Origin of the sequence: Streptomyces sp. PR69 (assembly GCF_026420845.1) — a bacterium.
Taxonomy (GTDB): domain Bacteria; phylum Actinomycetota; class Actinomycetes; order Streptomycetales; family Streptomycetaceae; genus Streptomyces.
Map to the genome: position 1 here is coordinate 56446 of NZ_JAOWCB010000015.1, position 52310 is coordinate 108755.

The following is a 52310-nucleotide window of genomic DNA, read 5'->3' on the forward strand; positions in this document are numbered from 1 at the left end:
CTGGACCGACCCCGAGGTGCGCTGGCTGCTGTCCACGGTCCCCAGCTGCATGATCTTCGACGACCACGATCTGATCGACGACTGGAACATCAGCGCCTCCTGGCTCGCCGAGATGCGCGCGGAGCCATGGTGGCAGGAGCGCGTGGTCAGCGGGCTGATGTCGTACTGGGTCCATCAGCACCTCGGCAACCTCTCCCCCGCCGAGCTGGCCGCCGACGAGCTGTACGCGGCGGTGCGCTCCGCCCCGGACGGCACCGACGCGCTGCGCCGCTTCGCGGCCAAGGCGGACGCCGACGCGGCGTCCGCCCGCTGGAGCTACCGGCGCGACTTCGGCCGTACGCGGCTGCTGATGGCCGATACCCGCGCCGCGCGGGTGCTTGAGGAGCCGTCCCGGTCGATGCTCGCGCCGAGCGAGGCGCGGTGGCTGCGCGAACAGGCCCTGGACGGCCACCAGGAGGGCGCGTACGACCATCTCCTCATCGGGGCCTCACTGCCCTGGCTGCTGCCGCCGCTGATCCATGACGCGGAGGGCTGGAACGCGGCGCTGTGCGCGGGCGTCCGGGGGCGGCGCTGGGCGCGGTTCTCCGAAGCGCTGCGAAGACGGTCGGATCTGGAGCACTGGGCCGCGTTTCCCGCCTCCTTCGCGGAGCTGACCACGCTGATCGCCGAGGCGGGCGGCGAACCGGGCAGCGGTGCGCCGGCCCCGGCGACGGTGTGCGTCCTCTCCGGCGATGTGCACCATGCGTATGTGGCGGAGGCGGTGTACGGGGCGAAGGCCGTGGGCCCGGCGGAGGCGACGGGCCGGGCGGAAGCGGCGTACGCGGCGGGCGCCGTGGGCCGGGTGGAGGCAGCGGACCCGGCGGGCCGGGCGGAAGCGACGGGCCGGGCGGGCCAGGCGGAAGCGACGGGCCAGGCGGGCCGGGCGGGCGGGGCGGAAGCGGCGTACGCGGCGGAGGCCGTGACCCCGGCGGGCCGGGCGGAAGCGGCGGAGGCGACGGGCCGGGCGGAGGCGGTGTACGGGGCGGAGGCCGTGGGCCCGGCGGAGGCGACGGGCCGGGCGGAAGCGGCGGAGGCGGCGGACCCGGCAGAAGCGGCGTACGCGGCGGGCCGGGCGGAAGCGGCGGAGGCGGCGGACCCGGCGGGCCGCGACGCCGGGCAGCGGGCGCAGGTGTTCCAGCTGACATGTTCGCCGGTGCACAACGCCGTCCACGCCATACTGCGGCTCGGCTTCCGCTTCGGCTGGAGCCGGGCGGGCCGACGAGTGGGCCGGGCGCTGGCCCGTCACGCCGGAACCGGTCGGCCGCCGGTCGGCTGGCGGCGCACGGGCGGGCCGTGGTTCGGAAACCAGCTGATGACGCTGGCGCTGCGCGGGCGCGCCGCCTCGCTCCGGCTGGACCAGGCGCGTACCGCCGCCGGCGGCGCGGACCGCGGCGCGAGGCGGTACGGATCCGGCCACAGCGCGGCCGCGCGGCTGGCGACCGCGGACGAACGCGAGTTGACTGCGCACCGCGATCCGTCGCTCAGCGGAGGGTGAGACCCTGACACAAGGTTCACACGATCCACCAGAGCTCCACACGGGCTTCGCCAGGGGTTCGGCCCGGGGGTTCGACTTCGGGGGCCGCAACGGCATCATGAGGCGGACGATCCGGTTCCACTCGCCATAGCCCCGGGAGTCACGGTCTTGTCCGACGACGCGCACGACGTACGTCCCGCACAGCCCGCACAGCCCGCAGTACCGCACCAGCGCACCGCGGCCACCCGACGCCACGCGTCCGACCCGCCGGAGGTCGCCGGACGGGCCGGAGATCCAGCCCCCGCGGCTCCGCCCGGACGGAGTCCGGAGGAGTTTGAGGAGCGGGGGTCCGGGGGCGGAGCCCTGGCGCGGAGTCTGCGGCGGAGCCCCAGCGGGCCCACGGGCCGGGCAGCCGAGCCAGCCGGCCGCGCCGGGATCGCGATCGTCGGGGTCGGCCCCCGCGGCACCTCCGTGCTGGAACGGCTCTGCGCCTCCGTCCCGGAGCTCGCCCCCGGCGTCCCCCTGACGGTCCATCTGATCGACCCCGCGCCGCCGGGCCCCGGCCGCGTCTGGCGCACCGACCAGTCGGCCGAACTGCTGATGAACACGGTCGCGTCCCAGGTGACTCTGTTCACGGACGAGAGCGTGGCCTGCGAGGGCCCGGTGCGCCCCGGCCCGAGCCTGTACGAGTGGGCCGCGGAGCAGCACCCCGGCGAGCGGATCGGCCCGGACGACTATCCGACGCGCGCCTGCTACGGCCGCTATCTGGAGTGGGCGCTGCTGCGGACGGTCGGCCTGGCCCCCGGCACGGTGACGGTGCGCATCCACCGGGCCAGGGCCGTACGGCTGGAGGACGACCGCACCGCCGATCCGTACGGCCCCGAGGCCCCGCCCCAGACCCTCGCCCTGGACGACGGCACGGTCCTGACCGGACTGCGCGCGGTGGTCCTGGCGCAGGGCCATCTCCCGGTCGTCTCACGTCAGTCGGAGGCGCACCTCGCCGACTACGCCGCGCGCCACCGCCGGCTGCGCTACTTCGGCCCGGCGAACCCCGCCGACCTCGACCTGTCGGGCATCGCTCCGGGCGAACCGGTCCTGCTGCGCGGCCTCGGCCTCAGCTTCTTCGACCATATGGCGCTGCTGACGACGGGCCGCGGCGGCTCGTACGAGGAGCGGAACGGCACGCTCGTCTACCGTCCCTCGGGGCGTGAGCCGAAGCTGTACGCGGGCTCCCGGCGCGGCGTCCCGTACCAGGCGCGCGGGGACAACGCCAAGGGCGCGTCGGGACGGCATGAGCCGCTGGTGCTCACGCCCCAGGTGATCGCGGCCTTCCGCGCACAGGCGGACGCGGGCGATCCGCCGGACTTCCTCGCGGAGATATGGCCGCTGGTGGCGAAGGAGGTGGAGACGGTCCACTACGAGGCGCTGCTCGCCGCCCGTGCCGCCGACCCGGCGGGTCCCACCGACCCGGCCCGTGCCGCCGACCCGGCGGGTCCCGCCGACCCGGCCGGAGCCGGCCGCGGCTTCCGTGAGCGTTTTCTGGCCGTGCCGCACGAGAGCGCCGAAGAGAGGGCCGTATTGGAGGAGTTCGGGATCGCCGAGGCGGACCGCTGGAACTGGGAGCGGCTGGCGCGGCCGCACGCCGGGGTGACGTTCCACTCGCCCGCCGGGCATCGCGCCTGGCTGCTGGACCGGCTGCGCGCGGACGCCGCGCAGGCCGCGCAGGGCAATGTGGCGGGCCCGCTGAAGGCCGCGCTCGACGTGCTGCGCGACATCCGCAACGAACTGCGGCTGATCGTCGACCACGCGGGGCTCTCCGGCTCCTCGCACCGGGATCATCTGGACCGCTGGTACACGCCCTTGAACGCCTTTCTGTCCATCGGCCCGCCGCGCCGTCGCATCGAGGAGATGGCGGCGCTCATCGAGGCGGGCGTGCTGGAGGTGGTGGGCCCGCGGATGACGGTCGGGATGTCGCGGGCGGTCCCCGAGGGGGCGTTCACCGCCGAGTCGCCAGATGTGCCCGGCTCGTCGGTGACCGCGACGGCGCTGATCGAGGCCCGGCTGCCGGAGCCCGATCTGCGCAGAACGTGCGATGAGCTGCTGAGCCGGCTGCTGAAGACCGGTCAGTGCCGGCCGCATGCGATCGACGGCTATGAAACCGGAGGGCTGGACGTCTCGGCGCGCCCGTACCGGCTGATCGACCGTCAGGGCCGTGCCCATCCACGGCGCTTCGCGATCGGGGTGCCGACCGAGGGCGTGCACTGGGTGACGGCCGCCGGGGCGCGGCCGGGCGTGGACTCGGTGACGCTGTCCGACGCGGACGCGGTGGCGCGGGCCGCGCTGCGGACGCTCGGCCCTGCGCGCGCTTCGGCGCGTGCGGAAGCGGAACCCGGACGGACTCTCATCGAATTCTCAGATGTTGAACTTGCAAGTATCGATTAGGGCTGCCTAACCTGGGATTCTTCGCCGGTTCATGTCCCCAGACCCGAAGGATTCCCCCATGCCCAACCGCACCCTGCCCACGCTGCCCGCCCGCCTCGACCAAGCCCAGCCGTATGTGCTCGGCGGGTTCCGGATCGTCGTCGGGCTGCTGTTCGCCTCCCGCGGGGCCGCCTCCCTCTTCGGGGTCCTCGGCGGCATGGGCGGCAGCGGCGCGACCGTCCCCGCCGGCACCTGGCCCGGCTGGTACGCGGCGGTGATCCAGCTCGTCGGCGGCGGCCTTGTACTGCTCGGACTGGGCACGCGCAGCGCGGCGTTCATCGCCTCGGGCTCGATGGCGTACGCATACTTCAGCGTCCACCAGCCGGAGGGCCTGTTCCCGCTGCAGAACGGCGGCGAGTCGGCCGCGCTGTTCTGCTGGGCCTTCCTGCTGCTGGTCTTCACGGGTCCGGGCGCACTGGCGCTGGACCGCGTCCTGACGGCGCGCGGAGCCGCCGGACGGCAGGAGCCGGAGGAGCGGAAGACGGCATCGCCGATCGCCGCGTGACGCGTGCGCGCACTTCGGTCGCCCGGACCCCGCGACGGGGTCCGGGCGACTGGCGTCTCATCACGCCTTCTCCGCGGGCGCGGGGCCCCCTGGCGCCGACCTCGCAGGCGCGGGGTTCTCGGGCACAGGGCTCTCAGGCGCGGGCTTCTCCGGCACGGGTCTCACAAGCGCGGGCCTCTCCGGCACGGGTCTCACAAGCGCGGGCCTCTCGGGCGCGGAGCCCCGGGGAGCGAAGGGCACCGTGAAGCAGGCGATCCGCGCGCCCGCCCCGCCCGGTTCGTCATGGAGCACGACGGAGGCCGCCCCGCCGGGACGGAATCCCCATGCCTGCCGGGCCCCGGCGACGCCGGAGCCGTGCGCGTCGGCCGTGAAGTCCAGCCACACCTCGTTCCGGGGGTCGGCCTCCGGCTTCGGCACATGCTGGTAGTGGCCGCCGGCCGCCTTGGGGTCCGCGCCGCAGGGGCCGGTGTGCACATGCGCCCCGTACGCCTGGCCTGGGCGCAGCCCTTCAAGGCGGGCCGTCACCGTCGTACCGGCGGCGTCCGTCCGCTGCTCGACGCGGATCCAGGCCCCGGCCGGGACGAGCCGCCTGTCATACGTCAGGGCGCGCGTCGGCCCGTACGGGACGGGCGGCATAAAACGCCCCCGCTCCACAACCCGCTCACCTGGCGCTGCAACCCGCTCACCGGCCGCTGCGCCGCCGCCGGCCGCCAACGTCAGAGCCACACCTCCGGCCACTGCTGCCGCCATCACCGTCAAAGACCTCTCCTCACCTTCTGCTGTCACTCCGCTACAGGTTCACCCTGCCCCCGGCGCGAGTGACGCGCATCACAACCGCCACCCCCTGGCGATCTCGTGTCAGACCCCGGGCGTACGCTGTGTAGCCGTCATGCCGCCCCTGCCGCTCCCCTGCGACGTCGCGGCGTTCTTTCTGCCTTGGGGAGTCAACAGGTGCTGGAGAGTGTGGGGTCGCTGACCGGCAGCCCGTGGATCTACGCGGTCGTGGCCCTGTCCGTGCTCCTGGACGTCTTCCTGCCCGTTCTGCCCAGCGGCGTACTGGTGATCACGGCGGCGACGGCCGCGGCGGCGGGCTCAGCGTCAGCGCCGTATGAAATCCCCTCGCTGCTGGTGCTGATGGTGTGCGCGGCGGCGGCGTCGGTGCTCGGCGATCTGATGGCGTACCGGCTGGCCTGGCGCGGGGGTGACCGGCTGGACCGGGCGATCGCCCGTTCACGTCGGCTGACCCATGCGCAGGAACGTCTCGGCACCGCCCTCAGCCGCGGCGGCGGCGCGCTTGTGGTGATCGCGCGCTTCGCGCCCGCGGGGCGTTCGGTGGTCTCCCTGGGCGCTGGCGCGGCGCGCCGCCGGGTGCGGGACTTTCTGCCGTGGTCGGCGCTGGCCGGTGTGGTGTGGGCGGCGTACAGCGTGGGCCTCGGGTACTTCGGCGGCCAGTGGCTGGGCGCGAGCTGGGTCGGCGCGGCGGTCTCCGTGCTCGCCCTGTTCGCGGCGGGCGCGCTGGCCGCGTATGTCGTACGCCGCCGCCCGGCGCCGGCCTCCGCGTCCGCGTCCGCGTCGCCGGCCTCAGCGGCGGGGGGCGCTGCGGTGACCGTTCCCGCCCAGCAGCCTCCCCGTCAGCCGGCCTCCGCCAGACGGGCGGTCGAGCGGGCCGCCGAGCCCGTCGCCTGAACAGAGGTCCGCCGAGCGGAGGCCCGCTGGGCAGAAGTCCGCGCGGCCGCGCCGCCCCGGACCTCAAGGCCGCCGAGCAGCCGGGCCGTGGCCTCGGCGATCTCGTCGACGGCCCGGTCGAAGACCTCGCGGTTGTGCGCGGCGGGCGCGCGGAAGCCGGAGACCTTGCGGACGTACTGCAGGGCTGCGGCGCGGATGTCCTCCTCGGTGGCCTCTTCTGGGAGGGCGGGCGGGCGGAGGGTCTTGATGCTGCGGCACATGCCTCCAGTGTGCGCCGCCGCCCCTCACACGGCTGGGCGCTCCGTGCTGCGGTCCGTGCACAGCGCCCAGACCACGAAGATCCCGATGGCGATTCCCACGATGGCCCATACGGGCTGGTACGGCAGCCAGATGAAGTTGGCCACCACGCTGAGGCCGGCGAGCACCACACCGAGCGCCCGGGCCCAGGCCGCACCGGTGAGGATGCCCCAGCCGACGAGGGCGACGATCACGCCGAGGACCAGATGGATCCAGCCCCACGTGGTGAGGTTGAACTTGTAGACGTAGTCGCCCACGCGTGCGTACACATCGTCCTCGGCGATCCCGGCGATGCCCTGGAGCACCGCGATCACACCGTAGACGAGCATCAGCACACCGGCGAACAGCGTCCCGCCGGCGGCCCAGTCACCGGCCGCGCCGGGATCGCGGACCGGGCCGGGGGACGGATGCTGGGGTGCCCCCGAAGGGGAGGTGTCTGCCATGCGTCCACGCTCCGCCCGCCCGCGGACGGGCGACCACCGGTGCTCGCCCGTCCGGGTGAGCGCCAGGCCTGGGCCGGGCTGCTCCTGCTGACCGTCACGATCGACGTCATCACGCCCACACCCCGTCCCCCGAATACGCCGCCCACCACACCGGCTGACTCCCCCGACCGGCCTCCCCCGGATGCCACGCCCGGCCGGACCGGGCAGGGTGGCCTCGTCAGGACCTTCCCCGCAGAGACGAGGACCGCCCATGTCCGCGACCTCCCGCCGGTACCGGCATCCCGCCCTCGCCGCCGGGGCGGCCCTCCTCACTCTCGCCGCCGCCGCGGGCTGCTCCGGCCTCGGCCGCAGCGCGGTCGGCACCCTCTCGTACGAAACGGCCCGCCACCGCCATGTCACGGTCACCAACCCCTCGGTCAAGGGCTGCCACCGCTTCCCCCCGGCGGGCGCGGTCTCCGTCGAGAACACCACCTCCGTGGACGTGAAGCTCTACCCCACCCGCGACTGCACGGGCGACGACACGATCTACGTCCCCGCCTCCCTCTCCGACGTCCGCGCCCCCGGAGCGGACCCCTGGCGCAGCTTCAGCTTTATCCACTGACCGGCTCCACCGGTCCGGGGCCGCGCATCACACGCGCCGAACACCTCATAGGGCAGGCGACGCGAAACCCGGTTCGGCTACTGAACTTGAATTCGTGATGTCGGTCAGCCGTCCGCGATCAGGCTGGTGCTGGCCAGGCACCCGTCGACCAGGTCCGGGCGGTACTGGATCTGCTTGAGTCTGCGCTTGACGGCGCGGGTGATCTGGCCGAGGCCGGCGGCGGCGAGGTCGCCGATGTCGCGCTTGACCAGTGACCAGACGCCCTCTTGAGGGTTCAAGTCCGGCGTATAGCCCGGAAGCTGGAAGACGGTGAGCCAGTCGGCGTGGGCGGCGATGAAACTCGCGCAGTGGCTCGACCAGGTGCATGCGCAGGTTGTCCCATACGAGCACGATCGGGCCGCCGAGCTGGATGTGCACTCTGACCAGCAGATCGCGCAGGTCGCGCCAGCCGATGCCCTTCGGCTCGCCCTTGCGGCCCCGGTACTCGCGGACCGAGCAGAACATCCGGGACCGCTTCCCCGGCTTGCAGCAGGTCAGCCCGGCGATGAACACCCGGCCCGAGCCCCGGCCACGGACCCGGACCACCGGGGTGCGGCCCTTGCGTCCCCGGCTTCTCGCTCGCGGCGGCGTCATCGACTGTCCGGCTTCGTCCTCGAAGACGCTCCAGCCGTCACACGCTGCCGCGGTGCTCTTACCCGCGGCCAGGTCTCCTTCTTCCAGACCTCGACCGCCGCGTCGTCGCGTTCGATCGCCCGCCGGGCGGGCTGCTGCCAGGACCAGCCGTGCCGCTTCAGCAGCAGCCACGTGCCCTCCACCGTGTAGCTCACGCGGAACAGGCGGCCGATCAACATCTTGATCCGTGCCAGTGTCCACCGCTGGCCGGCCCAGCCGTGGACCAGCGGCCCGCGTTCCAGCTCCCGTTCCAGCCTCGCAACCTGCTTCTCACTGAGCCTCGGCCGCCCCGGCGATCCCTTCGACAGGACCCCCACTTCGCCGCGCTCGCGCCACTGACGGCGCCACCGCTCCACGGACCGCTCCGTCACCCGCAGCGCGGCAGCGACCTCCCTGTTCTTCTGCCCCTCTTCAAAGCGTTCCACGACCTGCAGCCGGACCCGCTCCCTCGCGGCCCTCCCAGCGTCGGTCAACCCGCCACCCTGCGCGTATCTCACGGTCCAGGGCTACCAGAGCGGACCGGCCGCCGTCAGACGAACCGCCCCAACATCACCCAATCAAGTTCAGTACTTCTCTCCTTGCGTCAGCCAACTGCTTCAGCAGTGCCGCCGCCGAAGCACCGGAACAGCTCCTTCGAAACTCCGTGAGAATCAGCCGAACTGCCGATATGGCGAGTCGTCAAGAAACAGGCCGAGGTCTGGCGTGACGCAAAGAATGCGCCAGCGTTCTGAAAACCGACGAAGCAGTCGGCACTAACCTCAAATCTTGCTCAATACTGTGGGTATGAGTGGCCGTCAGTCAGATCGCCGTGATTACGTGATCTTGCACGGGATGCCGGGGGCATCACCCAGAGCAACCTGCCGGTTGGACTGAAGCGTGCTCATCACCGGGCGCACCGCCCGAATCTCCCTTGACCAAGGAGCCTGCATTGAAGCTTTTCCGCCGCACGACGCTCGTATCGATTGCATGCGCCGCCGCCGTCGCCTTCAGCGGTGTCGGCACTGCCCACGCCGCAGTTGAGACTCCCGCCACTGTTGCGGTTTCCTCGGAGGATGTGTCTCAGCAGCAGATTGACGAGCTGGCGAAGTACCTCGAAGCGATCTATGAGGGGGAACTGCGCACTTTCAACGGGGAGTTCAACCGCAACGCTGCCGTCGCGAACTTCGGAACCGAGTTCGCTGACGCTGTGGAGACGGAGATCAAGGCGCAGCGTGCGACCTCTTCCGCCGCCAAGGGTTCCCCGGCCCTCATGGCGGCAAAGAGCAAGGACAGCTACGGCAAGTGCCTGCTGAAGGCCGTGGGGCTCGGGGGACTCGGGGGTGCCAGCGCAGCCATCATGAACAAGCTTTCCGAGAAGAAGTGGTCTGACGCTGCACGGCTCATCACCAAGGAAGCCGTCAAGCGCGGAATCAAGATCGGCGTGAAGGGCGGAGTCGTCGGCCTGGCTGCCTCACTTGCCGCCAGCGCCGTCTGGTGTGCCACCCCTTGGGCATAAGCGCCGTCGAGCACCCATAAGGCAGTGATAAGGGTGGGCCGCCATTGTCGGGCCCACCCTCCGCCGTAGCCAGGTCGGCTGCTGAACGGCTTTCAGCGCGGGCTAGCCGATCTCTGACTGCACGACCTTTCGCAACTCCTCGAGATATTCCTCAAATCGTTCCCGCCCTGCTGGAGAAAGCCTCACCCTTGTAACAGCGTGCCGACGTTCGCGGAATTTTGCGATCTCAACGAGATCGTCTTTCTCAAGAACCCCCAACTGCCGGGACAGTTCGGATGTCGACAACTCCAATGACTCTTGCAGATCGGCAAAGTTGATCTGCTGGACACGCCGGAGCGCCCCCAAGATGGCCAAACGAGTAGGGGAATGCATAACCGTCGTCAGTCGGGTGCGCGGTTGTGGCGACACGTCACCTCCTCCAACGCAGCACGAGGTAGCAGGCAAGAACGACCGTCGGCACAGCAGCAGCTGCCGCGGACGCCTCCAGATCCGCCGGGTTGTCCCAGAGCAGTTTGACGCCCGGCAGCGCCAAGGTGACCGGTGCGAAGAGGAAGATCCCCTCCTCAACCTTGCTGTGCGGCCTCCTGCTGGGAGCCCTGAGGTGGAACCACCTCCACCCGAGGACAAGGGCAAGCGCGACCGCCAGGACAACGCAGCCCAGCAGCAGGGGAATTTCACTGGCAGCCGCACCGGCAAGTCCGGCGAAGAGTGCCGCGACAGACACCCCTCCCAGCACTCGCTCGCCGGCGTTCGCAGCCTTCCCCAGCGCCGGAGCCTCCTCGACGACCCGCAGCTGCTCCGCGGCATCCGGTTCCTGTCCCATGCGCCACCCTCTCATCCTGTAGGTGACTCCATCCTAGGCAACTAGTTTCCAAATCTGCAACCAGTTGCCTTGATTTACACGCGCCCTCGTCGGGTGCGTCGAACGGGCCACGCTCTGGTTCCCCTGTTTCCGGGGTGGCTCCCCTGGCGGCAGGGTCCGTTCCCGCGCCTGCCGTCCGCTGCTCACCCCCGTCCCTCAGCATGGCGAGGCCACCAGTGATGACAAGGAGCGTCTCCATGCCCCGGCTGTTCAGCCGCACGCTCACCGCACTGGCCGTCTCCGCCAGCGGTCTGGTGCCCTTCGCCACGCCGGCCCACGCGTCCCCCGACGGCGTCCTGAAGGCCAAGCCCACCTCCTCGCCCGACGTACCTCTGCACTTCGTCACCCATGAGATTCCGCTGCGCAACGCCCGGGCGGGCGCGGAGTACCGGGCCTCCGTCGGCGGCCTGGCACTCGGCGGCGGAGGCCAGGCGCCCTGGTTCCGCAAGACCGGCGGGGCCCCCTGGGTCACCGTGAGCGCCGAGGGTGCGATATCCGGCAGTCCGCCGGCCGGGGCGACCGGCGACGCCACGGTCACCGTGGAAGCCCGCACCACCCCGGGCCAGCACGCCACCGCCACCCTCCGTATCCCGGTGCGCCCCGCTGACGCACCGCTGGTGCCCCGGCTCAAGGTCATGAGCTTCAACCTGTGGTACGGCGGCGCCAAGGTCACAGGCGGCCGTGAGAAGCAGCTGAAGGTCCTGCTCGACCAGAACGTGGACGCGGTCGGCCTCCAGGAGCACATGGGGACCTCCGCCCGGGAACTCGCCACAGCACTGGGCTGGTACCACCACCCCGGCGACCAGCGCGTCGCCGTCATCAGCCGCTACCCCATCACCGAACAGGACTCCGTGCGCTCCCCGCTCCACGGATGGCCCGGAGTCCCCGAGGACCTCCAGGCCGACATCGCGGTCAAGGCCCGCGTCCGTCTTGACGTCGAGGGCGCCACGGACACCCGGCACACCGCGTATGTCTCGCTGTGGAACACCCACCACCCTGCCTGGCCCTACGCGCCCTACACCATGTGTTACGGCAACTGGTGGCAGAAGCTCACACTGGGCGTGCAGGAAGCCCCGCGTATGAAGCACATGCAGCTGATGCTTGACGCCATGAAGCCGGACCTCGACGCCAAGGACGCCACCCCGGTGCTGCTCACCGGCGACTTCAACGCGCCTTCGCACCTGGACTACACCAAGGCCACCGCCGACAAGCACTGCGGCCACGACACGTTCGAATACAGCTCGGTCATGGCCGCGGAGGCCGGCCTGATCGACTCCTTCCGGACGGCCCACCCCGATCCCGTCACGACGCCGGGCAACACCTGGTCCCCGGTCTTCAAGACCTTCGAGGACCCGCTGGGCTGGTACGGGCACAAGGGCGAGCCCGAGCCGCAGGACCGCATCGACTTCGTCTATCACGCCGGCCGCGGACTGGAGGTCCTCGACTCCAAGGTCATCGTCGTCGGAAACCCCCGCCCCGACCCAGTCGAAGACAACGAATGGCCCTCCGACCACGCGGCCGTACTGAGCACCTTCCGGGTCACCTGACCCCGCAAACCGCCCGGCGGGGTCGCCGCGGCCTCGCTTCTGTGCGCCTTGACCGCTCCGACACGACGTTTAGAGAGCCCGAGTGCGGGGTCTCAGGTGGCTGATCAGCCTGAGATGACCTGGCCGTGAGGCGCTCGCCGGCGGATCGTTCTCACGCCGTTAACCGGCCGCCCTCTCGCTCGCCTATTCTCTTGTCGCGTGTCGACGCGAACATGCGCCGACGCCGTCCGCAGGGTGAGGAGCCGCAGCAACAGCATGGATGAGCTGAGACCCGAGGACCCGCGATGGATCGGGGGATACCGGCTGCTCCGCAGACTCGGCGCGGGTGGCATGGGCCGGGTCTACCTCGCCAGGTCCGAGCGGGGCCGGACCGTCGCGGTGAAGCTGGTCCATGGTGAGCTGTCCGCTGCGCCGGAGTTCCGCGTCCGCTTCCGCCAGGAGATCGAGGCCGCCCGGCGGGTGGGCGGCCGGTGGACCGCCCCGGTCCTGGACGCCGACACCGAGGCGGCGACCCCCTGGGTGGCCACCGGCTATGTCGCGGGGCCGTCGCTGCACGAGGTGGTGACAGGCCCGGACCATGGCGCCCTTCCCGAGCGCACTGTTCGCGCCCTCGCCAACGGACTGGCCCAGGCGCTGGGCGACATCCACGGCACCGGCCTGGTGCACCGCGACCTCAAACCCTCCAACGTTCTGATCACCATCGACGGCCCCCGGGTCATCGACTTCGGCATCGCCCGCGCCCTGGAGACCGTCGCGGGCGACGGGCTGACCCGCACCGGCGCCGTGATCGGCTCACCCGGATTCATGTCGCCCGAGCAAGTACGAGGTCAACGCGTCACCCCGGCAAGCGATGTCTTCTGTCTGGGCGCGGTCCTCGCCTTCGCCGCCACGGGGCGGATGCCGTTCGGGGACAGCGCGAGTGGTGTGCACGCCCTGTTGTTCCGGGTCGCTCAGGAAGAGCCGGATCTGGACGGCCTCCCGCCCGGGCCGCTCCGCGACCTGATCACGGACTGTCTGGCAAAGGACCCCGCCCTCCGGCCGTCCGTCCCCGAACTGCTGCACCGCACGCACGGCGACCTGGAGGCGGGCGACGCCTGGCTGCCCGGCGCGCTCACCGCGCACCTCGGTCAGCACGCGGTTCGCCTGCTGGAAATCGAGACGCCCGCCGATACACAGGTCGGGACCCCCTGGGCGGCTGCGGCCGCCACCCCTGCCACCCCGCCGCCCGCCGCGCCCGTACCCGCCCCGTACCCCGCGCGTGCGCCCATCCAGCCCGGACCGCCCGGCCAGCCTGGGCCGCCCATCCAGCCCGGGCAATTCGGACCGATGGTCCCGCCCGGACCGTACGGCCCCGCCGCGCCCATGGGGCCCCACACACCCGCACCGGGCCGCACGACCCCGCTCAGAGCGGTCTCGCCGCGCGCACTGTCCACCGCGCTGGTGCTGCTGCTGTCCGCGTGCATGCTCGCCAGCGTGGCCAATCTCCACCACGACTACGGCCTCTACCGGGAACTCGCCACCATGGCCGAGTCCGCGAGCGGCGGCTCGGCCAAGAGTTTCCAGGAGCGAATACAAGGCTGGGAGGACACATCCGCCTGGCTGCTGACCGGACTCGGGCTCACGTTCATCGCCGCCATGGTGCTGTGGCTGTGCTGGTTCCGGCGCGTCCGCATCAACGCCGAGGTGTTCGCCCCGGCCGGGCACCGGCTCGGCAGGGGCTGGGCGATCGGCTCGTGGTTCATCCCGATCGCTCACCTGTGGATACCGAAGCAGATCAGCAACGACATCTGGAAGGCCAGCGCCCCGCCCTCCTCCCCCGGCCGCCGCCGACGGGCGGCCGGCGCACCACGCGGCGTGCTGCACGCCTGGTGGGCGCTGTGGGCCGCACAGACGGCGATGATGTACTTCTCAACCTCCTGGCAGACCTGGACCGAGGCGGAGACCGTGGCACAAGCACGATTCATCACCGGCATCTCACTCACCGCGCAAGTCCTGGGCCTTGCGTCAGCGGTGCTCGCCGTGGTGATGGTGCAGACACTCACGTCCATGCAGGAGCGCCGCATCGCAGCCCTCTCCCCTACCGGCGCGAACCGCACTCCGGCGCCGTAGCCGACGCCGTGCTCCGCACCTCCCGCACCCGGTCCACGCCCGTGGCGCACCAGTTCGCGGTGGGCTGATCGAGTGCCTGGATCGCGTACCAGGGCCTCCTGCTGTCTCACGGTCAACGTCGATTCAGCGCCCGACGGACGGCGTTGATCACATTGTGGGCGTCGGTGCCGTAGGCCGCTGATTCCTGGATCGTCTTCCAGGTGCGAAGGTAGAGCGCGATGCTCTCAGCGTCGTCGAGCCACAGCTCTGCGTGCCAGTCCTCGGCGATCACAAGCCTGTCGTCCAGGAGCCAGAACCCGTTGGCCGTGGGGATCTTCAGCGACGCGCCGAGGGGCACAATCCCAAGCTCCACCGTGTCCATCCCGATCACGCCCGTGAGCCGGTCAAGCTGGGCCAGGAGGACCGACGGAGGACACACCAGCGCGTGAAGGGCTGCTTCCCACACCAAGGCGTGAAACTGCCGACCACCTTGGTATAGCCACTCCTGCCGCTTCATCCGCGCCCGGACTGCGGCTTCGGTGTCGCGCACTGAGCCCTGAAGCTCGGCGTACCGAAGGAAGATGTGTCGCGCGTAGTCTGCTGTCTGGAGCATGCCGGGAATGACGGCTTCCTCCCAGGCGTGGATGGCCTTGGACCGTCCGACTTCGACGTTCCAGCTGTCCTGCGCGGGCCGGTGTCCGGCAGCCAGTTGACGGCGCCAAGAGCGGATGTGGGTCTCGAAGCCCCGCAGCCGGGCGTGCAGTTCGTCGACGGTTCCGGGCTGGCCGACTCCATCGGCCCAGGCTTGCAGATCTTCGGTCGTCGCGGTCTGCTGGCCGTTCTCCAGCTTGTAGACCTTGGAGTGCGGCCAGCCGAGCCGCTGGGCGAGTTGCGTGCCGGTGAGACGGCCACCAGGTGCCGAGAGTCGCAGCTCCCGCAAGCGCAGGCCGAGGGCCGCCCGGGCCTGCTGATAGTCCGTGCTCACCGGTGCAGGTCAGCCCTTCCTGTCAAGCCGGGCGGCGAACTGCTCGTAAGGGACAGAGGCGTGCACCGCGGCATCTCGGACCTGGCAGTAGCGCAGGACCTCAGCGGGCTCCGTGACGATCTCCACGTCATGGAAGATGTCTTCGTCATTGAAGCGGAGGATGGCGACGAGGCGGCTGTCGAAGACCCAGAAGTCCTCGTCAGGCAAGTGCGCGCTGACGGCTTCTTCGCGCCACAGGTTCCGGACGTCCTCCCCCGTGACCGCATTGCACCTGGCGTAGGACAGCAGGAACCGCTGCCCCTCAGTCGGTGGGTTGTCGACCACGCGGACACGACCCACGTACTTGCCGCTGCCCGTCTGGCGGCGGATGTTCGTACACCACTCGCTGTCGAGGTCCAGCGGGGCCTCGCCGGTTGCGAGGAACTCGGCGTAGCCCGCGTCCTCCCGGTCGGAGGCGTAGCCTCGCCGGGTCTCAAGGTGCCAGGCCGAGTGCTTGAAGGTGTGGAAGAGCCGACCGAACTCGTCAGGGCCGATCAGGTCGGGCACGCGTTCCATCTCCTTGGGGCCGTGATTGACGAGCAGTTCGCGCGGCACTGCGACCGCAGCGTCGCCAGGACCGAAGTGCTGGAGTTGGGCGATGTCCTCGGGGTCCGTGACGGGCCGTCCCTGGACGATGAACTCGCCGGTATCGAGATCCTCGTGCACAGCAGGGCAGCCGCCGTTCTTGCTGTCAGTGCCGTTGAAACGCAGTCGCCGCATCATCGTCTCCCTCGGACGTTGAGCTGTGTCACCTTCAGCATCGCCAGGGGCAGCTGCCCTTCACTACAGCTTCCACGCTGCTACACGAGATCACAGGAGAACATTGAGCCAGACCAGGAGAACATTCGAGAACACTCCATGGCGGGTGTCAACGCCGCCTCCATACCGTCTGGTTCATGGTCACAGAACCGGAGTCGCAAAACGTTGATCCTTTCGCGGCCGCGGAGTCGCTAAGGGCAGCGCTCGACCACGCCGGGATCGTGCTGCCGTCGCTCGCAGTTGACGCAGCATCGCCGGGACTCGGCCTCGTGGAACTTGGGCGCGTACGCGCCGACGTCGCCATGAGACTGGCGCAGGCGCTACAGCAAAGGGCTCCCGAATCATCACCGATGCATTCAGCGTCGTGCGGGGTGATCTCGTGACGGTCCATGGCCCACTCCCGGTACACCTTCTGCCTCCCAGCGCCGCCCCCGAACCCGCTCCCGGGTGCGGGGTCTGTGCGGCCCTTGCCGAGCAGCGCGGCCTAGCCCTCGCCCGCGGGGACCACGCCAAGGCCACCCGCTGCAACGCCGAGATCCGCAACCACCCCCACACCCCGGAGACGGACGCATGAGCCCCGCAGCAGCACAACTCGACACCCAGGCGATGCGGGCGGACGCCCAGCTGCTGCTCACCCCCGATGCGGACGCGCCGCAGGAAGACGGGCTGAGCGAGCTGACGCTGCGCCTCCGCGGGCACATCATGCGGCTCACCCCCGCCGTGGAGGACGGGATGGCCGCCCACCCGCACAACGACGACGTATGGGCGAACGCACTGGGCAGCGTCGCACGGGCCGGGTTCCGGCTTCTCGAGGAGCCCCCGAACGGCAGCCTCACCCAGGCCATCGCCTACGCACAGCGCCTCGCCCGCGCCGTAATCGCCCTCACGGACGCCCTGACCGCACTGAAGGCAGCACGATGAACGAGGGGGTCCGCTTCTGCGACCGGTGCAGCAAACCCATCACCGGCGAGTACGAGCGCGTACCACAGTTCTCCGCGTCCGGCGCACGCCCGGACTCCTGCCAGCACAAGCCCGGCGACCCGGCATGCAAGCCATGGCCCAGTGCAGCCAGCACCGCACGCCGGCTATCCCCCTGAGTCCCACGGAACTCCGGCTGTTTCGTACTGTTCCCCCGTGTGTCCCCCCTGAGGGGACAGAAAGGGCCTCCAGCCTGACCGGCTGGAGGCCCTTTTCGCTGGTGGGCGCGGACGGTTTCGAACCGCCGACATCTGCTTTGTAAGAGCAGGGGTGTGTGCTATCCGTACAGGGGCTGACCAGCCCCAAGGGTGCCATATAGGCTGGTCAGAGCCTCGACGCCCCTGTCGCTCCCGGTCTCGCTACAACCTGCCTACACGTCCGATACGGCGTGACTACGGGGCCGCCGCTCCTAAATTTCTCCTAACCGATCATTCCGTTTGCGCAGGTCAGTGCACACAAGGAGAGCCGCCCCTCCCCAATCAGGGAGGGGCGGCTCAGCGCCGGGATCCCGAGGGGGCCACTCCTGGTGGGCCCGGCGCGCTCTGGTGCCGCAGCTGCGCCTAGACCGCAGATGCGAACATACTTTCGATGAAAGTGGAGCCTAGGCGACCCCTCAATCGCTCCGCCACATGTGAGAGGTGTGGTTCCGCTTACATGTGCGCCTACCATCTACCCCTTCGGCCAACAAGATCACAAGTCGTAGGGTGGACCCTACAGATTTTCGATCAAGGTCCCGTGAGCGTGGACGCGTGCCACGCTCAACCGAAACCCCGGAGTGGGTCCGCTCCCGCCGCCGGGCAGTCGGAGAGCAAATCCGCGCAACGCGACTGCGCGCAAACCTGACGCAGGAAGCCGTGGCACTCCGCATCGGCATGGACCGAGCCACGTACAACCGCATCGAGCAGGGCCACGCGAGCCCGCTGCTCGACACCCTGATCCTCATCGCGGACGCCCTCGACGTGCCGCTGGCCGAGCTGGTGCGCTAAAAGCCCCGGCCGGTCCGCGCGGGGGCTACGGGCCGGCCGGGGCCGTGCCTGCCCACCGCCGGTCGCCGTCAGGCGGCAGCGGGCAGGAGCTCACCGGCCGCGGAGGCGCGGCGCGGCGTGGGAGATCGACCGGGTCCGCGGCCCACAGCCAGGGTGGGCGTACAGGTCCTCGCGGGCGCCGCTCATCGAGGCGGACATGTCGATCCGCTGGGCGGTGCCCGTGATGGACCTGCCGCAGTAGCAGCAGTACCGGGCCCCCTTGCTCACTGTGCTTCCTCCAGTGCGGCCAGGGCGTCCGTGAGGGCTACGACGGCGCGGGCGAGGCGCTGTGCGTAGGCGATGGCCTGGGTGAGGCTGCCGTTCGGGGGCTCCTCGAAGAGCCGGAACCCGGCTCGCGTAGTGCTGTCCAGTGCGTTCGCCCACACATGGTCGTTGTGGGGGTGGGCGGCCATTGCGCGCTCTACGGCGGGGGTGAGCTGCATGATGTGCCCTCGCAGGCGCAGGGTGAGTTCGCTCAGTCCGTCTTCCGACGGTGCGTCCACGCCCGGCGCGAGCAGCAGCTGGGCGTCCGCCCGCATCGCCTCGGTGTTGAGCTGTGCTGCTGTGGGGCTCATGCGTCGGTCTCCGGGGTGTGGGGGTGGTTGCGGATCTCGGCGTTGCTGCGGGCAGCCTTGGCGTGGTCCCCGCGGGCGAGGGCCCGGCCGCGCTGCTCGACGAGCGCCGCGCACACACCGCAGCCGGGCGCAGGCTCGGGGTCCGGGCCCGGCGGGAGGATATGGACGGGAAGCGGTCCAAACACGGTCACTGGACCACCCCCGGCTCACCCAGTGGAGCCCGGCCCTTGCGTGTCATCTCGATCACGACATCCATGCGCTGAAATTACGACGCGTAGCCGACCGTAAACAGGCACGTTCCGTGGCCGTTCCCACGCTGCGATCACACAACGGGCACGAAGCATGACCCCTACTCGGTCCCGAAGAACGCCGCCAATGCCCGCTGCTTCGCCGTCAGCCGCCGCCGCTTGCTCCTCCGCAGCGCCAGATGGAACGTGTCCGCGGCCATCCGCTGGTGCTTCAGCCACTCCGGCGTTTCATCCAGCAAGACCCACAAAATCTCCGTAGCCTCGTCCGGCGTCCGCAGCATCACATGAGCCTGCGCCACATCCAGCAGATGCCGACGCATGAACAGCCGCCCGTCCTTGCCCGTCGGCGTCGGCATACGGCTCGACAGCCCCAGGACTCGGTCCGGCTTCTCGGCCACCAACTGGTTCTCAATCCCCTGGAAGGCCACCGTCCGCCAGTCGAACCGCCCCCAGCTCGACACAGCGACCGCCTGCCCCCCACCGAGGGCCGTACCGGCCGTACGCCCCAGGCGCAAAATGTCCCGAGCCTCCCGCGGCCGGTTGTTCCGGGCTGCCGCTGCACTGCCGTGCACCAGCAACTTCCCCCACGCGCCGAGCGCGGGACGCGTCGCACGGGAGATCCGCGGCTCCACCGCATCAGCAGTCGAGATACTCACCTGCTCGGCTTCATCCAGTCGCCCCTGGCGCATCAGCAGCCAGCCCTGCTGATACACCGCGGCGGCGACCGCCGCCATGTCGTTGGCCCGCACCGCGTCCTGGATGGCGTCTCTCAGCGCGACGTGCGCGAGATCGTAGGCGCGGACCTGGGTCAGGTAGCGGCCAGCCATCTGGAGCACGTCGGACCGCACACGTACAGCCTGTGTGTGCTCCTCGCCGTTGTCGAAGTGGTCGACCGCCGCGTTTGCGGCGTGCACAAGGTCAGGGAGGAACTGGCCCACGTGCTCGTAGTCGTCGCGGTGGTAGGCGAGTGCTACCTCGCGGGCGGTGGCCTGGAGCCGGTCAAGATCTGGTTCGGTGGCGATGAGATCAGAGGTCTCAACTCGCCCTGAGAAGGTGATGGCAGGGGCGATGGCCTGCCGTAGTGGCATGAGGTCGATGTTGTCGTCGTCTGCTCGTGTCGTCGAATGTGGCCCGGAGGGGTCGAACAGGGCGGAGGTCCGGACCCGCAGGGCGCGGGCGATGGCGTGGTAGTTGTCCAGTCGAGCGGTTCCGCCGCGTTCGAGCTTCTTCACAACCCCCAGGCTGAGACCTGCTCGTTCAGCAAGGCCTTCTTGGGTGAGGCCACGGCTGCGTCGGAGTTCTTTGAGTCGCTCGCCGGGGTGGATGGCTGCAGTGTCGGTGTTCTCGGGCATACTGGTGCTCTCCGTTCTGACCTCGACACTCAGAACGGTACGCCGATCGGCCCTCGCAAGCAGCGGGGGCCGTCGTGCTGTTGACCCCAGAGCATGACGAAAGGCCCCCTGCCCCCGGCCGTAGCCGGAAGCAGGGGGCAGCGTCAGCAGCCAGAAGACGCGGATAGTCGGGGCCAGCATAGGCGCGGGAACTGACAGCCGGGGTGTCAGGCCAGCTTGGTGACCCGCAGCCACGAGCCCGCCAACAGGCGCGTCGGGGTGGCCGAGGAGGTGTCCTGCGCCCACCTGAGTGTGAGCGCGCCCGCGGTGCCGCCCGTGGTGATCTGCCCGGAGGGGGTGACGATCGTGCCCGCGGGGAGGATGCCCACCGAGTCCTCCGCCGCGAGCGCATTGCGGGACCGCTTGACCTGGCCGATGTTGTTGGCATTCCCCAGCGAGATCCCATCCGGCGTCCACGACCCAGACGCCCCGGCCGGGCCGGTGAACGTCAACCGCAGATCGCCCCCGGTGTCGCCGTCGGCGTCCAGGTAGGTGTCGAACGCGTACACGCTGTTCGCCTCCACGGTGAGCGTGAGGTGGTCGTCGTCGACCACAGCGATGGACGAGGTCACCGACTGGTCCGCGGTCTTCACCGCCGTCCTCGTCTTCTCGACGACCAGGGTGTCGTGCGCACCGCTCACCGGATCGGTGATCAGCACATCCGCCAGCACCACCGTCGGGGTGCCCGCGGGCAGCGAGAGGTAGCGGGTCCAGCCGGGGGCGTTCGTGAGCCGCGCCTCGACCGTGTAGGTCCAGCCGGTCGGGCTGATGCCGGTGGCGTCCGTGGCCACCAGGACGACGGAGAACTCCCCGCCCACCAACTCCACCGACACTGTGCCGCCGAGGGCGTAGTCGTCCTCCGCCACGGTCACCAGATCCGGCGCGGAGAACCTGATGCTGCCGCGGATCGGGGTGCCGTCCGGCAGAGTGAGCGGCACCCCGCCCGTGCCCACCGTGACCGTCTCCACGCCTGCAGGGATCGCCATCAGCCCACCCCCCTTTCAGCGTGCGGAGATCTCGTACAGCGTCAGCCCCAGCGCCGCCAGGCCCGTCACCGCCGCCAGCGACGGCAGTGGCCAGCGGGCCCGCTTCAGCGCCTCAACTTCCTGCTTCAACTCCTCGATGTCAGTCTCGGTCTGTGAGGTGCGTTGCAGTGCCACGTCCAGGCGGCCGTTGAGCTTGGCGAAGCCGGTGTCCACTGCGCCTCGGAGCCGCTCCAGCTCCAGCGCCACCGACGGCTCCGAGGCGCTCATCGCTACACCCCCTTGGCCAGGGACGCCGAGTTGGTGACGTCACGGACGCGGGCGACCAGACCCTTCACCAAAGCGAGCGCCGCGCCCACACCCCCGGACAGGGCCGCGTACCACATGGAGGCGTCCAGCGGCTGCGTGACGACCACACCAGCCAGGAACGCCTGCAGGAACGTGGCCAGCACGCGCTCGGCGAGGTCGCGGGCGTAGGTGCCGGCGGTCTTGATGACGGTGTCCGAAGACGGGAAAGCAGCCATGATGATCCTTCCGAGGGTTAGTTAGCGAGCCGGGCGGCGATCTTCTCCGCCACCCGTTCGGCGATCTGGTCGGCCAGCGCTGGGTGCGCGGCCACCGCGTTGGCGAGTGCTGTCAGCTGCTCGCCGGACAGATCTACAGCGGGGCGGGCGTCGGCCTTGGCGATCAGGGCGCGGGCCAGACTGTGGGTCTGCACGAGATACCCGTACGCGTCCGGGATGCGCCCGTCGCCGCGGGCCACGGACGCCTCATCGGCGCGCTTGTTGCGGTAGGCCCACACCTCAACGGGCTCCATGACGTTGTCCTCCTTCGGGGGTGTCGGTACGGGCGCAGGCGCGCCAGCGAGGCGGCGGCGGATGCGGCCGCGCATCGTGTCCATCGAGAACCCGCGGGGGTCGACCTTGCCCGGCTGCCACTCCAGGTGACCGATCACCGAGCGCTCGTTCCAGCCATGCGCCCGGCAGATCGCCGCGGAGACCCGCTCGATCGCCTCCAGCTGCACGGCGGGCCAGGGGTCCTTGCCGTCGCCGAGGTTCTCGCACTCGAAGCCGTAGAAGTGGCGGTTGCCGTCGGTGTTGGCCTCGTTGTCCGCGGGCAGCTCGCGTTCGGCGATGACCGCGCGCAGCACGTCGCCGTCGCCGAGCCCGGCGTGGTTGGCGCGGCCGGCGGAGATGAGGTGCACGCTGCCGTCCTTGGCGATCACGCCGTGGCACAGCGGCCCCGGCAGCCCAGAGTAGCCGTCGCGGCAGATCCGCACCGTGCTGGTGGTGCCCTTGGTGACGGTGTGGTGGATCATCACCCCGTGGACGGGCCCCCAGGAGCCTTTGTGGTTGCGGTTGTGGGTACGCCAGTTCCCGACCTCCACCACCGTCAGACCCTCCGTCCGGAGAGCCGCCAGCAGCCGGTCAGCAGACAGAGGATCAGCCATGGCTCTCCTCCCGCGCCCGGGCGATCGCGGCATTCGCCCAGAACATGACCTCCTCCAACTTCGTGACCACGAGGGCCTTCTCCCGGCCCTCAGGGAGCCGGTCGTTCATCTCGTCAGCCAGCCGTCGGCAGGCCTGCCGGACGCTGGTGTGTGCGTCGCGCTTCTCCTCGGTGCTGGCCGGGTGGAACGCGAAGCGATGGGCGATGTCCTCGGGTGACATAGAGCTCCTTCGGGCAGAAGAAAGCCCCGGAGCCAGTCGGCGCCGGGGCACGGGAAGGGGCGGGTCAGGCGATGCGCCGCACCTTCATGTACGAGCCGGACCCAAGCCGGGTCGCGCCCGAATAGCTCACCTGCTGGGCCCACTGGAGCGCCAAGGTCCCAGCGGAGCTGGTGAACACGATCCCGTCCTCGATCGCGATGCACTGGTTCGTTGAGGAGTCCCGCGACCCATACGTGACGTCGGTCCCCGAGGCATGCACACCCCAGCGGCCCTGACCGCCGGCCGTGCCCGACAGGCTCTGTCCCTGGTCGGGGCCGAGCGCACCACGCAGGAAGGTCGCGCCGGAGGGGACACGCCAGTTCGTTTTGAAGCGGCCCGCGGGGCTGCCGCCGTCGAGGTTGATGGCGGCGAAGTGGAGCCAGAACTCGACGCGGTAGGTCGCGTTGCCCTCCAGTTCTACGGTCAGATCGGGGTCGTCCGCGAGGGTGGTGGTGGAGGCCCGGTCGGTGTTCGAGGGCTTGTACACCTCCATGGGGATCATGGAGCGCAGCAGGGCGGCTGTGATTCGCCGCCCTGCGAGGATGTCCGGGTACACCATCTGCTTCTCCTCTACAGGGCGATGATCGCGGGGTGAGCCAGCCGGATGTCGGCCCGGGCAGCGTGCGGTTTGGCGATGCCGTTGACGGACCGGGTCACGGTCAGGGCCTGCGCGGTCAGGTCCGTCACGCCGCTGAGGACGTACAAGCGGGCCTGGTTGTCGTCCGGGGTGCCGCCTGGGAAATCGACCTGCTGAGCGCCCGCGGCATCGACCCGCCGTGCGTAGGCGACGATGTTCGGCGCGTCGGCGTGCGCCAGCGCGCTGCTGGCCACCAGCTGCCAGCCCTCACCGTCCGGGCCCGGCGGCAGACCGTTGCCGCCGTTGTCCCAGGCGTGCAGAGCCAGCAGCCACCAGCCCTCCTGCGTCCCGGCCGCGGACGTCAGCGTCACCTGCGCGGAGGCCCCCGACACGCCTTCGAGGTGCTCCTCAATCGTCGGGGTGGTGCCCGGCGCGCCGGAGGCGACGACCGACACCGCGGCCCAGGCGTGCGACACCAGCCGGGTCGCCGTCCTGGTGCCCGTCGCCCCCGAGCCCGACAGCACCTCCGTCGCGTCCGCGAAACGGGACCACGTCCCCGCGGTCTGCGCCTGCTCCGTCATCGACCCTGGGACGGTGTAAACGTCCGACGGGCCGTCCCACGGAATCCACGCGCACACCAGCAAATCCGCAGCCCCCGGCGCGCTCACGCTGGGGGCCACGTGGTCAGTGGCCGCGGTCGTCGAGGCGTCGCCATCCCCCATCATCGGCTCGGCGCCTGGCGCACCCGCGGCCGTCGCCGTCACGACCTCCCCGCCGACCCGCAGATCGATCGGGAAATCGTCCGGGTAGGTGGCTGAGTCGACCCACCGCGGGCCGGCCGTGGTGGCCACGTACATCGTCGTGGCCGAGGACGACACCGCGGAGGCCAGCTCCGAGCCGTCGGTGTCCGCCCGCCCGAGCACCTCATCCTCGACCACGCCCACCCGGTACGGCCCGGCGGGCCGGCACGTGAGCGTCACCTCCCAAGCCCGCGGCCGCGGCCGATGCTCGATCCGCTGAACCAGCAGATCCAACGGCCCCGGGCCCGTCCACACCGGAGGAGTGACGATCCGCACCAGCGCCCCGACGCGCAGCCGCAGCACCGCCGGGATGAGCTGCGGCTGCTTGTGCAGCAGGATCCGCACGGACGGGTACCGGGCCTCATCCCATGTGCCCAGGTGGACGGCCCAAGAGGCATGCTGCTCTGGCTGGTTGTCGTTTGCGAGGTTGAGCGTGACAGAGGTGTGGTAAATGCCGACCCCGCCGTCCTCTGGCGGAAGTACGGACAGCGGGCCGTCCTTGGCAACGGCCCGGGCGGACGTGCCGTCGACGCGCGACACGGTGACGTCGTTCCGGAGGTACCGGTCGTCGTCCACCGGTTCCAGAGGCGGCACGATTTGCCGCGCCGCGTAGTCCAGTGTGAGCGCGGGCTGCTGGTTGTAGAGGCTAGAGCGGTCCCTGTAGACGAGCCCGAGGCGGTCCGGCCGCTCATACAAGACGCCGCCGTCGACATCGACGCACTCCTGGACCAGGTCCAGCAGCCGGATCGGACGCTGAGGCCCCATCGGCGGCGCGTTGACGGTCACGTCGCCGTCGACCACGGCCAGTGCGAGTCGGGGCTCCTCGAGGGCCAGCCGCCGCAGTCGGAAGATTGCCGATTCGCCCGCGTACCCGGTGATCGCCCCGATGTAGGCGTTCGTCAGCGTGGTGGAGAAGACGCCGATGTGGCCGATGGCCATCCCGTCGAGAGCTGTCGCGTACCCGTCGGGTGGGGACGCGACCCCAGTGACCCGTCCTGCTGTTCCGGAGAAGCTGGTGGAAAACTCGCCTGCGTCGCCGCCAACGTCCTGCCAGGTCAGCCACCAGGTAACCGTCCCGCCGGACTCCTCGACCCTCAGGTTCACCCCCACCCACTGGTTGAACAGGTCCGTAGACGTGCCGATGTCCTGCTGGAAAACGGTCCCGCCGTCTGAGTCGAGGGCGAGTACGCGGCTGAGGTTGTCGCGGCTCTGGATGTACCACTCAGCGACCGTGCCCGTGGTCAGGATCCGCATGAATGTCCACAGCGTGGTGGGCTCGCTGTCCAGACGGTAGATCCACTCCACGTGCCACCCGGTCGTAGCATCGGCAGGCGCGGGCACGGCACCCGACAGTTGGGCGAGCGCGCCGCCGTTGCTCGCGAGCACGGGAAGCGGCTTGCTGCTGGGCAGGCTGTCGGCTGACGCCCAGTTCACCCGTGTCAGGGACAGGGGGGCCACTCCAGGGATGGGGCTGGCTGCCTGCGATGCATCCGCCCCGTCTTCCAGCGGCCAGTAGGCCAGGGGCTCGTACGACGGGACACGGCGGCGGAGTGTGGACTCGAGAGCGTCGCGGCCCTGCCCGAGACGCCGTAGCGGACCGGCGGCCTGGATTGGCACCCACACATCCCGTCCCGACGGCGTCCAGCGGGGCGGCCACGATGACACCTCGCCCGCGAAGATGCCCTCCCGGTCGGTGATCTCCGTTGCGCCTTCGAGAGTCCAGTCGAGGCCTTCGCTGTCGGTGAAGGAGTCAACGCCGGGTGCCTGAGTGCTGAAGTCCGGAGCGGCTACGAGCGGTCCGTCGATGCCGTCGCGGACCTCGACAGCGTGAAGACGGCCCATTGCAGGCAGAAAGACCGCGCTGGTGCCGTCCATATCGCCCAAGAGCAGTGGTGCGGGCGACGAAGCGACTGCCGTGGCCCCCGCCTGCGCGATGGGCTCACCGAGTTGTTCCCAGGGTCCCGCCATGCTCGCGGCGGTGTAGAAGGTCACGACGTGGTTGCCGGCGCCGTCGTCGACGTCCAGCGTCGCGCGGATGCAGATCCGCCCGTCTGACGGGGCAGGGACGGGGGCCGGTCCGTCAACGAAGGTAAAGCCGCCTGCTCCGCCGTCGGAGGACCAGGAAAGCGACAGCCCTCCGGCGGTGTTCACGATCAGGCGGTACGACAGGGCCAGGTTGGGCACGTCCCACTTGGCGATCAGCACCTGGACGTGGTCGGGGATGAGCCAGTCGTCCAGGGTGACGTCGAGGCGCAGATCGAGGTCCCCGGTGATGTCGAGGGCTGAGCTGTTGGGGGTGGAGACGTGGCCGCCGTTAAGCGCGAGATAGGTCTCGTCGCTTGGGATGGTGATTCTGAGTGGGGTGTTGCGGCCGAGGAGTCCGTGGTACGGCCCTGTGGGGTTCCTGGGGGAGAAGCGGCCGTCCTTGTTGTTGAGGAGCAGTGAGCAGGCTGAGGGCTCCAGTCGGGAGCCCTCGCTGCTCGTGCCCGAGCGGGTCTGGATCGATTCCCGGGTGTAGATGCGGGAGGTGATGTCCACCCAGGATCCGCCCAGCTGCAGCTCGCCCTTCAGGTCGAGTCGCTCGTCGGGGAACGCCGCCATCATGCCTCCCCTGCGAGGACGATGTCGGGGTCTCCGCCCCGTACGCGGATGGAGTGGCGGACGACGTCGAGGAGCAGATCGCCCAGGCGGCTGCCGTCGGATCGCAGTTCCAGAACGGTGCGCCCGCCGCGGCCCATCGCACGCCGTGAGCCTCCGGCGGTGCCCATGCCCATCCCTCCCACGGTGGGCGGCTGGACCAGGCCGGCCATCGTCCGGTCCAGCGCAGGCGCGCCGCGCTCGATGCCGTCGACGATGCCCGCGGGGATGAAGCGGCCGATCTTGTCGCGCATCAGCTTCGACGGCGAGGCGATGCCGAGGGCCCGCGCGATGGGTCCGGGGATCTTGCTTCGGGCGAAGCTGAGCAGCTTGCTCTTCAGCCAGCCGCCCATCCCGCGGATGCCGTTCCAGAGGCCGACGATCAGGTCTCGGCCCTTGTTGTAGAGCAGGCTGCGCAGGGAGCCGATTGCCCGCAGGATGCGGCCGGGCAGACCGCGGACCCAGCTGATGAAGCTGAGGACTTTGGATGCTGTGCCGCTGCGGATTCGGTCCCAGTGCTGGAGGAAGTAGCGGACCAGGGGCATGCCGAGGATGAAGCCGAGGATGGCCTTTCCTACGCCTTGGATCTTGCCCCAGACCCAGTCCCATGCCTTGCCCGTAGCACGGGTGATCTTGTCCCAGTTGAGGACGATGATCGCCGCCAGGGCGACGATCGCGGCGATCACCCACGCCACCGGCCCCATGGCGAGCACCCACGCCGCGGCCATCCGAGCGGCGTGGACCAGCGACTGCACACCCATCAGCACCCACGTCGCAGCGACGCGCGCGCCCGCGGCGACCTGTGTGCCAGCGGACTGGAGTGCGGCCGCGCCGGACATCACCCACGCCGCCACCACACGCACCGCCGCGACCGTGGCGTTCACGGCGAGGAGGACCAGCACGGGGATGAGCGCCCCGCCGATCACCACGGCCAGCAGCTTCAACGTCTCCGAATTCCGCTGCGCCCACTGCCCGAACCGCGCCAGGGCCGGGATGACTTGGGTGCCGATGAAGTTCACCATGCCCTGCTCCAGGCTGCGCTTGAACTGCTCAACCCGAGCGCCTGCGTTGTCCCTGAGCGCGGTGCCGGCCTTGTCCGCGGCCCCGGCCGTCTTGCCCAGCGCATCGACCGCCGTCGACGGATCGATCGCGAAGAGCGCCTTCTGCATGTCTTCGCTTTTCGTCCCGAAGAGCGTCAAGGCCAGCGCTGATCGGTCAGCCGGGTCCTTGATCTTCCGGAGGCCGTCGAAGATCTGGTCCAGCGCCTTCTTCGATGCCGGGCCGCCCTCCGTCATGGCCTTCTGCATGTCCTTGCCCGACAGGTGGATCTTCTTGAACGCCTTGTCGACCTCTTCGCCGCCGTCCTGCGTGATGAGGACGAGTTCCTTCAGCGAGTCGGCGACGACGTCCGTGTCGCGTGCGCCGGCTGCCATGCCCTGGGCCATGATCCCGGTGGCGTCGGCGGCGGAGATTCCCAGCTGGCGGAAGATGGTCGAATATTCGTTGAAGGTGTCGGCGATGTCGTCTGCCCTGGGTCCCATGACCGTGAGCCCGCAGGTGATGACGTCGAGTGCGGTCTTCGCATCCGGCGCGAGGCCTGCCTTCATGGTTTGACCGATGGCGTTGGCGGCCTGGCCGAGGTCTAGTTCGAAGGTGGACGCAAGGTCGGAGACGTTGGTGGCGATCGATTTGATCTGCTCGTTCGTCGCATCCGCTGGCACCAGCCCGGACCGCATCGTCGCGGAGATCGCATCAGCCGCGCCTTGGAAGTCCTGAGTGATCGCGTCCGCGTACAGCTCGCCCGCGATCTTGCCGTAGCGCTTCGCCTCCGCCGGGGTCTTTCCCAGCTGGGCGCCGAGCCGACCCGTGATCTGCTCCTGCTCCAAGTGTTGAGCCATCCCGGCCATCAGCGCGGCACCCGCGGCCACCCCCACCCCCGCAGCCACCATCTGCAGACGACTCAGCCCGCCCTCAGCCGCGTTGACTGCGTCGCCAGCGCCCTGATCCGCGCCCTGGACCAGGCCGTCGCCGAGCGCGTCCCCTCCTGCACGGCCGGCCATCCGCCCGGCGTCGATGAAGCGGCCGCGGGCGTCGCGGATTCTGCCGTCAGCGCCGCGGACGATGCCGTCGCCGAGTTGCTGCCCGACGTCCTGGCCGGCGCGTTCGGCGTCGCTCGCCATGCGGCGGCCGGAGGCGTGCAGGGCTGCTTCCGTGCGGGTCAGAGCGGGGCGGACCTGGCCGTCGTCGAGCCGGATGTAGCCGACCAGCTCGCCCACCTTCAGCGCCATCGGCGGCCCCCTTTGTCGCGGTCAGGCGGCTGGAAGTGCCGACTCAGGCGGGTGTCGGAGGAGAGGAGGCCGAGGATGCGTACTTTCAGCCAGCGCCACGAGCGGGCCCGGAGAAGGCCCGGGGTGGAGAGGTCGAGGCCGTAGACCTCATGCAGGTCGGCCTCAATCAGGGGCCACTGTTCCAGCAGTGCCTCCCACGTCAGCGACGGCCCTTGCCCTTGCTGCGCCGGGGTGAGCCCGCCTTCGTACCACTCGTAGAGCCCCGTGACCGGGTCGTATTCGCCGCAGCCGACTCCGAGGAGTCGTGCCTGTGCTGCCGACGTGCCGCCCGGTTCGGGGCCAGGAGAGAAGGGTCGCCGCCTGCGGCCCAGTAGGTGTGGGCGGTTTCCCGGTCGGCGGTGATCCAGTACATCGCCGTCAGAGCGGCCAGCTTGAAGCGGCTCCAGGGGACTTCGGCGAGGAGCGGCTCGTAGGTTTCGCTGAGGCACATGCGGTACAGGTCGAGTTCCTCGGCGTCATCGAGGGCGTCGGTGTCCGGGGCCGTGCCGGTGGCCATCACGCGCGCAGCCAATGTTGTGATCTTCTCGACGCGCAAGCCGTCCTCAGCCGGAGGGGACGGGATGCGGTAGATGCGCTGGACGCCGTCCTTCCCCTTCACGGGGAGCTCCAGGTAGTCGTCGAAGAAGTCGTCCAGCGCCTCGAACGCCGCGCCCATCAGGCGGCCAGCGGGTTGGTGATCGGGGTGAGCGGCCCGGTGCCGGTGAAGGTGACCTCGACCTGGTCTAGAGCCGTGTATTCGCCCCCAGAGGGGGCCCAGTTGACAAGCGCCTTGCCCTCATAGGCCTCGGGCATGCCGTTGCGGTCCATGTAGCGGATCGGCACCTCCGAGGCAGAGCCGAAGGCGAGCCACGCCAGGCGGATCGCTTCGTGCACGGGGTGGTAGACCTTGACCTGGTCGTTGATCTTACGATTGATGGTGGCCGTGACCTGCCACGACTGAGCGGTCTTGGTGTTCTCTGTCCAGCCGTCTGACTCGTACGCGGTGCCGTCCTCGAAGTTCGGCTCGGCCGCAGGCTGGAAGTCGACCACCCCGGGGCACAGCTGCCAGTCAGGGGTCTCGTCGGTGCCCATGTTGACCTCGAGCCGCCACCGGCGGGCGAGGGCAGTGACCTCGGTGGGTGTGGACATCAAGATCTCCTAATCGATCACGTGGGGAAAGCTCCGGCTGGCCCGGAAGTAGTAGTTGGCGGTCAACTCCATACGCCCGTGCGCGTCCTGGCCGATCCACGCCTGGCTGTTCCGCCACGACAGAGCGACGTGGATGCCACGGAGCACGTAGTGCTGTCGGCCGTGGAGCAGGTCGAAAAGGCTGTCCGCCAGGCCGTCGACCTGGCGCAGGTCGAGGCCGGCGCGCATGCGGGCCTGGACGCCGGTGACCGTGTCGGTGTGCTCGGTGTCATCGACCGGGTAGGCGTTGAGAGCGATGACACGGTCGGGCTCGGGAGGCATGCGGCCCAGGACGATCGCAGTCGCACCATCGGGCAGCGCATCGTCGGGCCGGTACAGACCGAGGGCCCCGCCGTCCATCAGCTCCGCGAGGCCCTCCAGGAGGTCGGTGGTGTAGCTCATCGCATCGCCCGCCTCAGCTGCGCGGCGAGGATCGCGGCAATACGGGTGCGGGCGGCGTTCAGCGGCTCTTCGAGGTACTTGGCCTGCCGACCAGGTGCGTGCCGGAAGTCCAGCCGCTCGTGTTGGACCACGGCGTACGGGGTGTCATACGAGACCGCGGCCGCCATGGCCGCCTCATCCACGCTGACCGCGCCCGAGCGGGCGAGCGCGGCCTCGTCGATCGGCACGACTGCCTGCGACTCACCCAGCACGTGCTCGCCCGACAGGAAGAGTCCGTGCGCAGCGGCCGCGCGCAGCTCCCTCTCGACCTGCGGGCCGTTGAAGCGGAGCTGGTAGCGCGGCACAGTGAACTCCCCCTATTCGAGTTGGATCTCCACGTGGTCGGGCGTGCCGAGGCCTCCGCCGTACCGGTCATTGGTCTGGATGACCTTCGTCGTGCGGCCGCCTGGCAGCGTCACGCGAGACAACGGCGGCGCTGTCGTGCCTGGCAGGCAATAGGCGGTTGAGGTTGAGGTGACCTCGTCGCCGCCAGGGCTGCGCACGGTTCGGGTCTGCTCATCGAGGAAGCACCGAACGTCGGCGGGCGCGCCGTACAGGGGGCCGGTGCTGGAGCTCCCGAGGTACGGCTCGATGGCGATGCGGTGCTGCAGATACCGCGCAGGGATGCGGCCCATTAGTAGACCCCCGACACCTGCATGCGGAACACGTCTCCAGGCAGGCCGTCGAGGGCGCGGACCAGCTTCGGCGCGTAGTACGACGGTCCCGGCCGGTTCGCTCCGCCACCGTACTGGAGGCTCACAGAGCCGATCGTCACGCCCTGGAGAGGCCCGGAAATGTCGGTCTCCTCGCCGGCCTCCTGCCAGAACTCGACCTGGGCACACACGGCGTTGCGGAACGCTGCGGCGACCAGCGGGTCAGTGGGCAGGCCGTTCTCGTCGACGTCATAGACGGCGACCTTGAGAAAATCGGCGTCCAGGAGCTCGCTGGCACGCAGAAGGAGCCGGGCGGCGTTGGTCGGCGGCGCTGCTCCGAGGTACTCGGCGAGCTGCGTCGTCGTCGCATACACCCGCCCGTCTTCAACGACCGAGGGCGTGGGCGCCACAGACTCCAGCTGGTGCTCGACGCCGGCCCCAGTGCCGGTCACCGTCCAGGAGAGTCGCCAGACTCCAGCCAGTGTGAGGGGCACCTGGGCGGTCCAGGTCTGGCCGCCATCGATGGTGGAAGTGGCCGGATTGGTGGCGGTCTGGTCTGGCGCGGTGACCGTGAGCGTCGCCGCTGTGGTGCCGTCGAACGGCTCGACGACCAGCGTGGCCGTAAGGGTGTCTCCCACATCGGACATGACGTCTCCCCTCATGCCGCGGCGGGTTGCTGAACATGGACGAGGGAGACCCGGAGTGGGCCTCCCTCGCTGAAAAGGTGGGTGCTAGGCGGACGCGCCGATGACGAGGATGTCGTAGTCGACTGAGGTGCCCGCGCCGGAGTTGGCCACCTGAAGCAGGTCCCCCGTACCGGCGGTGACCGCATACGCCGTTGCGTCGGCATCCCCCGCGAGGAAGCCGCACGCCGCGCCCGGCCGCAGGGTGAGCGTGCCGGTGGCGTTCAAGAGCGAGGCCCACGGATTCGTCGCGTCCGCGCCGATCACGACGTCGTTGGCGTTGCTCTCAGCAGCGGCAATGAAGAGCCCCTTGATCCGGGCGAACGTGACCGTCGCTCCGAACGCGTCCAGCAGGACGCCCGCCAGGTCGAGGTCCTCCGAGCCGGACGCTGCGATCGTGCGGCGGTCAGACCACACCAGGTCGGCCTGCCCGGCTCCGGTGCCGGAGCCGAGCTGCACGGACCTCTGCAGCCGGACGGGTGCCTTGCCTGATCCGAGGTCCAGGGCGTTGCTCTGCTCGGCGAACGCGGCGAGCGCCAGTGTGCTGGTCAGCGACATCAGCTATCGCCTCCGTACGTGTCGATGAGCTGCTCCTTGGTGAGGCCGTCGATCTCGGACTCCTCTGCGGAGTCCTTCGCCAGGGCGCGCGCGTAGGCGACCCAGTCGGCCTTGGCAGCCGAACGCGCCGGGCGCAGCCGCCTCGCGTCCTCAAGGAACGCGTCCTGAGGCAGCTCGGGCAGGGCCTCACCTACCTGCGCTTCCTGCTCCGGAATCACTCGGGATTCCTCCGGGTTGTCGAGCAGCGCCCAGTTCGGCAGCATGTCCAGCCGCGGCGACCGGTGCTCGTACTCCACCTGATCACCAGTGTTGCTGTTGCGGTAGACAAACATCCACGCCTCCGATCAGGCCACGTCGTAGACGTCGGCATCGACCGCGATGTCCGCCTGGATGACGACGAGCGTGGCGTCGCCGCTCGCCACCTCCAGGGAGAGGATGTCGCCAGCCGCCATGTCTCCAGCCCCGCTGGCCGGGGTGCCGCTGGTGAAGGTGGCGTCGCCCGCGGTGAGGTCCGCGGCGAGGACGTCGGTGCTGCCGATCTGGGCATTGACTGCCGCTGCAGCGCCCCCGGTGCGATAGCCGCGCAGCGCGACAACCTTGCACGCCACAGGGGCACGCCAGACGACGTGCGCCGCGGAGGCGACCGGGGCACCAGTCAGCCGGATGGACTCGGTGATCATGCGGCGCTGATACGCCATGAGTTACTCCTGCCAGGAGGGGACGGGCTGTGGGCGACGCGACCGCCGTCGCCCAGATGGAGCGCGGCGGTGCGCGCGTTTACGGGACGTCGGCACCCTTGATCAGGCAGGCCCGGTTGGCGTCCAGCGTCTTCACGCCGTACAGGCAGTCCACGGACACGACGTCCTGCTTCTTGTCCATGTCGTAGCCGTAGATCACCCGCAGGCCGAAGCCCTTGTAGTTCGCGATCGCCGCGTTCGGGTTGCCCCGGGGAAGCTGGAGCGGTCGGAAGGCGAGCGCGAAGGCGGTGCGGTGGAAGGCGACACCAACCTCCGTGGTGGAGTTGCCGGAGGTCTGCGCGGGCTTGGCAATGTTCTGCGTCATGTACGGGTCGAATCCGAACGTGCGCCTGCCGAGGTTGGCCTCCTGCAGGCCCTCGGTGTTGCCTCGCTTGTCGGCCTCGTGGAACAGGGGGTCTGCCAGCCACTTGGAGGAGATCGTCGGGCCGACGGCGACGCGGCGCTCCGTCATCGGCACACTCTGCTTGTCGAGCTCCCTGCCCGCCTCGATGAGGGAGCGCGGGTTGTCCCAGGTGTACTCGTTCTCCCCCGCGACCTGACCGACCTCCTGGGTGATGTCGTTGCGCAGGGCGAGCAGGTCGCGGTCGATCTTCTGAGAGACCGCTTCCATGGCCGGGGTGAGGAGCTGCTCGTCGAAGTCCTCGATCTTCAGGGTGAGGTCCTCTGCGGTGACCGCGAAGGAGACGTCGGCGAAGTGGTTGAGCTTCACGTCCACGCCGGTCTCGACGGCGTCCTGAACGGTGATGCCCTGGCTGCGGTCGTACTCCTCGGCCGTGAACACGGCCGGCTTGCGGATGGTGACCGTGTCGCCGACGTGGCGGGCGAACTCCGGCTCGTAGTCACGGTGCACGAGCGCCGCCATGACGGTCGTCTCGTACAGGTTGGCCAGCGCCTGCTGTGCGATCGCCTGCGGGGTGAGGAGCGTGTTCGGCATGGGGGCCTTTCTTTCTATCCGGCGCGGCGCTTTCGGCGCTCGGCGCGGATGTCATCGATGCTCTTGGGGCCGGTTCGACCGCCGTCTCCGGACCCGCCGGAGAAGTCGCCGGAAGAGCGCGCGGGCGCGGTCGCGGCTTTGAGCTTGGGGTTGTCGGTCACCGCCTGCTTGATCGCAGCGTTGACGGCCTTCGCGAATCCCTCGTCGCCGGGGTCGAGATCCTTGATGGACCGCAGGAAGGCGCGGCTGTCGGTGAGGGCGTCAGGGTCCGCGCCGTGCTTCGACGCTCCCCGGTAGACGGCCAGCTCGATCGCGGTCTCGCGGTGAGCCGCGGTCGCGGATTCGATCTGTGCCTTCAGCGCGGCCGGGTCCGGCGGCGTGTCCTTGTCGTCCTTGATCAGCCCGAGAGCCTTGCCGAGCTCCTGCACCAGGCTGGCCTTGGCTTCGTCGGCAGCCTGCTTCTTCGCCTCGGTCCGGGCCTTCGCCGACTCGGCGTTGGCGGACTTCAGCTGCTTCTCCAGGCGGGCGATCGTCGCGGCCGGGTCGCCGTCTGCGGGCTTCCGGGCCGGAGGCTTCGGCTTGGGCCTGTCGTCCTTCGCCGCATCGTCCGCTTCGTCCTGGCCGCCGTCGTCGCCTTCGGCTCCAGCGTCGTCGCCCTGGCTGTCGGCGCCGTCATCGCTGTCGCCGGCGTTGGAGTCGGAGCCGTCTCCGTCCCCGCCGTCGGCGTACAGGAACGGGGCGAAAGGGCCGTGTCCGTACGGGTGCGTCCAGCCGGTCCGGCCGGTGTGGCGTGCGAGGGTTCGCTTGTGCATGCGTGCACTCCTGGTGCTCGTCGGGGATGGCCGACTCCTGGCCGGCCGCTGGGTGGCTCCGCGCCTGGCGGGGCACTTCCCGGCCCGTACCTTGGCGGGCCGAAGCATGTGGGGGTCAGCGCGCCGCGGCGAGCTGCTCACGGTGCGGTTTACGCGGCAGATCGGTATCGGCGACGAGTTGCCGGATCCGCCCCTGGTACGCGCGCACGCGAGCGCGGGCGGCCTTCGCCGTCTGCTCGTCGAAAGCGGCCGCTGCGCGGCGCTTCCAGCGGCGGACCTGCCGCTCCAGGTAGCGCTGCTGCTGTGACTGCTCGTAGCTCGCCCGTGCGGGAATGGGATCCGGACGACGGGTGATGCCGGGCAGGTAAGCGGAGACGCTGTGCCTGCAGTTGGGGTGTAGAAGCCCCGCCGACCGCGCCTCAGGCAGCGAGCCGGCGACCCGCACGGTCACGCTCCGGCCGTCGTCGGTCGCATGTTCCAGCCGTAGAGTGCGCCTCCCGGCCGGGCCTGTGCGGGTGAGGACATTGCCCTCCCAGGGACGGCACAGGGGGCACTCCTCCGGGCCGGAGGACACCAGCACGAGGTCGATCCCAGCCGCGCCGAGCCGGTCGGTGTGGGCTTCGACTGCCGCCCGTCCAACAGCGCTGCGGGTCGCCATCTCGACGTACGAGCGCATCTCCCACGATCGGCCGCTCCGGTCGATGAAGCCGCTGATGCCCTTGTTGGCGAAGGCGTCGAGCGCCGTCTGGGCGGCTCGGCGCCGGGTCTGCGCGCCGAGCAGTGGGGCGGAGGCGGAGTGCGCGATCACGTCGCGGTAGACGTCCATGGTCTGGCGCAGGATGCGCAGGTGGACGGGGCCGGTCTCGGAGATGAGTGCGGAGGCGAGCCGGTCCACTGCCGGCGCGATCGGCAGGGCAGCGGCGGCCGCTGCCGCCTGCCCAGCCGCTACGGCTCCCAGCTCGGCCACGGCAGCCTGCTGTCCGCGCTCGTACGCCTCCGTGAGCGCCTGCCGGACCGCTCCGGCTGCCTCGGAAGCAAGCGCGTCGATGACGGCCTGGATGCCGCTCTGGAGGTCGCCGAGCGCGGCCAACTTCCGCTCCACCCAGGCGGGGCTGTCGATTCCCTCAGCCAGCGCGCGGCGGATGCGCTCGATCAGCACGGCCTCCGCGGCCTCGTAGAGGTCCGCGACGGCGGCCGCCAGATCCTCGGCGAGCGCAGGCGACACAGGCATCCACACCACCCCCTACGGCAGTGCGCCAGCCTGCATCGGGTCCTCGACCGCCATGCCGTTCTCCTGCTGGATGCGGCCTACCTCGGCATGCACCATCGTCTCGTCCCATTCCGGGTGGGCCATGCGCACGAGGGTCTCGGTCGAGGCAGCCTGGGCGCGACGGAGCACGTCCGCAGTGTTCGCCAGCGACAGAGGGTCTTCCTGGACACTGTCCTCGAACTCGACATTCGGCCGCTGCGGCTGCACTTCACGGCCGAAGACGCTGCGGTCGACGGCGAGCAGCGCCTCGACAGCGTGAGCCAGGGCCGGCCGGACACGCAGGATCTTCCGCCCGCGCGTGGTCATGCTGCGGCGCTCTTTCGAGTTGACCTCGGTGGCCGTGACGGCGACGTCGCCGCCGATGCCGAAGGTCTGCCCGCTGTATCCGGCGCTTCGGAGGATCTGGTTCACCAGGTCCTCAGCCGTCTCACGGTGTTCCCGCACTCGGATCTCGAACTGCGCGACATCCAGCGACAGCTGGTCGCCGCGGGCGAGTGCGTTGATCCCCGCGAAGGCCTCCTGGTCAGGGTTCCAGCTGGCTCCCTTGCCTGGGCCGTTGCCTTGCAGATAGGCGTCCGGGACGAGGATGCGGCCTTTGCCCAGGCGGATGTCGCGCATCCAGCTGGCGTAGGTCTCGTCGAGGGAGTCCATGAGTGGCTCGACGCCGTCGAGGTCGGAGCGCCCCCAGTCTTTGAGGGCCCGGTTGCGGCGCCAGCGGCGCGAGACGTCGTTCTGGACGTACGACACGTCGATCTTGTCGTACTCGGTAAGGATGCGGCCCTCGTCGTCCACGGATGGTGCGAAGCCTTCGGTGTCGGGGTGATCCTGCAGCGGCACCGGGCGGCCGAGCTTGTGCTTCGTCCCCTGGTAGAGGCCGTGCTGAATCATCCCAGGTTCATGGCGCTCCAGGTGCCGCCACACCTGGCCGTCGTCCTCGTGCACCACCCGCCAGAAGACGACGGAGGCCAGGCGGCCCCACCGGAAGACTGGGACGGCCGCATCGGCGTGTACGGCGTCGAGCCACGGCGCGTCGGCTACCTCGACGTCATGGACAGGGCGCAGGTACGCGCCGCCCAGTGCCGCGCTCACCTCGGCCGCGGTCTGGAGCGTCGCCAGCATCCCATCGTCCACCAGCACATCGAGCCGCTTCCGTGTCGCATCTCCGTCCACGGTGAACTTCGGAGGCTCCGAGAACAGCAGATTCGCGGAGCCTCCGCAGATGTCACCCGCGATCGGGACGTGCAGCTTGGTACGCCGCTCCCCAGGGGCCGTCGGTGTGCCCCACCACCAGCGCGCCAGTTTGCCGATGACACCGTCCGAGAACTGGATGGGCTTCGGGTCCGGGCCGATGCCGGAGCCGCCGCCGTAGAGCGTCTCCAGGCGGTCGGGGTCGCCCGCCCACCAGGTGTCCCAGACGTCCATGCGGTCGAGGGCGGGGGCGAGCTGCGGCGGGGGCCAAGTGAGGTCACCTTCGGGCAGAGGCATCTGACACCTCCTGCTCGGGGTGCTCGACGGCATCGGCGACGGCGCGGAGTAGATCGGCGATGCGTGAGCGGTTGAACGTCACGGTGCCGTCGCCGGACATATCGAACTCCACCGTCCCAATCTCGATGGGGTCTCCGCCTCGGCCGAGCCGTATGAAGACCGGCAGATCCACCATCGCTGCCATCAGAGACGCTCCTTCTCCATGAGCAGGTGCGCTACGGTCAGCCAGGAGCAGGCCAGTTCGTCGTACCGCTCCATGAGCTTGATATTCGTCAGCTCCATCTCGGCTTTCTCCAGCAGCCGGGTCGCGTGCTCGACGGCCTGCTCTGCGGTGATCACGCGGCGACCTCCAGGCGGGTCGGAATGTACGGCCGCCACAGCGACTCCGTGGTCCGCACTGCGTAGCGGAGTGCGTCACAGCTGTGGTCGTCCTCTTTGATGGGCTTGTCCTCGCCGGCCTCCGCCGCGGTGTCGTCCCAGGAATAGCCGGGCAGCTCGTCGATCAGTCCGGTCGCGGACACGTGGATGAGGAGGTCCCCTGTGCCGAGGAGCGTGGAGACAGTTCGGATTCCGTCCAGCACAGCGTTGTCGGCATACGTGACGCCAGTGACGCCGTCGCGGTGCAACTGCTCGATGAAGCTGCTCGCGGAGGGGTCGACGACCGTCCACTCCGGAGTCACCCCGACCTGGGCGGAGTGCGGGTGCCGGAGCTTCTCCAGCCAGGTGCGGCGCGCGCGGCTGTACTCGGCGTCCGTCATCTGGCGGCGCTGAAGCCGGGAGTCGTGCCGGTACTCGGAGACGACGTACAGGCGGTGGTCGGCGCCCAGGCCGAGCAGCACGTCGGCGAAGGGGTTCACGGTGCCGTAGTCGATGCCGTCGGCGAGCCAGCGCTCGATCCGCGGCAGGGTTTTGACGATGTGCGTCGTCGGGTCGAAGGCCTCGTAAACCGCGCCCTCGGACTGCACCCATGCGCCGAGGATGAAGCGCCGGTACCAGAGTCCGACGTATTCGGCTTTGAGCGCGGCGACGTACGCGGGGTCAAGGGACGGGTTGTCGTCGAGGTTGAAGTGCCACGACCTCAGGTCGAGTTCGCTGCCCCGGTCGATGAACTCCTTCTTCAGCCAGTGCCCAGGATTGTCGGGGTTCGTGGTTCCGAGGAGCCGTGCGTCCTTGACGGAGAGCCGGCCGAGGAGCTGCCGGAAAAAGTCCTTCGGCAGGAGGCTGACTTCGTCGCAGTAGACCAGGGCGACGGTCGCCCCTCGGATCTTCGCCTCGGAGCGCCGGTCGTTCGCGCCGATCAGGTGCACGGTACGGCCCAGGATCGTCGCGGTTTTCGCTCCCGGGGTCCAGACGACGAGGCGGGCGAGTGGACCGAACAGTCCGGGGTCGACGAGCGGCTCCATGATGTTCCGGCCGATGGTGTCGAGGGTCCGGCCGGTGATGAGGATGAGGCCGGCGCGCGGCGCGGTGGCGATGGCGGCGAGCAGCGCGATCAGGCTGGCGATCGTTTTGCCGGAGCGGATCGCGCCGTGCCAGATGTTAATGCGTGCCGTTGCCTCGACAATGCTTGTGATCTGCTTGTGGGAAAGAGGGAGGTCGACGTTCTGGAGCATCACGCCCCCTCGTCAGCCCCCTGGTGTTTCTGGGCCTCGTAGACCGCGGTGAGGCCGGACATCAGTTTGGTGATCAGGGCGAGGCCTTCCTCGTTGCCGGTCTCGTCCTTCGGTGGGCTGAGCTTCAAGGATCGGTCGACGGCCACGCCGACAGCGCTGAGGAGGGTGCGTTTCACGTCGGCGGGGGCTTCGGGGAGCCGGTGCTCTTCGTACGTGTTGTCCCTGCCGCCGAAGTTATAGACGACCGTCGGCTCCCACAGCTGTGCGCGGATTCGCTCGGCGTCGACCTGGAGGTCCTCGGCGAGCTTCACCCGGCGCGCCTCAAGGTCGATTCTGCGGGCCTCGGTCGCGGCAGCGACCTCCACTGAGCGGTCGAAGGTCAGGCCCATGCGCTCGACCTCTTTGGAGATCGTGCGGCCGGAGCGGTGCAGGTGCTTGGCGATGCGGTTGCGGCTCCAGCCTTCCCCGTGGAGGCGGCGGATTTCCTTGCGCTCCTCGGCGGTGACCGGCTGACGTTTGGTGGCCATGGTCACCGCCTTCGGGCATGCGATGACCCGGCCGCCGGAGCACGGAACGGCCGGGCCAGCCTCGGGTCAGACGTTGCAGAAACCGATGTCCTTGAGCGCCTCGTTAATGGCCTTGCCCTGGGCTTCGGTGGTCGTGACGTCCTTGTACGTGAAGCGCTGCGAGGCGAGCCAGTCGACCTTGTCGCTCCCGTTGTTGATGGCGCTGCATTGGTTGCGCGCAGCGTCGACAGCCTTGTCCTCGTACCTCACTGCGTCAGGCGCGGCCTTCGCGATGGCAGCCAGAAGCGCCGTTCGCTTCTCACCGACCGGCTTCTCCGGGAGGCCGGCTGCCGCGCGGATGCTGGCTTCCTGCTCGGGCGTCAATTCTGTGCTGTCGACGCTGCTGGCTTCGGTCGGCGCGTCGGCGCTGGGCTTGTCGGCGGGTTTCGAGGGCTCGGCCTCGGTTGTGCAGCCGACGATTGTGAGCAGCGCGGCCGCGGTGATGACGGCTGCCGCGGTGTGGTAGCGCATGGTCCCCCCGGTGGACGGTATGGGTTGGTGAGGGCCCATCATCGACCACGGGCGCGCCGGGTGTGGCGGAAATGGCGAAGGCTCACCGCTGGGGTGAGCCTCGTCTTGTGTCCGGGCACGCCGGACTTGGCAGACAGCATGCGGCATTGATCAGCCGATTGCAAGCAACGTCATGCGGCGAGGGTGGAGGCGGCGACCGCAAGGCGAGCACGCGCTGCAGCAGCGTAGGCGGCGGACTGCTCGATGCCGACAAACCCCCGGCCTTCGAGGAGCGCAGCCGCGCCGGTCGTGCCCGATCCCGCGAATGGATCAAGGACCGTGCCGCCGGGCGGGACGATGCGCACCAATTCCCGCATGACCCGCTCGGGCTTTTGCGTGATGTGCTGGCGCGCGTGCCCCCGCGGCTGACTGCCGGTGAAGTGGCCGGGCAGGTACACAGGGTTGTTCCCGGGGATCATGGCTCCGTTGCTGCCCCAGACGATGAACTCGCACTCCTGTCGCAGGCGTCCAGGCTGTGGTCTCGCAGTGGGCTTGTGCCAGACCGCGACACCCCGCCAGGTATAGCCAGCGGCCTGGAGCGCGTCCGTCGTGGTGGGAAGCTGTCGCCAGTCGGTGAAGACCATGGCAGCGCCACCGGGGCGGGTCAGCCGGTAGGCGTGCGCGAGTACGAGGGAGAGCCAGGCGAGGTAGGAGCGTTGGTCGCGGTTCTCGCCCGTGAAGTCGCCAAGGTCGTGGCCGTGGTTCCGGCCTGCTCCGGAGAGGTACTTCTCGCGCGCGGTGCGGGTAGTGCGTTCGGTCATGGTGCGGCCGCCGCTGTTGTACGGGGGGTCGCAGATGACGGCGTCTATCGGGGTGGTGAGTGTGGGGAGGATGGTGAGGGCGTCGCCTTGGTGGAGGGTCCAGGAGGGCATGTGGGCTGCTTTCGTGCGGTCGCGCGCGCTGGTGCGGGCGAGTCGGTGCACGACTTCCGGGTTGGGAGTCTGCTCCCGTGATGCCCGGTCTGGTGGATCTTCATGTTCCCTGACTGGGTAAATCCGCTGCGCCGGCGGTTCATCCTGTGCGGCGGTGATACCCGCCGCGGTTCTTGAGTGCTTCCGCGGCGGTGCTGCCGTACCAGCGGTTCGCGACGCCCTCCGGGGCGTCAGGCGCGGGCCAGCGGCCCTTCGACACCTCTGCGCGGATCGTGCCCGGGCTGATGCCGACGAGGTTGGCGATCTCGCGCGCGGTGTACAGGCGGTTCGGGTCCAGTTCCACGGGCGCGGGCGCGATGTGCTCGGCGATGACCTTGTCGACCTCTGCGGAGTCGTAGACCTTCGCGCGGCCGCGCCAGCCGATGGAGTCGGGCCAGGCGGGGTGGCGGGCCCAGCGGGTGCGCAGCGTGTCGTAGGCGCGGTTGTAGCGGGCGGCGATCTCGCGGAGGGTTTCGCCCTTCGGGGCGTCTACCATGGGAGTACCGGCCTTTCTGGCTGGGTGGGACCGGCAGGTTTTCGCGAGCGCCCCCCTGGGGGTGTCTGGGCTTCGGCTCGGGCCTGCCGGTCGTTTGTGTTTTCAAAGGGGGTGCGCCCCCGCCTGGTGGGCGGGGGCGCTGGGTGCGGTTAGCCGTCCAGCGGTTCCGGCTGGTCGCCGAGCCACTCGGCGACGTCCGACATGGTGTCGGACGCCATCAGAAGGTTGGCGGCGGCGGAGTGGGCGCGAGCGTCGCTGAATTCGCCCTGGGCGAGGAGTCCGTAGAGGTCGAGTGCGCCGAGCCAGAAGGCGCAGGCGGCGAAGAGGCTCGCCTGCTGGGCTTCGGGCATCGGCTGGTCCTCGACGATCTCCATGATGCGTCGGACGGCGGGGGTGGCCTCGATGTTGCTGACCGCGCCGGTCGGGAGGGTGATCGGCACGGGGAGGTTGAGGCACAGGGCGGCCAGCGCAGCGTAGGTGCTGCTGAGGTGCGCGGAGAGGCGCTTCATGGCCTGGTCTTCGAAGTCGGACACGGTCCGTCCCTTCTGTTGTGGGTGGCGGGTTCGGGGTTCGCGGCCCCTTGCCCTTGTGTCTTCTATGATACGGATTGCTGGATTGATTTGCAACACCACTGGGTGTCAAACCGGGAGCGCCCCCGGCTGGCTGCCGGGGGCGCAAGGAGGTGAGCGGCTAGATCACTCGTTCAGCAGCCACGCGCCAAGATCGGTCACGGCGTCGTGCGCCAACATCAGCGCCGCCTGTGCGCCGTCCGCGCGGGCATCGGCGTAGTCGAACCTGACCAGCAGCCCGTAGAGGTCCATGGCCATGAGCCACATGATCGCCGCCGTGAACAGCTGAGCCCGCTGCTCCTCCGGCATCGGCTCCTCTTCCGAGATCTCGGCCACTCGGCGGACGGCGGGAATCGCCTCCACGTTGGTGACATCGCTGCCCTTGGGCAGGGTGATCGGGAGCGGCAGGGCCTCGCAGGCGTCGACCAGGCCGACGTAGATGAGCCGGATGCGGTTGGCGATGTACGCCAACCGCTCATCCCGAGAGTCCGACATGTCGGTTCCTTACTTTGCGGGTGGTGGGTTGGGGTTCGCGGCCCCTTCCCTCTTGGTCTCTATTATGGCGTATTAGTGGATTGATTTGCAACATACTTGGGGAAGAAAACGACCCCAACCTCCCAACAGATCAGGGTCGTTCACTCCCCAGTCGTCTAAGCCAGCTTCCACCCCGACAACCGGTCCCCCGGGCCAACCTCCGCCGTCAGCCGCGTACCCGGCAACCTCCGTTCCGGCACCCCGACAGCGGCCGCGATCTCCGCCACCGGATACCGCACAGGCTCCTCAGCGTCCGGCGCATCCGCGACGATCTCCGCCTGGTCGCCGACGAGCAGCAACACCTTCACCCTCACCCGCTCGCTCATGGTCGTCATCACCCCTTCCGCTCCGCTTCATTCGCTGCATCCGTGGCCTTGGCCGTCTTCTCGGCGGCCTCGGCCCGGCTCGCCTTGTAGGTTCTCGTTTGGTCTGTCGGACGACAGGTCGTTGACCTGGTTCTTTGCCACCGTTTCTCATCGAGTTGTCGGTAGCTTCTTCTCATCGATCTGTCGGATCCTCGGGAAGATTGAGCATCTTGCTTGGGAAGCGGACTGACGGCAGCACGGACGGCCGACCGTCCAGCGACCACGGCCACTGGACCTACCCCGGCACTGTGCTCGTGATCCCATAGCAGGCAGGAATGGCTCGGGACGCCACAACGATGTCCTGGGGACGCCCGCTCCTCCTACGGCAGTGAAGGGCCGCCCTCCGCGCCCCCTGGGCGATACGTCGGCTCGGGCAGGCGCTCCTGGCGTCGGCGCGAGAGCCAGTACGTCCGCTGGTGGGTGGGATGCGACTCGAACTCCAGGGAGTCGATCCCGCTCTCCGTGTCGACCACCCAGATACCGGAGCGAGTCTTGTCCGGGCGGACCGGGCAGCCGGTCAGTTCGAGCTCCCAGGTGTCGGTGACGCCGTTGTCCCGGCTGTCGTGCACGGTGATAGTGCCGGTCACACTGTGCGGGAGCTTGCGGCCTGTCTGCCGTGCCTCGTAGTTCTCCGAGAGCTCCTTGACCGTGAAGTCCTTCTGCAGGAACAGGTTCTGGCTCACGGTGCTCTTCCCGGCGGGCCACAGGGCATGCGACCTCACAGGCTGCCGACGACCCTCCTTTTCGCGGATGAGGTCGCCGTCGTACTCCACGGCCCCGTACCGGTCCGCGCCGTTCTCGATGAGAACGCGAGCTCGCAGCACGATCCGGTCGTCTTCCTTTGCCGGGAAGTGCCACTCGTGGCCCGCAGGCCACTCGCCCGCGATCACACCAAACTGCGACGCCCCATGCGGCGGCCACGCCACATCGGTGAGCCGAACAGTTACCGCAGGAGCCTGAGCGTCCAGCCGTGCACGGGCCGCATCGATCGCCACGGCCTCAGAGGCGATCAGCGCGCGATGCGCGACTTCATTGCCTTGACGAATCCGGTAGGCCTGCCAGGCGACCGCGCCGAAGGCGAGGAAGCCAGCCGCCGATTGGGCGGCAATCCATGGAGTGTCCGACATGACAGGCAATTGTCGTACGAGAGGACAGAGAATGCTAACTTGCTGGTCAGGGTGGTGAATTGGGTCCGGATCGCGGCCTCAAACCGACAGATCGCGGAGAATCCGACAGATCTGTTGAGTCCCTACACGCCTCATTGCGGCGACGCAGCTCCTCCATGGACATGCTCTTTCGCAGTGCCATGCTGATGGCTCCTGTCTCGTGTGTTCGGGATACGGACTGAGGCGGCCGTTCGCCCGGCAGTGAGCCGGCCGCCTCAGACTCAGATGTCAGCTTCCGTCATCTGTGCTCCTCCGTGGTGGTTGGCGGATCGGGAGATCCGTCAGGAGATCAGGGGTAGACACAGGTAGAGGGGGCGGGAGATCCGCAGGTCACGGTGCGTCTACCAGGCTGGGAGACACACCTGACTCCCGAGGGGAGAGGCAGGGCGGGAGGTCGTCGCGATGGACCCCGCGGGTGGGCACGCCGTTCACCTTGAGCTTGGGCCGCACGGGGATGCCGAGAGCCTCCAAACGGGCGCGCAGATCAGACACCGTCCACCCCACCCCCTGCCCCCGCTCTTGAAGGTGGGCCAGGACCGTCGACAGGTGCACCCCCGGGCGTCCGTCGAGACACTCATATAGGAGAGCGAGAACGGGCTCGACCGGGGCCTGCTCGCGGGCCTCTTCGATGGCCGGGTGAGCCGGACTGACGGGCGGCTGAACGGCGCGCCACGCCGCCCAGCACCACAGCGCGGTGAGTGGCCACATCAGCACAGGCGCCCCGCGGACGAGCCGGGCCGCGGTATAGAGGCCGAGCACGAACAGCGCCACACGCACGACGCGGTGCGCCCGAGTCGGCCCCTTGCGCACCCATCCAGCAGCACGATCGCCGAGACAACGTGCGATCACCGCAGACCCGTGCCAGAGGCGATGCGCGATCTGCTGAGCAACCTTCACAGCAGCCCAGCCCCTTCGACCACGCCGCGCAGCGCCGTGCCCGCCTCGTTGATCACTGGTGGCAGCCAATTGAGGAGCTGGGCGACTCCGGCCGTGGCGCACAGGGTGAAGCCGCAGAACACGCCGCCGATCATGCGCCTCCGCTCTTCCTTGTCCGCCTCACGCCAGGCCAGGACCACGACGATCGCGATCAGGAACACGACCACACCGCCCTCCTCGGTGAGCTGGCCGAGATCGCCGCGAGCGATTGCCCCTGTGGGCTTCGCCCCAGAGACGACCTCGGTGGCGGTGCTGCCGCCGCGGTTCGCCGCGACCGTTGAGCAGCCGGCGAGCCAGCCGAGGAGGCCCCCTGTGCAGATGGTGCCGACCGCGCCGAGCAGAGCGCCGCGCCCGAACGGCAGCAGCTCCTTCAGCTGACGGCCGCCCTTCCACCAGGGGCGGAGGTTGGCGTACAAAACGGCGAGGGAGGCTGCGAGGCCAGCGAGCGTGAGGCCGGTGTTCACGGGCGTACTCCGGTCAGGGCAGTGATGGGGTCGTACCAGTTCATGGCCCCGGTCACGCCGATGGCGCAGACGGCCAGGGCGAACACGGCGGGGAGCGTGCCGCGGCGGACCACGGCGGTTCCGGCGAGCAGCAGAGGGATTCCGGCGAGGGCGTAGGCGTGGGGGATGCCGTACTCGTCGCGGGCGAGGCTCACGGTGTAAGCCCAGACCGCGCCCGCGCTGTGCCCGACTCCAGGGACGGGTGCGACGGCGAGCGTGAGCGCCGCGATCGCCTTCCAGGGGCGTACGTAGCGTGTGAGCCAGGCCCAGCGCGAGGGCCGGGGTTCGGGCTCGGCGGGTACCGGCGCCAACGTGATCCGCACTTCGATGAGACCAGGCACTGACGGTTCCGGCGGTCCCGGCGGAGGCTGCGAAGGCGGTGCGCCGGACGTCGGCGGAGGCGGCGGGATGCGCCACGGCGGCGTCTCATCCGGCGCAGGCGGCCGAGCGGGCAGGGGCGCGCCCGCTGGGATGATCCGGGTAGGGCTGATGGGCTGGTCGGTCATCCCTGTACCTCGCGGAGAAGGTCACGTACCTGCTCGGCCTTCGGCTGGCCAATCCGCAGACCGCGCTTCAGCGCGTGGATGGACGCGGGGCGACCGTGCTCCTGGCGGTGCTGGGCGTCGAGTACGCGGGCGCGGGCGAGGAGATCCTCCGTACCTGCGGCGGACGGTACGGACCGGCCGTGGTCGGGCTCGCGCCTGCCTGCGGGTACGCGGGCGTGCACCCGCGGAGTACGCGCCCGGGCGGTCCCGGGTACGGGCATGTGGGCGCGTACCTCGGGGTGTACCTCGTCGGCTGTCTGGACATCGAGCAGCAGGCCAGAGTCGGGTACGACGGCGAGCACGGGGCGCTCCGGCCCCTTCTTGGGCCGGGGCGGGTTGCCCGCGCGGGTCGCGACCCGGACCAGCGTCTCGGACACGGGTACGCCGTACTCGGTGCACAGCGCCGCTACCTCGGCGGGCGTCGCAGTCGGGTGCGCGGAGCGTACCTGAGTGATCGCGTCCACCGGCTCCAGGCGGCGCAGCTGCGCACCGGTCACACCGAGCGGCGTACTCGGGTACGACGGGGCGGGCACGGCCGTACCCGCCCAGGGAGACGGCAGAGGTACGGTCGCCAGCTCGTACGAGGTGCGCCGCGCGGCGAGCTCCTGCAGCAGCCGGTGCCGCTGCTCGCCGTCCGTGCCCACGTGCGCGCGGGCGACCGCGGCCGCGAGCCGCCGCCGGCCCCACCCGCGCAGTCGCGGGCGCGCGGCGAGCCGTACGGCCCGCGTCATCGCCCGGTCCCGGGTGATCTGCTCCGCGGTACGGTCCCGCGTCGCCAGACCCAGGTACGACAGCAGCCGTTCGCGAAGCTCGCGGCCGATCACCGCCGGCAGCCCGGTGGACAGCGCCTCCGGCCGGGCAACGCGGATCTCCAACCCCATCGCCAGGTGCCACAGCAGCCCGGCCATGACCGGGCCGATCACGGCACGCACCGTGCCGCCGACGATCCCGGACTCGGAGTACGCGGGGATGACCTGGACGCCGGTGATGACCCAGACGAGGACTCCGGGAACGCCCGGTGAGCCGGCCGCCGTATCGGTGGCGGTGGCCCGCTTGTTCGCGCGGGCCATGACGGCACAGGCGAGCAGGGCGATTTCGGCGGCGGCGAACATCACGATCCGCTCGGCGGTGTCGTGCATGCCGAGACGGTGCTCCGCGAACCGCCAGGACGTGTCGGCGGTGTAGGCGGTGCAGACGAGGGCGCCGACGGCGGCGGTGACGACGGAGGCCGGCGGGCGGCGCATGCTGCGGAGGGCGCGGATTGTGCGCCAGGCGACGGCGGCGGCGAGGAGGGCCGCGGGTGTGGCGACGGCCAGGGTCGGCCAGGGGTGGGTGGCAGCCCACTGGGTCAGCTGGTGTGGGGTCACGGCGCTTCTCCGGGAACGTCGGCGGACTCGCGGTGGGCGTTCCTGTCCTGGCCGGTGTCGTCAGCGATGGTGGCGGCGACGGACTCGGCGATGAGGTGGACGTCGTCGCGGTGGTCGCACTGGTCGCGCTGCGCCTGGGCGGCCGCGTAGTCGGCGGCTGCCTCGCGGTGCAGCTCGGCGACACGCTCCCGCTCGCTGGCGGTGTCGGGCTGCTCGCGGTTCATCGGCTGGCTGCCCGGCGGAGGCGGAGCGCGTACTCGCCGCGGGTGATGCCCGGCTCGATGGCCGGCATGTGGCGCAGGAGCCGACGCTCGGCGTCGTTGGCGGCCGGGGTGCGGAAGCCGTGGGCCCCGGTCGCATAGCGGAGGGCGAGGGCGAGGCGGCGGGAGTCGTGGATCTCTCCGGCGGGGCGCACGGCGGTGAGCCGGTTGGCGATCTTCACGAGCAGGGTGCGAGTTGCGGTGTCGGGGCCTTGGGCACGGCGGAGTGCTTCATTGATCTGGGGCGTGTCGGTACGCTCGGGCACGGTCATTCCTCCTGGTGAAGCAGGCGGATGGCTGGCCCCGACCGGGCTCTCACACACCGGTCGGGGCCGACTTGTTGTTGCCGGACCCAAGGTAGCGACTTCCTAGCCATATGGCTAGGAAGTCAGAAAGAATGGTGCCCATGGCCGAGGCCGAAGGAGGGCCGGACATGGTTTCGTTCCGTGAAGCGGCGCGGAGGGTCGTAGCTGAGGGGATCGAGCGCACGATGAGCCATCAGCGCGTCTCGCAGCTCTCACGTGAAGACCCGGAGTTCCCGCCGGTCGCGGAAGTGGGGCGCTCGAAGGTGGTCGACTGGCGGCTGGCTGCGCCGTACTTCCGGAAGCGGCGGAAGCGTCAGGGGAAGCGCTCGGATCTGGAGCGCGGGGAGTAGACGCTCGAGTGCACGTGGCCCCGCCCTCCTCCTGGCGACGGGGCCGTGCTGTGACTTCCAGCGATAGGTGAGCAGCCTCAGGTGCGCCGGGCTGGCGGCATGCGCCCTCTCGACACAGCAAGGTAGGTCTGGGCCAGGCGTCAGAAGAGGGGTGGAAGGCGAACTGCCTTCCACCCCTCTCCATCTCTTGGTGAGGCCTGCGTTCATCCGGCCGGGCTGAGAGCCCGCATCGTCTCCTCCAGTTCTCGGATCAGGCCGATGGCCAGCATCACCGCGGCGAGTGCGTTGGCGAGCGTGATCTGTGTCGGTCCCGCTGCGTGGGTGCTCGCGTGGCGGTTGTACTCCTCGGGTACTGGCGGCCCGTGGTACGGCTCGTAAGCCTTGTGGATGCTGGTGTGGAGGCAGTACGCCCGGAACTGGCCGACCAGAGTGTTCGGCGTGGCCGTCGGCAACTTGGCGGCAAGGTTCTTAAAGGTGAAGCCGCCCTTGCTGTTCTGAAGGCTGGAGTCTGCTCGGACCATGGCCCGCAGAATGGTGTCCAGGACTGAGGAGGCGAGGACCTGACCGGACGCGTACCTGTCGCTGTCGATCGAGTCCAGGCACTCGCTAAGGAGGTCGACCTCTGCTGTCAGGTCTCTACGGGCAACGTCGGCGAGGACGGCGCGGCAATGCTTGACGACGTCGGCAGCCTGTCGCTCCAGCACCCTGCGGCGGGTCGGGGCGTCCTGCGCTTTGAGCAGCTCCCGGATGACGTTTGCCGGTGGCGTCCACACCAGCGGGATGCCCTCTCCCATGATCGTGAGCATGTCGACATGATTGAGCAGTTCCCCACGCCAGTTCTCCGGATCGAGAGCCTGCAGCCGCTCCCAAGGCGTTGAACCAGCGATGCGCAGGGCCTCGCTGCGGCTCAGGAACCCCCCAGGCATGAGGTTCCGGAGGTCCAGGGTGTCGAGAGGAGACTGCATGTTCAGGCTCGCCCGCACTGCAGCGCCGATCGTGTTCTCGAGGGCGGGACGAAGCGCCTCCTCGAGCGACATTGGCCCCGGGCCGGTGCCCAGCTGGATCAATGCCGAGTTCCGAAGCATCCGCTGGAGTGGGCTGTCGAACGATCGGTGGAGGTCGTTGTGGGCCGTGAAGTGGCTCGCTATGGATATGAAGGGCCGCTGGACGATGTGGTGCCGGCGTCGCGCGGGTGCCTCATCGCCTTTGGTGCTGGCTTCCGGGTCCAGTTCGCCGTCCGGCGCCTCGGTCTCCTCGGGTTCTTGGGGCATGGACTCAGAGAGTGAGCTGTCCTCCGTATTGCCTTCCTCGGGAGGCACTGTAGGGTCGGTTGTAGGCAAGGTATTACTCCCTTGAACTCGTAGCTCTGGCGGACTCGGCCTCCGCGCAGCAGCTGATCGGCCGCCTTCATTTTGAAGGCGGCCTTGCGTCTATCCAGGCTATGGCACCTTGCTGACACGGAGAGGGCTTCAAGAAGGCACTGGGTGTCGCCCCGTTTCGATTGCGCCTTCGAATCCATGCCGTTGGGTGCCGCTACGTGTCACTGAATGCCATTAGGTGGTGTTCAGGCCCAAGTCAACCCCTCGAATGTGATTTGCATCACATCTGATCGTTCTTGCAGTGGTGGGTGCGCTACGGCCCTTCAGACCAGGTGCGGCCACAGCTGGTACACCGCGCGAGCGGGGTCGCCCCGCCGCCGCCGTGTAGATGGAGCTTCCCGCCGCACAGCGGGCACGCTTCGGCAAGTCGCGCCCGACCGTCGCCGACATCCAGGACCCGCTCCACGAGGCCAGCGGCCGTGCGCGCCACGGTTGAGATGCAGGCCTGCTCGTTCTCGTTGAGTGGGCGCCAAGGGCCTCGTACACCCTGCGCTCGGGCGAGGAGCCAGAGCGCGGCCCGCCGGCCGGAGCGCTGCCCGTCGTAGCGCCAGCGCCGCGGGTCCTTCGACTGCCGGAGCGCGAGGAGATTGCGGCGGGCGTCGTCGGCCTCCATCGTCCGCCGCGCCCGCGGGTCGGCCGGATAGGCACGTCGGGGCGGTGCGGGGGTGATGGGCGAGTGCTGGCTGGCGGCTGCGATCTGGTCGGCCAGTTCGATCAGGGCTGCTTCGACGGTCTGGAGGGTTTCCAGGACGGTGAGGCGGAGCGGGGCGGCCGTCCAGCCGGGCTGGTCGGGGTCGCGTTCCAGGAGGCGGAGGGCTTCGGCGCGGTAGCGGGCGGCCTCGGCCTCTTCGGCTGTCTGGTTGCGGTCGGTGAGGGTGGCGATGCCCATGACTGGGGGCCAGGTGTTCTGTTGGGTGGCGAGGGCGGTTTCGAGGTCGTGCCAGTGGTGGGCGATGGTCCAGAGGTGGCGGCTGGTGTGGGTGGCGGTGGTGGTCATGGGGTGCTCCAGGGGCTGGTGGGGCGTAGCCTGGTGATCACCTGTGGGGCGCGCCTGGTCCGGGAAGACAACGGGCGCGCCCCTTCGACGTGCTTCAGGCGTCGGTGGGCTCGTACGTCTCAGCGAAGATGTCCGGCTTGCAGGGGTAGAGCTCGCCTCGTACGCCGCGGACGATCCAGTCGCCGATCCCGGCAACCATCAGCCCCTCCAGGGTCTGGATGCCGACCAGCTCATCGGCGTCGGTGAACCGCATGTGCGACAGGCTGTTGACGTGTACGGGCTCTTGGGGGTGCATGAAGTCCATGACGGCGTTGATGTTGTCACCGGTCCACTGGATGGCGTCGATCTCGATGGGGCGTTTGCGGTAGCGGGGCATGGTTCAGTCCTTGGGCTGGTGGAGTGCTTCGCGGATGCTTCGGGCGATGCTTGCGGTGCCGACGGTCCAGGGGCTTTGTGCGTCGATGTAGTCGGCGAGCTGGTTGAGCTGGGTGGTGATGGCGCGGGCGCGGAGTTCGGCGCGGGCGGCCCGTTGCCGGTAGGTGCGGGCTTGGTGGGCGTAGTGGCCGGCGGCGGTGATGGCGGCGAGGGCCGCGAGTGCGATGCCGACGAACGCAGCGATGTCGAGGGGGTTCACGGGCGGTCCTTGGGCTGGTTGGTGGGGCAGTTGGGGCGGTGTCCGATGGTGGCTTCGCAGCAGGGGCGGTGCCCGTGGGGCGGCGCGGGCTGTGTCTCGTCGGCCATGCGGCGCAGCTCGGTCATCGCCTCGTAGGCTCCGGTGCTGCCGCCGATGTCGTGCTGAGCGTGGAGGCGGATTGCGACCGTCTCCGCAACGTCGGCGGCTTCGCGGAGGACGGCGGCCCGGTCAGCCTCGGCCTGCTCGGCGCGCCGCCGGAGGGCCAGGCGTGCTGCGTCGGCGGTCTCCAGTTCCTGCAC

General features: G+C 69.7%; 67 protein-coding genes and 1 pseudogene (2 of these 68 only partly in view). 12 read left to right on the top strand and 56 right to left on the bottom strand.

The window, feature by feature from the left end:
* The 3 genes from OF819_RS16615 to OF819_RS16625 form a co-directional block, all read left to right on the top strand.
* A protein-coding gene (locus tag OF819_RS16615) for an alkaline phosphatase D family protein (RefSeq protein ID WP_267244318.1) crosses the window boundary here: on the top strand, window positions 1–1534 show its 3' portion. The gene continues 590 nt to the left of window position 1, outside the view; the window shows 1534 of its 2124 coding nt (coding positions 591–2124); the start codon falls outside the window, past its left edge; the stop codon is at window positions 1532–1534.
* Window positions 1535–1888: 354 nt separating this feature from the next.
* On the top strand, window positions 1889–3955 hold the full coding sequence (locus tag OF819_RS16620; RefSeq protein WP_267244439.1) for an FAD/NAD(P)-binding protein: 2067 nt from the start codon (window positions 1889–1891) through the stop codon (window positions 3953–3955).
* 58 nt (window positions 3956–4013) lie between these two features.
* Complete coding sequence (locus OF819_RS16625) at window positions 4014–4499, top strand: DoxX family protein (RefSeq protein ID WP_267244319.1); 486 nt, start codon at window positions 4014–4016, stop codon at window positions 4497–4499.
* A 60-nt stretch (window positions 4500–4559) separates the two neighbouring features.
* Here the strand turns inward: OF819_RS16625 and OF819_RS16630 are convergent, their stop codons facing one another.
* A complete protein-coding gene (locus tag OF819_RS16630; RefSeq protein WP_416370555.1) occupies window positions 4560–5153 on the bottom strand; it encodes a superoxide dismutase family protein in 594 nt (197 codons plus the stop codon).
* A gap of 297 nt (window positions 5154–5450) precedes the next feature.
* On the opposite strand from OF819_RS16630, the gene OF819_RS16635 reads away from it, so the two are divergent.
* Window positions 5451–6185: a DedA family protein gene (locus OF819_RS16635; protein ID WP_267244320.1), complete on the top strand. Its 735-nt coding sequence runs from the start codon at window positions 5451–5453 to the stop codon at window positions 6183–6185.
* On the opposite strand, the gene OF819_RS16640 is transcribed toward OF819_RS16635, so the two are convergent.
* Together OF819_RS16640 and OF819_RS16645 are read right to left on the bottom strand one after the other, a co-directional pair.
* On the bottom strand, window positions 6131–6445 hold the full coding sequence (locus tag OF819_RS16640; protein WP_267244321.1) for a DUF2277 domain-containing protein: 315 nt from the start codon (window positions 6443–6445) through the stop codon (window positions 6131–6133). The genes OF819_RS16635 and OF819_RS16640 overlap by 55 nt on opposite strands.
* Window positions 6446–6469: 24 nt before the next feature.
* Window positions 6470–6925, bottom strand: coding sequence for a hypothetical protein (locus OF819_RS16645; protein WP_267244322.1), 456 nt, complete (start codon window positions 6923–6925; stop codon window positions 6470–6472).
* Window positions 6926–7175: 250 nt separating this feature from the next.
* Between OF819_RS16645 and OF819_RS16650 the strand changes: the two genes are divergently transcribed.
* Entirely contained in the window at window positions 7176–7526 is a 351-nt protein-coding gene (locus OF819_RS16650) for a hypothetical protein (RefSeq protein ID WP_267244323.1), read from the top strand.
* Between the two features lie 104 nt (window positions 7527–7630).
* Here the strand turns inward: OF819_RS16650 and OF819_RS29125 are convergent, their stop codons facing one another.
* The 3 genes and pseudogenes from OF819_RS29125 to OF819_RS16660 all read right to left on the bottom strand — a co-directional run bounded on the left by OF819_RS29125 (window position 7631) and on the right by OF819_RS16660 (window position 8695).
* Window positions 7631–7804 carry a hypothetical protein gene (locus tag OF819_RS29125; protein WP_323748932.1) on the bottom strand — a complete coding sequence of 58 codons (174 nt, stop codon included), beginning with the start codon at window positions 7802–7804 and terminating at the stop codon, window positions 7631–7633.
* 6 nt (window positions 7805–7810) lie between these two features.
* Window positions 7811–7957: pseudogene (locus OF819_RS29255) on the bottom strand (hypothetical protein); the annotation flags it as partial.
* Between the two features lie 198 nt (window positions 7958–8155).
* Window positions 8156–8695 carry a winged helix-turn-helix domain-containing protein gene (locus OF819_RS16660; protein WP_267244324.1) on the bottom strand — a complete coding sequence of 180 codons (540 nt, stop codon included), beginning with the start codon at window positions 8693–8695 and terminating at the stop codon, window positions 8156–8158.
* A gap of 431 nt (window positions 8696–9126) precedes the next feature.
* On the opposite strand from OF819_RS16660, the gene OF819_RS16665 reads away from it, so the two are divergent.
* On the top strand, window positions 9127–9693 hold the full coding sequence (locus OF819_RS16665; protein ID WP_267244325.1) for a hypothetical protein: 567 nt from the start codon (window positions 9127–9129) through the stop codon (window positions 9691–9693).
* Between the two features lie 102 nt (window positions 9694–9795).
* Here the strand turns inward: OF819_RS16665 and OF819_RS16670 are convergent, their stop codons facing one another.
* Both OF819_RS16670 and OF819_RS16675 read right to left on the bottom strand, forming a co-directional pair.
* Window positions 9796–10065, bottom strand: a complete 270-nt coding sequence (locus OF819_RS16670) for a transcriptional regulator (protein WP_267244440.1) — start codon at window positions 10063–10065, stop codon at window positions 9796–9798.
* A gap of 37 nt (window positions 10066–10102) precedes the next feature.
* Window positions 10103–10516, bottom strand: a complete 414-nt coding sequence (locus OF819_RS16675; RefSeq protein WP_267244326.1) for a hypothetical protein — start codon at window positions 10514–10516, stop codon at window positions 10103–10105.
* Between the two features lie 236 nt (window positions 10517–10752).
* Between OF819_RS16675 and OF819_RS16680 the strand changes: the two genes are divergently transcribed.
* Together OF819_RS16680 and OF819_RS16685 are read left to right on the top strand one after the other, a co-directional pair.
* The gene (locus tag OF819_RS16680) at window positions 10753–12102 is read left to right on the top strand and encodes an endonuclease/exonuclease/phosphatase family protein (RefSeq protein ID WP_267244327.1); all 1350 of its coding nucleotides are present in this window, start codon (window positions 10753–10755) and stop codon (window positions 12100–12102) included.
* A gap of 255 nt (window positions 12103–12357) precedes the next feature.
* Window positions 12358–14211: a protein kinase domain-containing protein gene (locus OF819_RS16685; protein WP_267244328.1), complete on the top strand. Its 1854-nt coding sequence runs from the start codon at window positions 12358–12360 to the stop codon at window positions 14209–14211.
* Window positions 14212–14323: 112 nt separating this feature from the next.
* Here OF819_RS16685 and OF819_RS16690 read toward each other — a convergent pair whose 3' ends face one another.
* Together OF819_RS16690 and OF819_RS16695 are read right to left on the bottom strand one after the other, a co-directional pair.
* Window positions 14324–15175 carry a helix-turn-helix domain-containing protein gene (locus tag OF819_RS16690; RefSeq protein WP_267244329.1) on the bottom strand — a complete coding sequence of 284 codons (852 nt, stop codon included), beginning with the start codon at window positions 15173–15175 and terminating at the stop codon, window positions 14324–14326.
* A gap of 9 nt (window positions 15176–15184) precedes the next feature.
* Window positions 15185–15937, bottom strand: coding sequence for a DUF6879 family protein (locus tag OF819_RS16695; RefSeq protein ID WP_267244330.1), 753 nt, complete (start codon window positions 15935–15937; stop codon window positions 15185–15187).
* Between the two features lie 173 nt (window positions 15938–16110).
* On the opposite strand from OF819_RS16695, the gene OF819_RS16700 reads away from it, so the two are divergent.
* The 3 genes from OF819_RS16700 to OF819_RS16715 all read left to right on the top strand — a co-directional run bounded on the left by OF819_RS16700 (window position 16111) and on the right by OF819_RS16715 (window position 17937).
* On the top strand, window positions 16111–16356 hold the full coding sequence (locus tag OF819_RS16700; RefSeq protein WP_267244331.1) for a hypothetical protein: 246 nt from the start codon (window positions 16111–16113) through the stop codon (window positions 16354–16356).
* Between the two features lie 187 nt (window positions 16357–16543).
* The gene (locus tag OF819_RS16710; RefSeq protein WP_267244333.1) at window positions 16544–16894 is read left to right on the top strand and encodes a DUF6415 family natural product biosynthesis protein; all 351 of its coding nucleotides are present in this window, start codon (window positions 16544–16546) and stop codon (window positions 16892–16894) included.
* 806 nt (window positions 16895–17700) lie between these two features.
* Entirely contained in the window at window positions 17701–17937 is a 237-nt protein-coding gene (locus OF819_RS16715; protein ID WP_267244334.1) for a helix-turn-helix domain-containing protein, read from the top strand.
* Between the two features lie 90 nt (window positions 17938–18027).
* On the opposite strand, the gene OF819_RS16720 is transcribed toward OF819_RS16715, so the two are convergent.
* The 41 genes from OF819_RS16720 to OF819_RS16920 all read right to left on the bottom strand — a co-directional run bounded on the left by OF819_RS16720 (window position 18028) and on the right by OF819_RS16920 (window position 48612).
* Window positions 18028–18204, bottom strand: a complete 177-nt coding sequence (locus tag OF819_RS16720) for a hypothetical protein (protein ID WP_267244335.1) — start codon at window positions 18202–18204, stop codon at window positions 18028–18030.
* The gene (locus tag OF819_RS16725; RefSeq protein WP_267244336.1) at window positions 18201–18551 is read right to left on the bottom strand and encodes a DUF6415 family natural product biosynthesis protein; all 351 of its coding nucleotides are present in this window, start codon (window positions 18549–18551) and stop codon (window positions 18201–18203) included. The genes OF819_RS16720 and OF819_RS16725 overlap by 4 nt, the downstream gene beginning before the upstream one ends.
* Window positions 18548–18742, bottom strand: a complete 195-nt coding sequence (locus OF819_RS16730; protein WP_267244337.1) for a hypothetical protein — start codon at window positions 18740–18742, stop codon at window positions 18548–18550. Before OF819_RS16730 ends, OF819_RS16725 begins: the two co-directional genes overlap by 4 nt.
* A 158-nt stretch (window positions 18743–18900) precedes the next feature.
* Window positions 18901–20151: a helix-turn-helix domain-containing protein gene (locus tag OF819_RS16735; RefSeq protein ID WP_267244338.1), complete on the bottom strand. Its 1251-nt coding sequence runs from the start codon at window positions 20149–20151 to the stop codon at window positions 18901–18903.
* 206 nt (window positions 20152–20357) lie between these two features.
* Complete coding sequence (locus tag OF819_RS16740) at window positions 20358–21176, bottom strand: hypothetical protein (protein WP_267244339.1); 819 nt, start codon at window positions 21174–21176, stop codon at window positions 20358–20360.
* Window positions 21177–21191: 15 nt separating this feature from the next.
* Window positions 21192–21443 (bottom strand): hypothetical protein, encoded by a 252-nt coding sequence (locus OF819_RS16745; RefSeq protein ID WP_267244340.1) that lies wholly within the window; start codon window positions 21441–21443, stop codon window positions 21192–21194.
* A gap of 2 nt (window positions 21444–21445) precedes the next feature.
* Window positions 21446–21697 carry a hypothetical protein gene (locus OF819_RS16750; RefSeq protein ID WP_267244341.1) on the bottom strand — a complete coding sequence of 84 codons (252 nt, stop codon included), beginning with the start codon at window positions 21695–21697 and terminating at the stop codon, window positions 21446–21448.
* A gap of 17 nt (window positions 21698–21714) precedes the next feature.
* On the bottom strand, window positions 21715–22623 hold the full coding sequence (locus tag OF819_RS16755) for an N-acetylmuramoyl-L-alanine amidase (protein WP_267244342.1): 909 nt from the start codon (window positions 22621–22623) through the stop codon (window positions 21715–21717).
* Entirely contained in the window at window positions 22616–22843 is a 228-nt protein-coding gene (locus tag OF819_RS16760) for a hypothetical protein (RefSeq protein ID WP_267244343.1), read from the bottom strand. The genes OF819_RS16755 and OF819_RS16760 overlap by 8 nt, the downstream gene beginning before the upstream one ends.
* Window positions 22844–22907: 64 nt before the next feature.
* Window positions 22908–23441, bottom strand: coding sequence for a hypothetical protein (locus tag OF819_RS16765; protein ID WP_267244344.1), 534 nt, complete (start codon window positions 23439–23441; stop codon window positions 22908–22910).
* 11 nt (window positions 23442–23452) lie between these two features.
* Entirely contained in the window at window positions 23453–26860 is a 3408-nt protein-coding gene (locus OF819_RS16770; RefSeq protein ID WP_267244345.1) for a hypothetical protein, read from the bottom strand.
* Complete coding sequence (locus OF819_RS16775) at window positions 26860–29184, bottom strand: phage tail tape measure protein (RefSeq protein ID WP_267244346.1); 2325 nt, start codon at window positions 29182–29184, stop codon at window positions 26860–26862. Before OF819_RS16775 ends, OF819_RS16770 begins: the two co-directional genes overlap by 1 nt.
* Window positions 29185–29383: 199 nt before the next feature.
* The gene (locus OF819_RS16780) at window positions 29384–29899 is read right to left on the bottom strand and encodes a hypothetical protein (RefSeq protein WP_267244347.1); all 516 of its coding nucleotides are present in this window, start codon (window positions 29897–29899) and stop codon (window positions 29384–29386) included.
* Window positions 29899–30372, bottom strand: coding sequence for a phage tail tube protein (locus OF819_RS16785; RefSeq protein ID WP_267244348.1), 474 nt, complete (start codon window positions 30370–30372; stop codon window positions 29899–29901). Before OF819_RS16785 ends, OF819_RS16780 begins: the two co-directional genes overlap by 1 nt.
* A gap of 9 nt (window positions 30373–30381) precedes the next feature.
* Window positions 30382–30813: a minor capsid protein gene (locus OF819_RS16790; protein ID WP_267244349.1), complete on the bottom strand. Its 432-nt coding sequence runs from the start codon at window positions 30811–30813 to the stop codon at window positions 30382–30384.
* Window positions 30810–31157, bottom strand: a complete 348-nt coding sequence (locus tag OF819_RS16795; RefSeq protein WP_267244350.1) for a hypothetical protein — start codon at window positions 31155–31157, stop codon at window positions 30810–30812. Before OF819_RS16795 ends, OF819_RS16790 begins: the two co-directional genes overlap by 4 nt.
* 12 nt (window positions 31158–31169) lie before the next feature.
* On the bottom strand, window positions 31170–31487 hold the full coding sequence (locus OF819_RS16800; protein ID WP_267244351.1) for a hypothetical protein: 318 nt from the start codon (window positions 31485–31487) through the stop codon (window positions 31170–31172).
* On the bottom strand, window positions 31487–32152 hold the full coding sequence (locus OF819_RS16805; protein ID WP_267244352.1) for a hypothetical protein: 666 nt from the start codon (window positions 32150–32152) through the stop codon (window positions 31487–31489). Before OF819_RS16805 ends, OF819_RS16800 begins: the two co-directional genes overlap by 1 nt.
* An 84-nt stretch (window positions 32153–32236) precedes the next feature.
* Entirely contained in the window at window positions 32237–32746 is a 510-nt protein-coding gene (locus tag OF819_RS16810; RefSeq protein WP_267244353.1) for a hypothetical protein, read from the bottom strand.
* Window positions 32746–33078 carry a hypothetical protein gene (locus OF819_RS16815; protein ID WP_267244354.1) on the bottom strand — a complete coding sequence of 111 codons (333 nt, stop codon included), beginning with the start codon at window positions 33076–33078 and terminating at the stop codon, window positions 32746–32748. Before OF819_RS16815 ends, OF819_RS16810 begins: the two co-directional genes overlap by 1 nt.
* 12 nt (window positions 33079–33090) lie before the next feature.
* Window positions 33091–33444, bottom strand: a complete 354-nt coding sequence (locus OF819_RS16820) for a hypothetical protein (RefSeq protein WP_267244355.1) — start codon at window positions 33442–33444, stop codon at window positions 33091–33093.
* 79 nt (window positions 33445–33523) lie between these two features.
* Complete coding sequence (locus OF819_RS16825; protein ID WP_267244356.1) at window positions 33524–34438, bottom strand: P22 phage major capsid protein family protein; 915 nt, start codon at window positions 34436–34438, stop codon at window positions 33524–33526.
* 14 nt (window positions 34439–34452) lie between these two features.
* Complete coding sequence (locus tag OF819_RS16830) at window positions 34453–35250, bottom strand: hypothetical protein (protein ID WP_267244357.1); 798 nt, start codon at window positions 35248–35250, stop codon at window positions 34453–34455.
* A gap of 115 nt (window positions 35251–35365) precedes the next feature.
* Window positions 35366–36481 (bottom strand): phage minor capsid protein, encoded by a 1116-nt coding sequence (locus tag OF819_RS16835; RefSeq protein WP_267244358.1) that lies wholly within the window; start codon window positions 36479–36481, stop codon window positions 35366–35368.
* 12 nt (window positions 36482–36493) lie between these two features.
* Entirely contained in the window at window positions 36494–38005 is a 1512-nt protein-coding gene (locus OF819_RS16840; RefSeq protein ID WP_267244359.1) for a phage portal protein, read from the bottom strand.
* Window positions 37986–38189 carry a hypothetical protein gene (locus tag OF819_RS16845; RefSeq protein ID WP_267244360.1) on the bottom strand — a complete coding sequence of 68 codons (204 nt, stop codon included), beginning with the start codon at window positions 38187–38189 and terminating at the stop codon, window positions 37986–37988. The genes OF819_RS16840 and OF819_RS16845 overlap by 20 nt, the downstream gene beginning before the upstream one ends.
* A complete protein-coding gene (locus OF819_RS16850; RefSeq protein WP_267244361.1) occupies window positions 38189–38344 on the bottom strand; it encodes a hypothetical protein in 156 nt (51 codons plus the stop codon). The genes OF819_RS16845 and OF819_RS16850 overlap by 1 nt, the downstream gene beginning before the upstream one ends.
* Window positions 38341–39618 carry a PBSX family phage terminase large subunit gene (locus tag OF819_RS16855; RefSeq protein ID WP_267244362.1) on the bottom strand — a complete coding sequence of 426 codons (1278 nt, stop codon included), beginning with the start codon at window positions 39616–39618 and terminating at the stop codon, window positions 38341–38343. Before OF819_RS16855 ends, OF819_RS16850 begins: the two co-directional genes overlap by 4 nt.
* On the bottom strand, window positions 39618–40145 hold the full coding sequence (locus tag OF819_RS16860) for a helix-turn-helix domain-containing protein (protein ID WP_267244363.1): 528 nt from the start codon (window positions 40143–40145) through the stop codon (window positions 39618–39620). Before OF819_RS16860 ends, OF819_RS16855 begins: the two co-directional genes overlap by 1 nt.
* 66 nt (window positions 40146–40211) lie before the next feature.
* Window positions 40212–40655, bottom strand: coding sequence for a hypothetical protein (locus OF819_RS16865; protein WP_267244364.1), 444 nt, complete (start codon window positions 40653–40655; stop codon window positions 40212–40214).
* A gap of 170 nt (window positions 40656–40825) precedes the next feature.
* Window positions 40826–41566, bottom strand: coding sequence for a DNA-methyltransferase (locus OF819_RS16870; protein ID WP_267244365.1), 741 nt, complete (start codon window positions 41564–41566; stop codon window positions 40826–40828).
* Between the two features lie 139 nt (window positions 41567–41705).
* Window positions 41706–42101, bottom strand: a complete 396-nt coding sequence (locus OF819_RS16875; RefSeq protein ID WP_267244366.1) for a hypothetical protein — start codon at window positions 42099–42101, stop codon at window positions 41706–41708.
* A 149-nt stretch (window positions 42102–42250) separates the two neighbouring features.
* Window positions 42251–42634: a hypothetical protein gene (locus OF819_RS16880; protein ID WP_267244367.1), complete on the bottom strand. Its 384-nt coding sequence runs from the start codon at window positions 42632–42634 to the stop codon at window positions 42251–42253.
* A 162-nt stretch (window positions 42635–42796) separates the two neighbouring features.
* Window positions 42797–43165: a hypothetical protein gene (locus OF819_RS16885; RefSeq protein ID WP_267244368.1), complete on the bottom strand. Its 369-nt coding sequence runs from the start codon at window positions 43163–43165 to the stop codon at window positions 42797–42799.
* A gap of 155 nt (window positions 43166–43320) precedes the next feature.
* Complete coding sequence (locus tag OF819_RS16890; protein ID WP_267244369.1) at window positions 43321–43539, bottom strand: hypothetical protein; 219 nt, start codon at window positions 43537–43539, stop codon at window positions 43321–43323.
* A gap of 350 nt (window positions 43540–43889) precedes the next feature.
* Complete coding sequence (locus OF819_RS16895) at window positions 43890–44696, bottom strand: hypothetical protein (RefSeq protein WP_267244370.1); 807 nt, start codon at window positions 44694–44696, stop codon at window positions 43890–43892.
* 932 nt (window positions 44697–45628) lie between these two features.
* Complete coding sequence (locus OF819_RS16900) at window positions 45629–46135, bottom strand: hypothetical protein (protein WP_267244371.1); 507 nt, start codon at window positions 46133–46135, stop codon at window positions 45629–45631.
* Complete coding sequence (locus OF819_RS16905; RefSeq protein WP_267244372.1) at window positions 46132–46497, bottom strand: hypothetical protein; 366 nt, start codon at window positions 46495–46497, stop codon at window positions 46132–46134. The genes OF819_RS16900 and OF819_RS16905 overlap by 4 nt, the downstream gene beginning before the upstream one ends.
* Window positions 46498–46676: 179 nt before the next feature.
* Window positions 46677–48086 (bottom strand): hypothetical protein, encoded by a 1410-nt coding sequence (locus OF819_RS16910; protein ID WP_267244373.1) that lies wholly within the window; start codon window positions 48084–48086, stop codon window positions 46677–46679.
* Complete coding sequence (locus tag OF819_RS16915) at window positions 48083–48310, bottom strand: hypothetical protein (protein WP_267244374.1); 228 nt, start codon at window positions 48308–48310, stop codon at window positions 48083–48085. Before OF819_RS16915 ends, OF819_RS16910 begins: the two co-directional genes overlap by 4 nt.
* Window positions 48307–48612: a hypothetical protein gene (locus OF819_RS16920; RefSeq protein ID WP_267244375.1), complete on the bottom strand. Its 306-nt coding sequence runs from the start codon at window positions 48610–48612 to the stop codon at window positions 48307–48309. The genes OF819_RS16915 and OF819_RS16920 overlap by 4 nt, the downstream gene beginning before the upstream one ends.
* A gap of 167 nt (window positions 48613–48779) precedes the next feature.
* Here OF819_RS16920 and OF819_RS16925 point away from each other — a divergent pair, with 167 nt between their 5' ends.
* Entirely contained in the window at window positions 48780–49001 is a 222-nt protein-coding gene (locus OF819_RS16925) for a hypothetical protein (protein WP_267244376.1), read from the top strand.
* Window positions 49002–49204: 203 nt separating this feature from the next.
* Here OF819_RS16925 and OF819_RS16930 read toward each other — a convergent pair whose 3' ends face one another.
* The 5 genes from OF819_RS16930 to OF819_RS16950 form a co-directional block, all read right to left on the bottom strand.
* Window positions 49205–50272 (bottom strand): hypothetical protein, encoded by a 1068-nt coding sequence (locus tag OF819_RS16930; protein WP_267244377.1) that lies wholly within the window; start codon window positions 50270–50272, stop codon window positions 49205–49207.
* Between the two features lie 361 nt (window positions 50273–50633).
* Entirely contained in the window at window positions 50634–51377 is a 744-nt protein-coding gene (locus tag OF819_RS16935) for a hypothetical protein (RefSeq protein ID WP_267244378.1), read from the bottom strand.
* Between the two features lie 94 nt (window positions 51378–51471).
* Window positions 51472–51753 (bottom strand): hypothetical protein, encoded by a 282-nt coding sequence (locus OF819_RS16940; protein WP_267244379.1) that lies wholly within the window; start codon window positions 51751–51753, stop codon window positions 51472–51474.
* A 3-nt stretch (window positions 51754–51756) separates the two neighbouring features.
* Window positions 51757–52011: a hypothetical protein gene (locus tag OF819_RS16945; protein WP_267244380.1), complete on the bottom strand. Its 255-nt coding sequence runs from the start codon at window positions 52009–52011 to the stop codon at window positions 51757–51759.
* Window positions 52008–52310, bottom strand: partial view of a hypothetical protein gene (locus OF819_RS16950; protein ID WP_267244381.1) — the 3' portion only. Its footprint extends 237 nt past the window's final position; 303 of the gene's 540 nt are visible here — the last part of the coding sequence; the start codon falls outside the window, past its right edge — the gene reads right to left on this strand; the stop codon is at window positions 52008–52010. Before OF819_RS16950 ends, OF819_RS16945 begins: the two co-directional genes overlap by 4 nt.

Excerpts from the sequence above, each read along its gene's own strand:
- OF819_RS16810 (WP_267244353.1), bottom strand. The coding sequence starts at position 32,746 with ATGTCGCTGACCAGCACACTGGCGCTCGCCGCGTTCGCCGAGCAGAGC.
- OF819_RS16925 (WP_267244376.1), top strand. The coding sequence starts at position 48,780 with ATGGTTTCGTTCCGTGAAGCGGCGCGGAGGGTCGTAGCTGAGGGGATC.
- OF819_RS16835 (WP_267244358.1), bottom strand. The coding sequence starts at position 36,481 with ATGCCTGTGTCGCCTGCGCTCGCCGAGGATCTGGCGGCCGCCGTCGCG.
- OF819_RS16695 (WP_267244330.1), bottom strand. The coding sequence starts at position 15,937 with ATGATGCGGCGACTGCGTTTCAACGGCACTGACAGCAAGAACGGCGGC.
- OF819_RS16820 (WP_267244355.1), bottom strand. The coding sequence starts at position 33,444 with ATGGCGTATCAGCGCCGCATGATCACCGAGTCCATCCGGCTGACTGGT.
- OF819_RS16750 (WP_267244341.1), bottom strand. The coding sequence starts at position 21,697 with ATGGCTGCTTTCCCGTCTTCGGACACCGTCATCAAGACCGCCGGCACC.
- OF819_RS16840 (WP_267244359.1), bottom strand. The coding sequence starts at position 38,005 with ATGCCTCTGCCCGAAGGTGACCTCACTTGGCCCCCGCCGCAGCTCGCC.
- OF819_RS16915 (WP_267244374.1), bottom strand. The coding sequence starts at position 48,310 with ATGAACCGCGAGCAGCCCGACACCGCCAGCGAGCGGGAGCGTGTCGCC.
- OF819_RS16650 (WP_267244323.1), top strand. The coding sequence starts at position 7,176 with ATGTCCGCGACCTCCCGCCGGTACCGGCATCCCGCCCTCGCCGCCGGG.
- OF819_RS16735 (WP_267244338.1), bottom strand. The coding sequence starts at position 20,151 with ATGCCCGAGAACACCGACACTGCAGCCATCCACCCCGGCGAGCGACTC.
- OF819_RS16645 (WP_267244322.1), bottom strand. The coding sequence starts at position 6,925 with ATGGCAGACACCTCCCCTTCGGGGGCACCCCAGCATCCGTCCCCCGGC.
- OF819_RS16855 (WP_267244362.1), bottom strand. The coding sequence starts at position 39,618 with ATGCTCCAGAACGTCGACCTCCCTCTTTCCCACAAGCAGATCACAAGC.
- OF819_RS16930 (WP_267244377.1), bottom strand. The coding sequence starts at position 50,272 with ATGCCCCAAGAACCCGAGGAGACCGAGGCGCCGGACGGCGAACTGGAC.
- OF819_RS16775 (WP_267244346.1), bottom strand. The coding sequence starts at position 29,184 with ATGGCGCTGAAGGTGGGCGAGCTGGTCGGCTACATCCGGCTCGACGAC.
- OF819_RS16875 (WP_267244366.1), bottom strand. The coding sequence starts at position 42,101 with ATGGTAGACGCCCCGAAGGGCGAAACCCTCCGCGAGATCGCCGCCCGC.
- OF819_RS16740 (WP_267244339.1), bottom strand. The coding sequence starts at position 21,176 with ATGGCGATCCCTGCAGGCGTGGAGACGGTCACGGTGGGCACGGGCGGG.
- OF819_RS16940 (WP_267244379.1), bottom strand. The coding sequence starts at position 51,753 with ATGCCCCGCTACCGCAAACGCCCCATCGAGATCGACGCCATCCAGTGG.
- OF819_RS16785 (WP_267244348.1), bottom strand. The coding sequence starts at position 30,372 with ATGTCCACACCCACCGAGGTCACTGCCCTCGCCCGCCGGTGGCGGCTC.
- OF819_RS16700 (WP_267244331.1), top strand. The coding sequence starts at position 16,111 with ATGGTCACAGAACCGGAGTCGCAAAACGTTGATCCTTTCGCGGCCGCG.
- OF819_RS16765 (WP_267244344.1), bottom strand. The coding sequence starts at position 23,441 with ATGGTGTACCCGGACATCCTCGCAGGGCGGCGAATCACAGCCGCCCTG.
- OF819_RS16870 (WP_267244365.1), bottom strand. The coding sequence starts at position 41,566 with ATGCCCTCCTGGACCCTCCACCAAGGCGACGCCCTCACCATCCTCCCC.
- OF819_RS16755 (WP_267244342.1), bottom strand. The coding sequence starts at position 22,623 with ATGGCTGATCCTCTGTCTGCTGACCGGCTGCTGGCGGCTCTCCGGACG.
- OF819_RS16815 (WP_267244354.1), bottom strand. The coding sequence starts at position 33,078 with ATGTTTGTCTACCGCAACAGCAACACTGGTGATCAGGTGGAGTACGAG.
- OF819_RS16710 (WP_267244333.1), top strand. The coding sequence starts at position 16,544 with ATGAGCCCCGCAGCAGCACAACTCGACACCCAGGCGATGCGGGCGGAC.
- OF819_RS16680 (WP_267244327.1), top strand. The coding sequence starts at position 10,753 with ATGCCCCGGCTGTTCAGCCGCACGCTCACCGCACTGGCCGTCTCCGCC.
- OF819_RS16670 (WP_267244440.1), bottom strand. The coding sequence starts at position 10,065 with ATGCATTCCCCTACTCGTTTGGCCATCTTGGGGGCGCTCCGGCGTGTC.
- OF819_RS16825 (WP_267244356.1), bottom strand. The coding sequence starts at position 34,438 with ATGCCGAACACGCTCCTCACCCCGCAGGCGATCGCACAGCAGGCGCTG.
- OF819_RS16790 (WP_267244349.1), bottom strand. The coding sequence starts at position 30,813 with ATGAGCTACACCACCGACCTCCTGGAGGGCCTCGCGGAGCTGATGGAC.
- OF819_RS16760 (WP_267244343.1), bottom strand. The coding sequence starts at position 22,843 with ATGTCACCCGAGGACATCGCCCATCGCTTCGCGTTCCACCCGGCCAGC.
- OF819_RS16865 (WP_267244364.1), bottom strand. The coding sequence starts at position 40,655 with ATGCGCTACCACACCGCGGCAGCCGTCATCACCGCGGCCGCGCTGCTC.
- OF819_RS16805 (WP_267244352.1), bottom strand. The coding sequence starts at position 32,152 with ATGTCCGATGTGGGAGACACCCTTACGGCCACGCTGGTCGTCGAGCCG.
- OF819_RS16780 (WP_267244347.1), bottom strand. The coding sequence starts at position 29,899 with ATGGGCGCGGCGTTCGAGGCGCTGGACGACTTCTTCGACGACTACCTG.
- OF819_RS16830 (WP_267244357.1), bottom strand. The coding sequence starts at position 35,250 with ATGCACAAGCGAACCCTCGCACGCCACACCGGCCGGACCGGCTGGACG.
- OF819_RS16890 (WP_267244369.1), bottom strand. The coding sequence starts at position 43,539 with ATGACGACCATGAGCGAGCGGGTGAGGGTGAAGGTGTTGCTGCTCGTC.
- OF819_RS16800 (WP_267244351.1), bottom strand. The coding sequence starts at position 31,487 with ATGGGCCGCATCCCTGCGCGGTATCTGCAGCACCGCATCGCCATCGAG.
- OF819_RS16640 (WP_267244321.1), bottom strand. The coding sequence starts at position 6,445 with ATGTGCCGCAGCATCAAGACCCTCCGCCCGCCCGCCCTCCCAGAAGAG.
- OF819_RS16725 (WP_267244336.1), bottom strand. The coding sequence starts at position 18,551 with ATGAGCCCCACAGCAGCACAGCTCAACACCGAGGCGATGCGGGCGGAC.
- OF819_RS16625 (WP_267244319.1), top strand. The coding sequence starts at position 4,014 with ATGCCCAACCGCACCCTGCCCACGCTGCCCGCCCGCCTCGACCAAGCC.
- OF819_RS16895 (WP_267244370.1), bottom strand. The coding sequence starts at position 44,696 with ATGTCGGACACTCCATGGATTGCCGCCCAATCGGCGGCTGGCTTCCTC.
- OF819_RS16745 (WP_267244340.1), bottom strand. The coding sequence starts at position 21,443 with ATGAGCGCCTCGGAGCCGTCGGTGGCGCTGGAGCTGGAGCGGCTCCGA.
- OF819_RS16885 (WP_267244368.1), bottom strand. The coding sequence starts at position 43,165 with ATGTCGGACTCTCGGGATGAGCGGTTGGCGTACATCGCCAACCGCATC.
- OF819_RS16935 (WP_267244378.1), bottom strand. The coding sequence starts at position 51,377 with ATGACCACCACCGCCACCCACACCAGCCGCCACCTCTGGACCATCGCC.
- OF819_RS16675 (WP_267244326.1), bottom strand. The coding sequence starts at position 10,516 with ATGGGACAGGAACCGGATGCCGCGGAGCAGCTGCGGGTCGTCGAGGAG.
- OF819_RS16685 (WP_267244328.1), top strand. The coding sequence starts at position 12,358 with ATGGATGAGCTGAGACCCGAGGACCCGCGATGGATCGGGGGATACCGG.
- OF819_RS16845 (WP_267244360.1), bottom strand. The coding sequence starts at position 38,189 with ATGGCAGCGATGGTGGATCTGCCGGTCTTCATACGGCTCGGCCGAGGC.
- OF819_RS16770 (WP_267244345.1), bottom strand. The coding sequence starts at position 26,860 with ATGGCGGCGTTCCCCGACGAGCGACTCGACCTGAAGGGCGAGCTGCAG.
- OF819_RS16860 (WP_267244363.1), bottom strand. The coding sequence starts at position 40,145 with ATGGCCACCAAACGTCAGCCGGTCACCGCCGAGGAGCGCAAGGAAATC.